Below are 54,659 nucleotides of genomic sequence, written 5' to 3'. Positions count from 1 at the left end.
GGGTTCGGGGCCCGGTGTGCTCCTGCGTCCCAGTCCAGCGGTGTCTCTCGCTCGGGGTATGTCCGGGGAACCGTGTGGACTGGGTTCGGTGCTCGGTTCTCCGGTGGTGCTCTCGGCCGGTTCGGGGCCAGCCGAGATGTGACCGTACGTAGCCCATGGCGGCACCGCCAAACGGAACCGACCGTGATGCGCGTCACAGTAACGGTTCGGTTTATTGTCGGAAATCTACAAAATCGCAGCTCAGGAGCGCCGTTATCGGTCTGTTTCCAATCCGAGATCGACCGAGATCTTTCACGGAAAGTGAGTCGTGGCTCACGACCACTAGGCCATCGGAGACGTCCTCCTCACGGTGGGAGGACGCCCCTGCGATCAAGTGCGCGGCGGAGGCGAGCAGACTGCGCGCACTCCTCGATGCACCCGTTCGGCTTACAGCTCGTCCGCCGCCCGAGGCGCTCGCCGGTCGGGCCGCCGTGTTCCGGTCTCGACTCGCACGCCCGACTCGCGCTCGTGCGCCGACGCCTCGACGATGCACTGGTGACCGAGATCAAGTCCGTCGAGCTCGCGCAGGAGGCGCACAGCGCCGAGGACGAGGCGGAGCGCGCGGGCCCCGCGCTCGTGGCCGAGACCGGGTGCCGTTCCCGGGAGGAGGACCTCGACCGCGCATGACCAGGCTCGACCTGCTCCGCTCCGCACTCGCCGCCCGTCCCGGCCAGCCCGTCCCGTTCGACGAGCTGGTCGTCACCGTCTGGCCCGATGACCGGCCGGCGAACCCGAAGGCGGCGCTGCGCAACCTCGTCCGGCGCCTGCGCGCCACCGAGGCCGTGGTCACCGAACCGCACGGCTACCGCTTGGTCGTGCGCAGGCCCGGTCCGCGCCAGCTGCCCGCCGACCTGCCCGACTTCGTCGGCCGCGCACCGCAGATCGCCGCCGCGCTGGCCGCCACGGCCCCCGTCCTCGCGATCACCGGCCCGCCCGGTGTCGGCAAGACCTCGCTCGCCGTCCACGTCGCGCACCGGCTGCGGGCCGGCTTCCCCGACGGGCAGCTGCACGTGAACCTCCGCGCGTTCTCCGCGAGCGAGCCGGTGACGGTCGAGCAGGCGCTCGCCCGGTTCCTGCGCGCGCTCGGCGCCGAACAGGTCCCCCTCGCGCCGGACGCGCAGCTCGCGCTCTACCGGGAGCTGACCGCGGGGCTGCGGCTGCTGGTGGTGGTCGACAACGCCACCGCCGACCTGGTCACCCCGCTGCTGCCCGCCGGCGCGGGTAGCCGGGTGATCGTCACGAGCCGCACCGACCTGCCGGAGCACGAGCAGATCCGGCTCGACGTGTTCGACGACGCCGAGGCCGACGCGCTGCTCACCAACATGCGCGTCGACGGCGCTTCACCCGACCGCGCCGAGCTCGTCGGCTGGTGCGCCCACCTGCCGCTCGCGCTGCGCATCGCCGCCGCGCACCTGACCGACCGCCACCTCGCCGACTACCTGGTCGACCTGCGCGGCGAGGGACGGCTGGACGCGCTGGAGATCGAGGGCGACGCCGCGGTGCGCGCCACGTTCGAGCTGTCCTACCTGGCGCTGCCCGACCGCGCCCAGCGGCTGTTCCGGCTGCTCGGCCAGGTCCCCGGCCCCGACTTCGGCGTCGAGGCCGCGACCGCGTTGCTCGGCTCGCCCGCCGCCGAACCGCTGGACCAGCTCGTGGCGGCGAACCTGGTGCAACGCGCGCAAGACCGCCACAGCCTCCACGACCTGCTGCGCGCCTACGCACTGCGTCTGGGCGATGCCTCGCCGACCCGGCTGTTCGCGTACTACCTGCTCAACGCCGACCGCGCGGGCCGCACGCTGAACCCGGAGCTGCACCGCCTGCCGCTGCCCGAGCTGCCCGCCGACCTGCCCGCCCACGACCTGGGCACCATGGCCGGCGCGCTGGCCTGGCTCGACACCGAACGCCAGAACGTCGTCGCCGCCGTCCTCGCCGCCGCCAACCGGCCCGTCGCCTGGCAGCTCACGGACGCGATGCGCGCCCACTTCCTGCACCACTCCGCGGACGTCGTCGACTGGCGCACCAGCGCCCGCGCCGGCCTGCGCGCCGCCCGCACCCTCGGTGACCAGCGCGCGGAGGCGACCATGCACGGTTCGCTCGGTCTCGCGCACTGGCGGTCCGGCGAGTTCGCCGAGGCACTGCCGGAGTACACCCGCGCCGTCGCGCTGGCCCGTTCCCACGGCGACCACGCGGCGCTGAGCTCGCTGCTGACCAACCTCGGCATCATCCACTGGGAGCTCGGCCACCTCGCGGAGGCGGTGGCGGCGATGGAGGAGTCGCTGACCCTCGACCGCAGCCCGAACGCCCTCTACAACCTCAGCAGCATCCTCGTGGACCTCGGCCCGCTGGACCTGGCCGTCGCCTACGGCGAGGAGGCGCTGGAGCTCTCCCGCGCCTCCGGCCTCACCGCGGGTGTCGCCTACTGCCTGCAGGGCCTCGCCTCCGTCTACCTCTTCCCCGGCGACCTGGAGACCTCCGAGCGGTACCTCGCCGAGGTCGCCACCCTCACGACCCCGGAGCTGGGCCCGCACTTCCCGAGCCGCAGCCGGGAGACCCACGCGTTCCTGCGCCTCGAACAGGGCCGCTACGCCGAGGCGGAACGCGACGCGCGCGCCGCCGTCGACCTGGCCGTGGCCGGTGCCGACGACATGAACGAGGCCGACGGCCGCATCACCCTCGGCATGGCGCTGCAACGGCAGGGCCGCGTCGAGGAGGCCCTCGCCGAGCACGAGCAGGCCCTCGCCATCGCCCGCAAGGCGGGCTTCGCCAGGGGAGAGGTGCAGGCGCTCGCGGGCCTGGCCGCCGACCACCGCGCCGCCGGCGACCTGGCGTCGGCACTGCGCTGCGCCACCGAGGCCGACGACCGCGCCGAACGCGCCCAGCTGCGGGTGCGGCAGGTGCAGGTCGTGGCCGAGCTGGTGGAGGTCCACCGGGCGCTCGGGGACTTCGAGGAGGCCGAACGCCAGCGGCTGCGCGGGCTGGAGCTGGCGCGGGTGACCGGGCGGAGGTCGTGGGAACGGCGGCTGGCGCAGCCGGTGGACCCCCGCGGCTCGGGCGACGACGCGGGTCAGCCGCCCGCGAACGGCGGCAGCACGTCCAGCTGAGCCCCGGCCCGCACCGGCACCGACGTGTCCCGCACGGCCACCCCGTCCAGCAGGAAGCTCGACGCCGCCAGCACCTTGCCGAGCCGTTCGCCGTGGCGTTCCCCGATCGCGCTGACGACCACGGCCACGCTCGGCGAGCCTTCGAGCACGAGGTCCTCGTCCGAGACACCGGCCGCAGCGCGCGCACCCGCGAAGTAGCGGACCTTCACCGCGGTGGTCACCGTCATCCTCCGATGGCGCTCATGGGCCGGTCGGGCTGGCTGAAGCCCGCGTCGTTGATGCCGTGACCGGCCGCCTTGCCCCACATGGTGGCGCGCCAGGCGTCGGCGACGGCGGAGTCGGGGGAGCCGTCGCGCAGCAACGCGCGCAGGTCCGTTTCCGACCGGCTGAACAGGCAGTTGCGGACCTGGCCGTCCGAGGTGAGCCGGGTGCGGTCGCAGGCGGCGCAGAACGGCCTGGTCACGGACGCGATCACGCCGACGGTCGCGGGGCCGCCGTCGACCAGCCAGCGCTCGGCGGGGGCGCCGCCGCGCGGGACCTCGGACGGGGTCAGGGTGAAGGCCTGCGACAGCATCGCCAGGATCTCGTCGGCCGTGACCATGTTCGTGCGGGTCCAGCCGTGCTGCGGGTCGAGCGGCATCTGCTCGATGAACCGCAGCTGGTAACCGTTCTCGACGCAGAACCGCAGCAGCGGGACGGCCTCGTCCTCGTTCACGCCGCGCAGCAGCACGGAGTTGACCTTCACCGGTTCCAGGCCTGCCTCGCGGGCGGCGTCGAGGCCGTCGAGCACGTCGGTGATGCGGTCGCGCCTGGTCAGCGTGGCGAACCGGTCGGGGTCGAGGGTGTCGAGCGAGACGTTGATGCGGTTCAGGCCCGCGTCCTTCAGCGACTTCGCGCGGCGGGAGAGCCCGATGCCGTTCGTGGTCATCGACATCCGCGGCCGGGGCTCCAGAGCGGCGGTCGACGCGATCACGTGCTCCAGCCCGCGGCGCAGCAACGGCTCGCCGCCGGTGAACCGGATGTCGGTCACGCCCAGGTCGACCACGGCGATCCGGATGAGCCGGACCAGCTCGTCGTCGGTGAGCAGCTCGTCCTTCTGCAGCCAGTCGAGGCCCTCGGCCGGCATGCAGTAGGTGCAGCGCAGGTTGCAGCGGTCGGTGAGCGAGACCCGCAGGTCCTTGGCCACCCGCCCGAACCGGTCGACGAGCAGCGGCGTGTCCGGACGTGCGGACACGTCGGGGGTGCCGCGCACCACGGGTAGTCCCAACTCCACTGCTGTCACCTCATTCAGCTTAATGAACAACCTCTTGTAGGTACCTCCACAACGGAGGTTTCTCACGTTCCGCCCAGTTGGAGCACATCCACGACCAATTGTCTTAGCGGCTAAGATGTTCCACATGGAACCTGAAGTGCTGGAGAGGTTCACCTGGTACATGCGGGAGCAGAGCGCGCTCACCGTCATGTTCCACACGAAGGTCGCCGAGCAGATGGGCCTGTCGGCGACCGACGAGAAGTGCATCGACCTGGCGATGCGGGCCGAGGGGCCGCTGACCGCCGGTCGGCTCGCCGAGCTCTCCGGCCTGTCCACCGGCGCCGTCACCGGTGTCATCGACCGCCTCGAACGCGCCGGGTACGTCCGCCGGGTCCGCGACCCGCACGACCGGCGCAAGGTCCTCGTCGAGGTCACGGTGGGCGACGTGGAGAAGTTCGGCGAGCTCTTCGCCAGCGCCTACCACAGCCTCGTCGAGGTGCTCGGCCACTTCGACGACGCCGAGCTCGCGGTCATCGAGCGTTATCTCAAGCTCCAGATCGAGACGTTCCGCAAGCGCGTGATCGATACTTAGACCATGTGGCACTACTTGATGGACATGGACGGCGTTCTGGTGCACGAAGAGCACCTGATCCCCGGCGCTGACGAGTTCGTCGGAGAGCTGCGCGCCTCCGGCACCCCGTTCCTCGTGCTCACGAACAACTCCATCTACACGCCACGCGACCTGCGCGCCCGGCTGCAGCGGACCGGCCTCGACATCCCCGAGTCGTCCATCTGGACCTCGGCGCTGGCCACCGCGCGGTTCCTCGACTCGCAGCGCCCGAACGGCTCGGCGTTCGTCATCGGCGAGGCCGGTCTCACGACCGCGCTGCACGAGATCGGGTACGTGCTGACCGACCGCGACCCGGACTACGTCGTGCTCGGCGAGACCCGCACCTACAGCTTCACCGCGATCACCAAGGCCATCCGCCTGGTCGAGGAGGGCGCGAAGTTCATCGCGACCAACCCCGACGCGACCGGCCCGTCACGCGAGGGCTCGCTGCCCGCGACCGGTGCCGTGGCGGCGTTGATCGAGCGCGCCACCGGGCGTGAGCCGTACTACGTCGGCAAGCCGAACCCGCTGATGATGCGGTCCGCCCTGCGCGCGCTGGGCTCGCACAGCGAGAACGCCCTCATGATCGGCGACCGGATGGACACCGACGTCCGCTCCGGCCTGGAGGCGGGCCTGTCGACGATCCTGGTGCTCTCCGGGATCTTCACCGCCGAGCACGCCGAGATGTACCCGTACCGCCCGACGCGGGTGCTCAAGTCGATCGCGGAGCTCGTCGGTCACTCCCAGGACCCGTTCGGCGACTGGACTGACCACTGACGCGCGAGGGTTCATCACCTATCGTCGCGGAGGTGGACACGGATCGCCGTCCGATGCACGTCGTGGGTGACGTGCACGGGCACCTCGCCGAACTGATCAGGGCACTGCACGTCGCCGGGCTGTGCGACGAGGAGGGGCACTGGACCGGCGGTGCGGCCGAGCTGTGGTTCCTCGGCGACTTCGTGGACCGCGGTCCCGACGGCGTCGGCGTGATCGACCTGGTCATGCGCCTGGGCGAGGAGGCGGCCGAGGCGGGTGGCTCGGTCAACTCGCTGATCGGCAACCACGAGGTGCTGCTGCTGGGCATGCACCGGTTCGGTGACGAGCAGGTGCCCGACAGCCTCGGGCCGCGGTCGTTCGCGCGCAGCTGGCTGCTCAACGGCGGGCTGCGCAGCGACCAGGACCGGCTGACCGAGGCGCACCTCGAGTGGCTCACGACCCGGCCGGTGCTCAAGCTGCGCGCCGACCACCTGCTGATGCACTCCGACACGGTCGCCTACCTCGAATGGGGGTCCTCGATCGAGGAGGTCAACGAGGCCGTCCGCCAGGTGCTCAAGGGCGACGACCTCGTCGAGTGGTGGGAGTGCTGGCGCAAGATGACGACCAGGTACGCCTTCCGCGGGCCGCAGGGCCCGGAGATCGCCGACGAGCTGCTGGCCACGTTGGGCGGCAACAGGATCGTGCACGGGCACAGCGTCATCGCCGACCAGCTCGGGGTCATGCCCGAGCAGATCGACGGGCCGCTGGTCTACGCCGACGACAAGGTGCTGGCGATCGACGCCGGCCTCTACAGCGGCGGGCCGTGCCTCGTCGTCCCCTTGCCGTACACCGGGGCCTGACTACGGTGGGCGGATGACCGCCAGCTACTCCTCGGGCACGTCCACCGCCCCGCTGCTGGGCGACACCATCGGCGCGAACCTCGCCGCGACCGTCGAGCGCTTCGGCGACCGCGAGGCACTCGTCGACAGGGCGACGCGCCGCCGGTGGACCTACGCGGAGCTGGCGGCCGAGGTCGAGCGGGTCGCCGCCGGTCTCACGGCGCTGGGCGTGCGCAAGGGCGACCGGGTCGGCATCTGGGCACCGAACTGCGCGGAGTGGGTCTTCGTGCAGTACGCCACCGCCCGGATCGGCGCGGTCCTGGTCAACGTCAACCCGGCCTACCGGGTGCACGAGCTGGAGTACGTGCTGAACCAGGCGGGCATCCACACGCTGGTGTCCGCGCGGTCGTTCAAGACCTCCGACTACGCCGGGATGGTCGACGAGGTGCGGCCGCGCTGCCCGCAGCTGCGGCACGTCGTGTTCCTGGACGATCCGCGGTGGAGAGCGGCGGAGCTGCCCGAGGTCGAGCTGGACCGCGACGACCCGATCAACATCCAGTACACGTCCGGCACGACCGGGTTCCCCAAGGGCGCGACCCTGTCGCATCACAACATCCTCAACAACGGCTACTTCGTCGGCGAGCTGCTCGGCTACACCGAGCAGGACCGCATCTGCGTGGTGCCGCCGTTCTACCACTGCTTCGGCATGGTCATGGGCAACCTCGCGGCGACCAGCCACGGCGCGTGCGTCGTGATCCCGGCACCCGCGTTCGACCCGGCGGCGACCCTCGCGGCGGTGCAGGAGGAGCGCTGCACCTCGCTCTACGGCGTGCCGACGATGTTCATCGCGATGCTCGACCTGGTCGACGGCTACGACCTCTCGTCGTTGCGCACCGGGATCATGGCCGGCTCACCGTGCCCGGTCGAGGTGATGAAGCAGGTCGTCGAACGCATGGGCATGGGCGAGGTGTCCATCTGCTACGGCATGACCGAGACCTCGCCGGTGTCGACGCAGACCCGCGCCGACGACTCGCTCGACCGCCGCGTCGGCACCGTCGGCCGCGTCGGGCCGCACCTGGAGGTCAAGATCGTCGACCCGGTCACCGGTGCCACGGTCCCGCGCGGCACGCCGGGCGAGCTCTGCACCCGCGGCTACTCGGTGATGCTCGGCTACTGGAACGAGCCGGAGAAGACCGCGGAGGCCGTCGACGCCGCCGGTTGGATGCACACCGGCGACCTCGCCGTGATGGACGACGACTCGTACGTCACCATCACCGGCCGCATCAAGGACATGGTCATCCGCGGCGGCGAGAACGTCTACCCGCGCGAGGTCGAGGAGTTCCTCCACGCGCACCCGGACGTGCTCGACGCCCAGGTGGTCGGCGTGCCGGACGCGAAGTACGGCGAGGAGCTCGTGGCGTGGGTGCGCCTGCGCGAGGGCGCCGCGCCGCTGACCGCCGAGGCGGTGCGGGAGTTCTGCGCCGGCAAGCTCGCCCACTACAAGATCCCGCGCTACGTGCACGTGGTGGACGAGTTCCCGATGACGGTCACCGGCAAGGTGCGCAAGGTGGAGATGCGCGCGAGGTCGGTGGAGCTGCTCGGGCTGGACGACGGCATCCGGCACGCCTGAGGCCGTCCGCGGGTCACGGGACCTCGACGATCTCCTTGCCCAGCGGCACCAGCGAGACCTTGACCAGCTTGAAGTTGGCCACGCCCAGCGGGATGCCGATGACCGTGATGCACAGCGCGATGCCGGTGATGACGTGGCCGATGGCGAGCCACAGCCCGGCGACGAGGATCCAGATGACGTTGCCCAGCAGCGAGCCCGTGCCCGCTCCCGGCTTCTCGACGACCTCGCGGCCGAACGGCCACAGGGCGTAGTTCGCGATGCGGAACGACGCGATGCCCCACGGGATCGTGATGATCAGGATGCAGCAGATCAGACCGGCGACCGCGTAGCCGACGGCCATCCAGAAACCGGCGAGCACCAGCCAGATCACGTTCAGGATGAGGCGCATGACTCCAATCTAAGCTGATCGGCATGACGTGGGGTGTGATCGCAACGGGCGGCATCGCGCATGCAGTGACCGCTGACATGCTCAAGGCGGGTGTCCAGGTGGGTGCCGTGTCCTCTCGGGACGTCGCGAAGGCCGGGCAGTTCGCGGAGAAGTTCGGGATTCCGCGCGCCTACGGCGACTACCACGAGCTGCTCGCCGACCCGGACGTCACCGTCGTCTACGTGGCCACCCCGCACGGCCAGCACCACGAGGTCGTGCTCGCCGCCCTCGACGCCGGCAAGAACGTGCTGTGCGAGAAGGCCCTCGCGCTGACGGTCGCGCAGGTCGAGGAGATGGTCGACCGGGCGAGGACCACGCAGTTGTTCCTCATGGAAGCGATGTGGACGCGCTTCAACCCGTTGATCCGCAAGGTCGTGGAGGCCGTCGGCGCCGGTGAGATCGGTGAGGTGCGGCTGGTCCGCGCCGACTTCGGGTTCCGGCACGCCTTCGACGCGAACGACCGGCTGTGGGCCAAGGAGGCGGGCGGCGGCTCCGTCCTCGACCTCGGCGTCTACCCGGTCTCCCTCGCGCACCTGCTCCTGGGCGTTCCCGGCACGGTCCACGCGCATGGCGGCCTCGCACCGAGCGGCGTGGACGCCGACGCGGGCATCCTGCTGGGCTACGAGAACGGCGCGCACGCGTTGCTGGGTTGCTCGCTGACCGCCGACACCGGCGCCGGCGCCACCGTCATCGGCACCGAGGGGCGCATCGACATCCCCGAGGCCTTCTACAACCCCACCAGGGTGCTCATCAACGGCGTCGAGCACACGGCCGAGGACGGCGGCTACACGCACCAGATCCGGTCGGTCGACGACTGGGTCGCGATGGGTTTCGTCGAGCACGCGGACATGACGTGGAACGACTCGGTGGAGATCATGCGCATCATGGAGACCGCGCTCGGTCAGCTCGGTGTGTCCTATGCGGACGTCGTCAGGTAGATCAGCGCGGCGTTCAGCACCACGACGGCGAAGGCCACCGCCCACGCCGCGACGGTGACCGCCCGCCGGTTCGTGAACCCGCCCATCACGGACCGGCGCCCGGTCAGCCACACCAGCGGCACCAGTGCGAACGGGATGCCGAACGACAGCACCACCTGCGACAGCACCAGCGCGAACGTCGGGTCCACTCCGGACGCCAAGACCACCAGCGCCGGCACCAGCGTGACGAGTCGCCTGGTCAGCAACGGGACCCGCACGCGCAGCAGCCCGTCCATCACCACCGCACCGGCGTAGCACCCGACCGCGGTGGAGGCGAACCCGGACGCCAGCAACCCGAGCGCGAACAGCAACGCGACCCCGCCGCCCAGCGCGGCACCGACCGCTGCGTGCGCGCCTTCGAGCGTGCCGACGTCCTCCTCGCCCTGCAACGCGGACGCCGCCAGCAGCAGCATCGCCATGTTCACCGCACCGGCCAGCACCATCGCGACGACCACGTCGACCTTCGTGGTGCCGAGCAGCGCCGGGTTCTGCCCGTGCCGGTCCCGTGCCAGCGCCGAGTGCAGGTACACCGCGTGCGGCATCACGGTCGCGCCGAGCATGCCCGCCGCCAGCAGCACGCTGTCCGCGCCGGCGAACCGCGGCACCAGGCCGGTGACCGCGTCCGGCACCGACGGCGGTGCCACGAACAGCCCCGCCACGAACCCGACGGCGATCACGACCAGCATCGTCGTGACGACCCGTTCGAACGGCTTCTGCCCGCGCCGGTCCCGCACCAGCAGCAGCACCATCGACACCACGCCGGTGATCACGCCGCCGAGCAGCAGCGGCAGGTCGAACAGCAGGCGCAGCGCGATGGCACCGCCCAGGACCTCGGCCAGGTCGGTCGCCATCGCGACCACCTCGGCCTGCCCCCAGTAGGCGAGCCGCGCCGGCCGCGGCAGGTGGTCCCGCACGGCCTCCGGCAACGACTTCCCGGTGACCAGGCCGAGCTTCGCCGACAGGTACTGCACGAGCCCGGCCATGACGTTCGCGACGACGAGCACCCACACCAGCAGGTACCCGTACGTCGCGCCCGCCGCGGTGTTCGTGGCCACGTTGCCGGGGTCGACGTACGCGACCGCGGCGACGAACGCCGGACCGAGCAACGCCGCGCCCGCACGCAGGCGCGCCCCGACAGCGACCACCGGACACCTCCCCTTGTTGCCAGATTATGGCAACAAAGGGAGTCAGGCCTCCAGTGTCAGGCGCGCGACCGTGATCACGGCGTCCATCGCGCCGTCGAGGTCCCCGCTGGGCATCAGCAGGTGGCTCAGCGCGAGCCGCACGGTCGTCTCCGCCGTGAACCGCACGTGCTTGCCGGGGAAGTGCTCGGTGAGGTGCCGCTCGACCACCTCGGTGGCCTGGAACAGCACGGGGTGGCCGCGGATCGTGAGGAACGGCAACAGGTCCTCGGCGTCCTGCCCGGTGAGCACCGCCGAGGCCAGCCGGTCCTTCTCGGTCTGCTCGAACGTGAACCGGAACGCCAGCCGCATGGCCCGCCACGGGTCGGGGTCCTGCCGCAGCCGCTGCGCGATGCCCGCCAGGTACTCCTCCGTGCGGTGCGCGGCAACGGCCTGGACGAGCCCCTCCTTGTTGCCGAACTCGTTGTAGACGGTCTGCCTGCTCACCCCCGCGCGACTGGCCACCTCGATCATGCGCAACCCGTGGAACCCGTGTGCCGCCAACAGGTCGGCGGCCGACTCGATCAGGAGCTCGGTGATGTCGCTCACACGGACAGCTTTACACAGTTACGGATTTTGTAAAGACGTAGAGTCGAGTTCTGTGCCTCTCACCGTGGGTTTCGACCTGGACATGACGCTCATCGACCCCAGACCGGGCATGGCCGCGGTGCTGAACGAGGTCGCCGCCCGCACCGGCCACGACCTCGACGGCGAGCACTTCGCGGCGAACCTCGGCCCGCCCCTCGACATGATCTACCGCGACATGGGCGTGCCGGAGGAGGAGATCCCGGAGCTGATCACGTTGTTCCGCGCGCTCTACCCGGACGTCGTGATCCCCGCGACCGTCGCGCTGCCGGGGGCCTCCGCCGCGCTGGCGTGCGTGCGCGAGCTCGGCGGCGAGACCATGGTCGTCACCGGCAAGTACCGCAAGAACGCCGCACTGCACCTGGAGGCGCTGGGCTGGGAGGTCGACCACCTCTACGGCGAGCTGTGGTCCACCGGCAAGGCCGAGTCGCTGAAGCTGCACGGCGCCGCCGTCTACGTGGGCGACCACGTCGGCGACATGCGCGGTGCGGCCGCGGCGGGCGCGGTGGGCGTGGGCGTGGTGACCGGGCCGTGCAGCCGGCAGGAGCTCGTCGAGGCGGGCGCCGCCGTCGTGCTGGCGGACCTGCGCGAGTTCCCGGAGTGGCTCAGGACCTCCGGCGTGACTTCCTGATCACCGCGACGATCCCCAGCCCGAGCCCGATCGCGGGCAGGTAGGTGGCGGCGACGTTCAGCCACACGGGCAGGTCGCCGTGGCCGGTGAGGAACAGCGCGAAGACCACCACGATCGCCAGTACGCCCACGGCGAACAGGCCGATGGCCAGCGGCATCAACTTCGGAGCGGTCATACCGCCAGCGTAGTCGCGCTAACGGAGGTGCCTTCCCCAAGGTCTTCTGGCTACTCTGGTGGGACGCGTCCTGGGTACGCCCCCGGGGCGCGTTCGTTGTGCAAGAGCAAGGGAATGGTGAGCGCGGTGCCGACCGGCAAGGTCAAGTGGTACGACACGGAGAAGGGCTTCGGGTTCGTCACCCAGGACGGTGGCGAGGACGTCTACGTCCGCAAGTCCGCACTGCCACCCGGCGTCGAAGGCCTGAAAGCCGGCCAGCGCATCGAGTTCGGCATGGCCGAGGGCCGCAGAGGACCCCAGGCGCTGTCCGTGCGCCTGGTCGACCCCGCGCCATCCGTCGCCGAGGCCCGTCGCCGCCCTGCCGAGGAGCTGCACGGCCTGATCGAGGACATGATCAAGCTGCTGGAGAACAAGGTCCAGCCCGACCTGCGCCGCGGCCGCTACCCGTCGGACAAGAAGAGCATGAAGCTCGTCGCCGAGGTCGTGCGGGCGGTGGCGCGGGACCTCGATCCGTAAAAGGATCGGCGTCATGTCTGACGCGGATCGGATCGTCGAGTTCCTCTACGAGGTCGGCCAGCTGAAGCGCCTGCCCAGGGCGGGGTGGTTGTTCGCCGGGGTCCAGCACCCCGAGTCGGTCGCCGCCCACTCGTTCCGGGTGGGCGTTCTGGCGTACGCGCTCGCCGTGCAGGAGGGCGCGAACGCCGACCGGGCGGCGACGCTGGGCCTGTTCCACGACGTGCCCGAGGCGCGCACCGGCGACGTCCCGTACGTCGGCAAGCTGTACCTGGACGTGAAGGTGCCGCCGGAAGCCGTTGCGCGCGACCAGGTCCAGCACCTGCCCGCGCCGCTGGCCGCGCACGTCGAGGCGCTGGTCGCCGAGCACGAGGCCGCGAAGGACATCGACCACACGCCCGAGGCGCGCTGCTCCCGTGACGCCGACAAGCTCGAACTGCTGCTGCAGGCCCGCGAGTACCAGGCCGCCGGCATCGCCAAGATGGAGCGCTTCATCCAGACCATGCAGGAGTCGGTGGTCACCGACACCGGCAAGGCGCTGCTGGACAGCGCTCTCCGCATCGCTCCCAGCGAGTGGTGGGAGGCGTTCGGCCGCCGTTAGGGCACAGCAGGGATCAGGACGTCACCTCGACTGCCCAGTAGCCGCGCAGCAGCGGCTGACCGGTCTCCAGCACCGCGGCGGCCGCCTCGTGGATCTCGATGCCGAGCAGCTGGTCGGTCTTGTCCGGCAACGACAGCGTGTACGTGAAGTTCTCGCCCTTGCCCAGCAGGCCGGTGCCGGTGGTCTGCTCCTTGCCCGCCGCGTCGCGGTACAGGAACACGGCCTCCCACAGCCCGTCGGCGAGCTGACCGTCGACCGAGATCTGCACGACCTTGCCCGCGGGGACCTTCAGCTTCGCGGGCTGGCTGCGCTCCGCGCAGTTGTCGCCGCCGAGGTCGCAGTACACCGCCGGCTCGACCTGGATGGTCTTGCCGTTCGCGTGGAACGTCACCTCGGGGTAGTGGCGGGGGAGCGAGCACCCTGTCAGCGCGAGCAGTCCAACGGCCAGGGCAGCAGCAAGTCGACGCACGTCAGGCAGCCTACGGGGTGGCTCCGGCCGGCCTGCGGACGAGCCGGTGCAACGAGGTCCCGTTGCGGTACATCCAGGTCTGCGTCAACCCCAGCGCCAGCAGCACCGCCACCACCAGGAACCCGATCCAGAACGTCGGCGGCAGCAGCACGCCCAGCGCACCGCCGAACACCCACGCCAGCTGCAGGATCGTCTCCGACCGGCCGAACGCCGACGCGCGCGACTCCTCCGGCAGGTCGTCCTGGATCACCGCGTCCAGGCTGATCTTGGCCAGCGACGAGGCCGTGGCGCCCAGCAGGCCCACGATCGCGGCGGTCACCAGGCCCGGCAGCGCGGCGGCGACGACCGTGGCGGCCAGCGCCGTGCCGACGCAGCCCAGCACCACCTCGTCGGGCTTGCCGAACTGCTGGCGCGCGCCGATCGCGTTGCCCAGGAAGCTGCCGATTCCGGCGGCACCGGCGATCACGCCCAGCAGCAGCAACTGCCGGACCGCGTCACCCTCGGTCTGCTCGCGCACCACGAACGCGGCGAACAACGTCAGGAACCCGGTCAGCACCCGGATGGAACCGTTGCCCCACAACGACACCACGATGTGCCGCGACATCGGCCGCCGCGCCGGGTTGCGGGAGCGCAGCGCCGCGGGCACCTCGCCCTCGGTCACCTCGACCCACGACGGGATGCGCATGCACAGCACCGCGTTCGCCAGGCACAGCACCGCCGTGAACCACAGCGCCCCGGGCGAGCCGAAGATGTTCGCGAAGCCCGCCGCGAACGCACCGAACACCGCGCCCGCCGCGAGCCCGAAGACGGTCATGCGCGCGTTGGTCTTCGACAGCGTGATGTCCGGCGGCAGCACCCGCGGCGTGATCGCGGACTTGAGCACCGTGAACGACTTGGACAGCACCATGCTGCCCAGCGCCGCCGGGTACAGCAGCCAGTTGTCGAAGTTCAGCGCCATCACGACCGACAGGCCGATCCGCAGCACGCAGGACGCCGCCAGCGCGAGCCGCCGACCACGCTGGACCTTGTCCAGCAACGGACCGATCACCGGCGCGACCAGCGCGAACGGCGCGACGGTGATCAGCAGGTACAGCGCGACCTTCGTCTTGGACTCCGCGCTCGCCGCGGAGAAGAACAGCGTGTTCGCGAGCGCCACGGCCATCGCCGCGTCGGCCGCGTAGTTCATCATCACCGCGTAGGTGACCGACGACATGCCGGACTTCCCGGCACCGTCGGCGTGGGCCGCGCGCCGGAACGCCGCGACCGCCTGCTGCGACAGCTGCTTGGAGCGGAACCACGCGACGCGGGTGACCGTGAGCTTCTTCGGCGGCTTGGGCGTCGGGGTGGTCTGCTGGTCGGAGTTCGGCAACGGCCGGGTGCTCTGCGGGCGCGGCGGGGGCTCGAACCCGTGCCCGGACCCCTGCTCGGACCCCTGCCCGGACGGCGTTGCGCCGCGCGACCGCGGCCGGTACTCGTCGTCCTGCCACGGGTAGCGCTTCGGAGCCGGCTCGTCACTCCACCCGCGGTCGCCCGTCACACCGTCAATCCTGCCCCACGTTGCCCGAATTGGTGCGAACTTGGGCACAGGCAGCTGTCTGCTGCGAGCGAGTCGACGGACGAGATCACGATGGCCTGCACTGCATCGTCCCAAGTGGATGATGGAACGAGTCGTGAGATATCTTCACGCTTGTATGGTGTGCGTGGATTGAGCAGGCCATATGCGCGTAAAGTTGATCGTGAGCAGCGGTGATTTGGATCACTGTTCACCACCTGGGCAACCGATTCAAGTCCGGGAGCTGTTCCATCAGGTGGACCTTGGGGGTAACGGCGGAGAGCCGCTGCCGATGAGGTCAGTAGTGAAGGCCGGTTGGCAGCTGTAACTGCCAACCGGCCACGGTCCACCCGTGTGGTTCGTGCACGAGTGAACCGCTGCGCCCTCGGCTGCGTTGTCCGGCTAGAGAACCACCGAGGGGCGCTCCCGCGCGGTGTGAGGGGTGAGTCCCTGGCCGGACTCGCTCTTCACATCGCGACCTGCCGTCACTGAAGCCCGCTGCTGGCGAGAGCACACGCAGTTGATCGCAGTTCCGGTAACTGTGAACCGTACGTAATCAAACGCGGTTCCGCCAAGCCTGCTCGTGTGACACCTGATGTCGTGACAGACACACCGTACGGGTAGTTGACTTCTCTCGCAGCCAGCCCTGGTGTTTGACCAGCGATTCCTTGCGTGGCAAGCGATTCATGGACATAAAGTGGACACGGGGTCGGGCGTGGTGGTGGGGAGGCAGCGAGCCGCTGCCTCCCCACCACCACGCCCGACCTACTGTCCCCGACGCGCCTCCGAGGTGTGGTCGTTCTGGGCTCGTGAGGGCCTCTTTGACCGCACGAGAAGGCAGAAGATCACCGCGAGCGTGACCAGAACCACCCCGCCTGCGGCCACACTGACTGTCGGGTCAGCGCCGAGAAGATGGCTGCCGAACATCACCAAGCAGCCTGCGGCGATTGTGGGGATCATCCCGATCGCGTAGGCGACGGCGCGGTTGCTGGGTGAGTTGACCGCGGTGTCGCTCATCGTGCGCCAGCTGAAGCGACCGGCCTTGACCTCGTTGCCGACCTTCTCTCGGGTGATGATCGGGTCGGCCTTCGCCGTCGGTTGTTCGATGGCGTTGTCGTGGTCGTGCGGGTCGTCGCCGCTCGATGCAGTGCGGGTCGGCTGTGACATGACCTTCCTTGGGTCTCGCTCCGATGCGTAACCCGGTCGAGTGGGTGACGCGCGGGCCCCTAGGGGACCAGGACATGATCCTAGCGCATGCTGTTGCCATGAACACTGTCTGATGTGCAGACGATACTCGCCTAGAAGTCGTGTCAAGATCCTTTAGCGTGCAGCACTTATGAGACTGATAGTCGTAGCTCATACGAGTTACATGCTCAGATCAGCTTGACTTTGTAGTAGATATCCTCCAATATTACAGGCATGAACGTGGACTCCGGATAGAGGCGTAGCGTGCCTGTCGTGGTGTTGATGATCGCTCCTGCTGTAACAGGCGCGATCGCATGACCTGCGGAGCCAATCTCTGGCCGGATCTGGTTCCTGACGGGCTTCGTGTTGAAGAACAAGGGATGGGAAGGTAGAGCGATGCCCTCAACTGGTAATGGTTCGACCAGTGAAGAGGCTGTAGCCACACAGCAGTTAGAACGTGTCACCGTAAACCTGACGACCAGGTCCTCCCGGCTGCTCAAAGATTTGATGGGAAGCCTGGGTCTGAGCAAGACGGACACGATCAATCGTGCGGTTCAGCTGTACGCCGACCTGCAGAAAGTCATGGATGCCGACGGGGCGATCTACGTGCGGGAAGCAGGAGGCGAACTGGAGCGCCTACGTATCTACTGATCGACCGAGTTGCAAAAATCCGAATCGTCGGTGTCGGTATATGGACAGGGGATCCATATATCGACACCGACGTTTCGCGATTCAGTGGAAGCGCACCCGGAAGACGGTGGGCCAGTTCTTGCCTGTGACCAGGAACTCGTCGGTGCCCGGGACGTGCGCGATGCCGTTCAGGACGTCGACGTCGCCCTGCGGCTTCAACGAGGACAGGTCGTAGGTCTTCGTCACCTTCCCGTCGGCCGGGTCGATGCGCACGATCTCGTCGGTCTTCCACACGTTCGCCCACACCTCGCCGCCGACGCACTCCAGCTCGTTGAGCTGCGCGAGCGGCTTGCCGTCCCGCGTGACCCGCACGCTGCCGGTCTCGGCGAACGTCTTCGGGTCGCGGAAGGTGAGCTGCGCGCTGCCGTCGCTCATGACCAGCCGGGACTGGTCGTGGCAGATGCCCCACCCCTCGCCGTCGTAGGACACGCGGCGGATCTCGTCGAACGTCTTCCGGTCGCGTTCGATCGCCACGCCGTTGCGCCAGGTGATCTGCCAGATGGTGTCGCCGACGACCGTGATGCCCTCGCCGAAGAGCTCCTGCGGCAGGTCGACCTCCTTGCGCACCTCGCCGGTCGCCGGGTCGAGCGCCCGCATCGACGACTCGCCCTCCAGACCGGTGCCCTCGTAGAGGACGCCGTCGACGAGTTCCAACCCCTGGGTGAACGCGGTTGTGTCGTGCGGAATCTTTTGCAGGACTTCTACCTGCGGTTTTGTTTCCTGCTGGGCCGAACAGGCGGCGAGAACCGCGACGAGGACCAGCCAGACGGGTGAGCGCACCCCACGGAGGGTGGCACGAGTTTTCGTCCCCGCGAAGTCCTGCGGCACAATTCAGCTCGTGAACGCCACGCAACTGCTCGCCGACGCCGTTGACCTCGCCCGCGCCGCCGCGCAGGAGGAAGCCGGGTTGGACCGCGTCGGTGCTCATGTGGGGGTGTCCGCCGAGGACGAGTTCTCGGTGACGCACCTCTTCGAGGCCGAGCACGCGGGCTACCGCGGCTGGAACTGGGCCGTGACCGTCGCCTGCGCGGGCGAGGGTTCCCCGGTGTCGGTCAGCGAGGTCGTGCTGCTGCCCGGCCAGGACGCGCTGGTCGCCCCCGAGTGGGTGCCCTGGAGTGAACGGGTCCGCGCCGGTGACCTCGGCGTCGGCGACCTGTTCCCGGCCCGCGAGGACGATCCGCGACTGGTCTCCGGCCACGTCCAGTCCGACGACCCGGCCGTCGAGGAGGTCGCGCTGGAGATCGGCCTCGGCCGTGAGCGCGTGCTGTCCCGCGAGGGCCGGCTCGACGCCGCCGACCGCTGGCTCGCCTCCGACTTCGGCCCCCGATCGGACATGGCCCGCTCGGCGCCCGCGCACTGCGGCACCTGCGGCTTCTACACCCGCGTGGCCGGTGCGTTCGGCGCCGCGTTCGGCGTGTGCGCGAACGAGATCGCGCCGGCCGACGGCCACGTCGTGCACGTCGAGTACGGCTGCGGCGCGCACTCGCAGGTCGAGGTCGACATGAGCCCCATGGTCCCGGTCGCCGACCTGGTCTACGACGACGCGCAGCTGGACGTCTCGGAGTGACCGACCCGTTCGGCACCGAGGCCCTGCGCACCTCGGTCCTCGCGGCCTGGCGCGGCTCGCCCACCCGGTTCCGCGAGGACGCGAACGCGGAGGAGGACCTCCGCATCGGCGGCTACCGCGATCGCCTGCTGGTCGAGCTGGCCCAGAACGCCGCCGACGCCGCGGGCGAGACGCCGGGTGTGCTGAGGATCACCCTCGTCGACGGGGAGCTGCGCGCGGCCAACACCGGTGCGCCGCTGACCGCCGCGGGCGTGGCGGCACTGGCCTCGCTGCGGGCCTCGGCCAAGGAGTCGGGCGTCGGGCAGTTCGGCGTCGGGTTCGCGGCCGTGCTGGCCGTCACGGACGCGCCGCGCGTGGTCTCGGTGTCCGGTGGTGTCGAGTTCTCCGCCGCCCGCACCCGCACGGAGGTCCCGGAGCTGGCCGCCGAACGCGGCGGTGACGTGCCGGTGCTGCGGCTGGTGTGGCCGTGCGACGAGCCGGTGCCGGACGGGTTCACGACCGAGGTCCGGCTGCCGCTGACCGTCGAGCTGTCGCTCGACGACCTCGCCGCCGAGGTGCCGGACCTGCTGCTGGCGCTGCCGGGGCTGCGCCGCGTCGAGATCGGCTCCCAGTCGTGGGAGCGCTTCGTCACCGCCGACGGCGTGGTGACCGTCGGGCCGGCGCGCTGGCTGGTCGAGCAGGTCTCCGGTGAGCTGCCCGCCGAGCTCGTGCAGGGCGTGGAGCACCGTCCGCAGTGGACCGCCACGTGGGCGTACCCGCTGGACGAGCCGCTGGGCGAGGACGTGCTGCACGCGCCGACCCCGACCGACGAGCGCCTGTCGCTGCCCGCCCGCCTGATCGCGACCGTGCCGGTCGAACCCTCGCGCCGCCGGGTGCTGCCCGGTGCCGCCGCGTGGGCGGTGCTGGAGTCGGCCGCGGCCCTGTACCCGCGGCTGGTCGCCCGCGTTCCCGCCGTCGAGCGCACGGCACTGGTGCCGCTGCCCGGTTTCCCGCTGTCCGAAGTGGACGACCGGCTGCGCGCGGCGGTGCTGCGGGCGTTGCGCTCGGCCGAATGGCTGCCGCTGGCGTCGGGCGAGTGGATCGCCCCGGCCCGCGCCCGCGTCCTGGACGTCGGCTCCGAGGAGCTCGTCGAGCTGGTCGAGGACGCCCTGCCCGGCCTGCTGGACGCCGAGCTGTCCGCTCCCGTGCACGCGAAGGCGCTGGCCGCGCTGGAGGTCCCGCGGGTCTCGATCGCCGAGGTGGTCGCCGCGCTGGCGGGCATCGACGGCGACCCCGGCTGGTGGCACGACGTCTACGCCGCCCTCGCACCGCTGGCCGAGGTCGACCCGGACGTGCGCGAGGCCCTGCAGTCGCTGCCGGTGCCGCTGGCCGACGGCCGCACCGTGACCGGCCCGCGCACCACCCTGATCGCCGACGAACCGCTGCCCGGCCTGCGCGTCGTGCACCCGGACGCCGTGCACCCGCTGCTGGTCCGCCTGGGCGCCGTCGAGGCGGGTGCCACCGAGCTGCTGGCCGACCCGTCGCTGCGCGAGAACGTGGCGCGGTCGCTGGAGGACGCCGAAGCGGGCCTCGACGCCGACGACCTGATCGACACCGTGCTGCGCCTCGTCGACCGCGCCGCCCTGCGCGCCGGTGAGGAACCGTGGCTCGGCGCACTGGCCCTGCCCGACGCCGCCGGCGAGTGGCACCGCGCCGACGAGCTGCTGCTGCCCGACTCGCCGCTGGTCGGCGTGCTGGAGTCGGACGCGTTCCCGGTGCTGTCGAAGGAGGTCGCCGACACCTACCCGCGCACCGCGCTGGTGGCCCTCGGCGTCGTCGACGGCTTCACCCTGGTGATCGACGACGAACCGGCCGGCCCCGACCACGACCTGGCCGACGAACAGGCCTGGTGGACCGCCGGCCCCGACGAACCGGCACGCGTCGTCGCCGTCCGCGACCTCGACCTGGTCGCCGACTGGCCCGCGGCACTGCGCCTGCTCGCCGCCGACCCGGTGACCTGGCGCGCCGTCACCGAACCCGACGGCTACACGGGCTGGTGGATCGCCCGCCACGCCACGCTCGCGGGCCGCGCCCCGCAGGAGTACCGCCTGCCCGGCGCCACGGCCCTGGAGGGCCTGTTCGACGTCGTGCCGGACCTGGAGCTCCCCGACCACGTGCTGCGCGCCGCCGGCGTCCGCTCCCGCCTGGAGATCCTCGACGACGACGATGCCGAGCTGGTCCTGAGCCGCCTCGCCGACCCCGGCCGCACCATCGCGGACGCCGTGGTGCTCCGCGCCCACGCGGCACTGCCCGACGGCGACTTCGCACCCCCCGCACGCGTCCGCGTGCTGTCCGGCGAGGTCGTCCCGGCCGACGACGTGGTGGTCCTGGACCACCCGTGGCTCCTGGGCGTCGTACCCGCGTCCCGCGTCCTGCTCGCCGAGGGCTCGGAGGAGCTCGCCGACCTGCTGGACCTGGCACTGGCCTCCGAGGAGTTCGACGGCTCACCCGACCACGTCGGCGAGATCGTGCAGTGGCACGACCTGGCGGCCGTGCGGATGGCCTGCGAACTGCTCGAAGTGCCGTTGCCCGACGGTGTCGTGGTGGTGCACGAGCAGCTGCTGGTCGACGGTCAGCGGGTGGACTGGTGGATGGCGGACGTCCCGCACGCGGCCGACACCCCGGAGGGCCTGGCACGGGCGCTGGCGTGGGTGACGCAGCGGTGGGAGGACCGGCACACGTTCGCGGCGCTGATCACCGAACCGACGGCGGCGACCCTGCTGGGCTGACGGTCAGCGCCGGTAGCGGCCCTGTTCCAGGGCGTCCAGCTCGATGCTGATCGCGAACGGCAGGGACACCTCGAGCACGTGGCGGAAGATGCCCACCGGCGCGTAGGCGCGGGTGGCCTCGTCCCACTCGTACACGTGGACCACCGAGAGCCCGTCCTCGTCCTCGACGCGCCAGTAGTGCCGGATTCCCGCCTCCGCGTACTTGCGGAGCTTGACGGTTCGATCGCGGTGTTCGGACTCCGGCGACACGACTTCGACGACCAGCAGGACGTCGGCGGGTTCGAACCACGTCCGGTCCCGGACGTAGGGAGCGCTCGACACGAGGAGGTCGGGCTCCGGGCGGTTGCGCTCGTCGAGCCGGATGGTCATCTCGCGCTCGACCAGGACGCCGTCCGGTGCCTGCGCGGCGAGCTCGACGGTGAGCCCGGTGACGATGCGGGCGTGCCACGACCGCTGCGGTGCTGACGGGGGAGTGAGGGCTCCGTCGATCAGCTCGGTGTGGCGGGGCGCCTCGGACAGGTGGTCGAGGTCCTCCGCGTACCAGCCTCCGGAGCGCGGCGGGCGCATCCAGTCGGGCACGCTCGTCAACGTAGTGACTTCCGCGCTTCCGCGCTCTCACCCCGACCCGCCGCAACGGGGTCTTCACCCGATCCGCGTTTCTTGGACCACGGCCAAGCAACGTCCCCGCGCCGCACGAGGATCACCCACGCGGTCACCGTCACCAGCACCGACAGGACCCCGCCGACGATGATCGGCGCGCGGCCGTTGACCTCCCCGAGCCACCCCATCAACGGCCCGCCCACGGGGTTGCCGCCCAGGAACACCAGCATGTAGATGCCCATGACCCGCCCGCGCATCTCCGGTTCGACGGCGAGCTGGACGGTGGCGTTCGCGGTGGTGTTGAAGGTCATCATCGCCACGCCGACCGGGATCATCATCAGGCCGGTCAGCAGCATCGTCGGCATCAGGCCGGACACGACCTCCAGCGCGCCGAACACCACACCGGACCCGATGAACACCGACATCCGCGGGGTCTTGCGCCGGGCGGCGACCGTCGCGCCGGCCAGGGTGCCCACCGCGATCAGGGTCGACAGCAGGCCGTAGGCGTCGGCGTCGCCGCCGAAGACGTTGCGGGCCATGATCGCCAGGGTCAGGTAGAAGTTGAAGCCGAACGTCGAGATGAAGAACACCAGCAGCATCACGGTCATCAGGTCCGGCCGGCTGCGCACGTACCGCAGCCCGGACAGCAGCTGGCCCTTGGCCCGCGGCACCGGGTCGGAGCGCAGCAGCTCAGAGGTCCGCATCAGCCACACGCCGAGCACCACGCCGACGAAGCTGACGGCGTTCGCGACGAACACCCAGCCGGTGCCGATCGCGACGATCGCGAGGCCCGCGACCGCCGGGCCGATGATCCGGGCCAGGTTGAACATCATCGAGTTCAGCGCGACGGCGTTGGTCAGCGACTCGCGGCCGACCATCTCCACGACGAACGACTGCCGCACCGGCGTCTCCACGGCGGAGAAGCAGCCGAGCAGGAAGCACAGCACGTACACGTGCCACAGGGCCACGACACCGGTCACGTCCAGCAGGCCCAGCGCCAGCGCGCACAGGCCGAGCGCCGACTCCAGCCACAGCAGCAGCTTCCGCTTGTCCATGCGGTCGGCCAGCACACCGCCCCACATGGACAGCAGCAGGACGGGCAGGAACTGCAGGGACGCGGCGATGCCGAGCGCGACGGCCGACCCGTCGGTCAGCTCCAGGACCAGCCAGTCCTGGGCGACGCGCTGCATCCACACGCCGACCAGCGAGATGATCTGCCCGGAGGCGTACAGGCGGTAGTTGTGGATGCGAAGTGAGGAGAACATCCCGGTACGCCGAGGTGACGAGGTCTCCGCTCCACCACCCGCGTAACCCGACACGTCCTTACTGCCCCGCCATCCTGTCGATGATCTCGGCCGCCCTGGAGAGCAGCTCGCGTTCCTCCGGCCGCAGCTCGGCCAGCCGCTTGTCCAGCCACGCCTCGCGCGCGGTGATCTCGTCCTGGAGGTAGGACAAGCCTTCGCCGGTCAGCTCGACGATCGCTTGACGGCCGTCGGTGGGGTGCGGGCTGCGCGTGGCGAAGCCGAACTCCTCCAGCGCCGCGATCACCCGCGTCATCGACGGCGGTTGCACGCCTTCCTTGGCCGCGAGCTCACCGGGCGTCAGCGGTCCGCACTTGTGCAGTGTGGACAGCGCGGACACCTGGGTCAGCGACACCGCCGAGTTGGTGCGCTGCGCGCGCAGCCGGCGGTTGAGGCGGACGACGGCAAGCCGGAGCCTGCTCGCCAGACCGTGCTCTTCGTTCGCCACGTAGTTAGCATACCTCACGAAAATGGTTTCTCGCCGAACGTCAGGACAGCAGCGCCTGGATCGGGCCCAGTGCGAAGTAGACGACGAACGCCGCCGACACGACCCACATCAGCGGGTGGACGCTGCGGACCCGGCCGGTCAGCGCCTTGAGCAGCACGTAGCTGACGAAGCCCGCGCCGATGCCGTTCGCGATCGAGTAGGTGAACGGCATGACCACGATCGTGAGGAACGCGGGCAGCGCCACGGTGAAGTCGCTGAAGTCGATCTCGCGGATCTGCATCATCATCAGCGCGCCGACGACCACCAGCGCCGGTGCGGCCGCCTCGATCGGCACGACCTCGTAGAGCGGCGTGAAGAACATCGCCAGCAGGAACAGCACACCGGTCACGACGTTCGCGAGACCCGTCCGCGCGCCCTCCGCGATGCCCGACGCCGACTCGATGTAGACGGTGTTCGACGAGCTCGACGCCGCACCACCGGCGACCGCGCCCAGACCGTCCACGAACAGCGCCTTGCTCACGTTCGGCAGCTGGCCGTCCTCGTCGATGAGGTCGGCTTCCTTGCCGAGGCCGGTCATCGTGCCGACGGTGTCGAAGAAGTCGGTCAGCACCAGCGTGAACACGATCAACGCCGCGGCCAGCGCGGGCAGCCGCGTCCACGCGCCGAACGACACGTCACCGAGCAGCGACAGGTCGGGGACGCCGAAGACCTGGTCGGGCAGCGCCGGGTAGCCGAGGTTCCAGCCCTTGGCGTTGGTGCCGGCCGACGGTCCCGCCTTGACGACCGCCTCCAGGACGATCGCGAAGATCGCCGTGCCGACGATGCCGATGAGGATCGCGCCCTTCACCTTGCGCGCGAACAGCACGCCCGTGACCACCAGGCCGACCACGAACACCAGCGTCGGCCAGCTCGCGATCGACCCGTTGATGCCCAGCCCGACCGGCACCGTCGTGTTCGCCGCGTCCGGCAGCCTGCGCACGAACCCGGCGTCGACCAGGCCGATGAAGGTGATGAACAGGCCGATGCCCACCGCGATGGCGGCCTTGAGCTCGTTCGGCACGGCGTTGAACACGGCCGTCCGCACGCCCGTGAGCACGAGCAGCAGCACCACCAGGCCGTTGACGAGGACGAGTCCCATCGCCTCCGGCCAGCTGACCTTCGCCGCGACGCTGACCGCCACGAACGAGTTGATGCCGAGCCCCGTGGCCAACGCGAACGGGTAGTTCGCGACCAGTCCGAAGAGGATGGTCATCACACCGGCGACCAGCGCCGTCACCGCCGCGACCTGCCCGACCGGCAGGATGTTGCCCAGCACGTCCGGGTGCGCGCCGGGTCCCGTCGGGGCGAAGCTGCCGATGATCAGCGGGTTCAGCACCACGATGTACGCCATCGTGAAGAACGTCACGACACCGCCGCGCACCTCCCGCGCCACGGTGGACCCGCGCTCGGAAATCTTGAAGAACCCGTCCAGCATCTGGTCTCCTAACCCCGTGTCCGAACGCGACCCCGCCCCCAGCCCGCCGCCGCTGCCGCACCGGCTGGCCGATCCCGTGCCCGTGGTGCTCGGGGGGACGGCGCTGTGGTTCCTCGGTTTTCTCGTGGTGCTCGTCGTCGACCGCTCGAACAGCACCCTGCTCTGGACGACCCTGTGCGGCGGTCTGCTCGGGATCATCGGGTACGGAGTCTTCTACTGGCAACGCGGGGCGGCGAGGCGCGGATCACGCGGGGCGCAGCAGGGCCTCGACGACGCTTAGTCCGGGACTAGCTCGCGCCCAGCGACCGCAGCAGGAACTCGGTCAGCCCGTCGAGGTACCCGTCGTCCACCGGCGCGTGCCGCACCACCAGCCGCCAGTAGATCGGCCCCGCCAGCACGTCCAGCGCCACGTCGACGTCGAGGTCGGCTGGCAGCTCCCCGCGGTCCACCGCCCGCGTCAGCGTCACCGACGCGATGTCGCGCCGCGGCTGTCCCACGCCGACGGCGATGGCGTCCGCCAGCACCGGGTTGCGCCCGCCCTCGGCGATCAGGTCCGGCAGGATCGCCGAGATCCGGTGGTGCGCCAGCCAGTCGTGCACGGCCTGCAGCATCGCGCGCAGGTCAGCTCGCAACGTGCCGGTCTGCGGCACCTCGGCCGCGGGCACGCTCAGCTCCGCCAGAACGGCGATCACCATGTCCTGCTTGGACGGCCAGCGCCGGTACAGCGCGCTCTTGCCGACGCCTGCGCGTTTGGCGACGGCCTCCATGGACAGCCGGCCGTAGCCGGACGCGGCCAGCTCGTCGAGCACCGCCTCGGAGATCGCGGCGGTGACGTGCGGTTGCAGGACGGCTGCTCCGGTGGGGGCGCGTTTGGTCACGCCCTCAGTGTGGACGATACGGTCCCGTCCCGTCTAACGTAGGTCGAGACGAAACCGTATCGTCCTATCCGGAGGGGCGTCGTGCTGGACCGAGCGCTTGACCTGTTGATCAAGAAGGACATGGCCGGGTTCGCCGGGCTGTGGGCCGAGGACGGGCGGATGGAGTTCCCGTTCGCGCCGGAGGGCTGGCCGAGGGAGGTCACCGGCCGGGCGGGCGTCCGCCACTACATGCGCGACTACCCGAAGATGATCGACGTCAGGGAGGTGCTCTGGCAGCGGGTGCACCGGACGGCCGACCCGGCGGTGACCGTGGCCGAGTTCGACCTCGGGGGAGAGCTCGTGGCCTCCGGCAAGCCGTTCCGCAACCGCTACGTCGTGGTGATCACCGAGCGGGACGGGCAGATCGCCGAGTGGCGCGACTACTGGAACCCGCTGGCCGTCGAGGAGCTCTCGTGACCGTCCTCGTCATCGGCGGCACCGGCACGACCGGCAGCCGCGTCGCACAACGGCTCGAAGACCCGCGCATCGCCTCGCGCCGCACCGGGTTCGACTGGTACCGGCCGGAGACGTTCGCGCCCGCGCTGGAGGGCACCGACGCCGTCTACCTCGTCCCGCCCGTCGGCGAGGTCGACCCCGCGCCGCACGTCGAGCGGTTCCTCGCCGCATCTGGTGACCGCAGGGTCGTGCTCCTCAGCTCGTCCGCGCTGCCGGACGACCCGAACGCCCGGCTGGTGCGGCAGCTCCCGGAGTGGACGGTCCTGCGCCCCTCGTGGTTCATGCAGAACTTCCTCGGCGACCACGCGGTCGCGCAGGGCGTGCGGCAGGGCGAGATCGTCACCGCCACGGGTGACGGGCGGGTCGCCTTCGTCGACGCCGGCGACATCGCCGCCGTGGCCGTCGCGGCGCTCACCGGGGACGCGCACAACACCGAGCACGTGCTGACCGGTCCGCAGGCGCTCGGGTACGCCGAGGCGGCCGCGATCATCACCGAGCAGACCGGTGTCCGGGTTCGCCACCGCTCGATCCCCGCGGCCGAGCTGGCCGAGCGGCTCGGGCAGCACCTGCCACCGGAGTTCGCCGCGTTGCTCGCCGCGCTGGACGAGGCCATCGCGGGCGGCGCGGAGGACCGGGTGACCAGTGCGGTCGAGGACGTCACCGGACATCCGCCCAGGTCGTTCGGGGCGTTCGTGGCCGCGCACCGCGACCGGTGGTAAATCCCGTGCATGGTCATCACCACTGACTGGGTCCGGCTGCTGGTCGTCTGCCTCGTGTTCACGGCCGCGGCCGCCGGCGTCGCGTGGGCGACGGGGCTCACCAGGCCCGCACCGTTCGTCAAGGCCGCCGTCCGCGCCGTGCTCCAGCTCGCCGCCGTCAGCGCGGTCATCACGGTCGTCCTGACCCACCTGGGGCTCACCGCCGCGTTCCTCGTCGTGATGGCCACCGTGGCGACCGCGACGGCCGCCGCGCGCACCAAGACCGGCTGGCAGGGCGCGTGGGTCGGGGCCGCCGTCCTGATCGGCACGGTTCCCGCGCTGGGCCTGCTGGTCGGGCTGGGGCTCGTGCCGGTCAAGGGCATCGCGCTGATCCCGATCGGCGGCATCCTCATCGGCGGCGCCATGACCACCACGATCCTGGCGGTCAGGAGGGCGCTCGACACGCTCAGGGACCGGCACGGCGAGTACGAGGCGGCGCTGGCGCTCGGGTTCGCCGAGCCGGTGGCGGTCCGGTTCCTCGTCCGCCAGCCCGCGGCCGAGGCGCTGCTGCCGCCGCTCGACCAGACCAGGACGGTCGGGCTGGTCACCCTCCCCGGCGCGTTCGTCGGCATGCTGCTGGGCGGGGCACCGGTGTGGCAGGCGGGCGCGTTGCAGCTGCTCGTGCTGCTCGCCCTGCTCGCGGTCGAGGTGGCCGCCGTCGCGACCGTGGTCGAGCTGGTCGCGCGGGGTCTGGTGCGGAGGACTTCCCAAGAAGGAGAAGTTAGGCTAACCTAAGTCTCGTCGCTTCGTGGTGGGAGCGGCAGTCAGTTCGGGAACGGACGAGGCCCCCGCTCTGGGCAGAGCGGGGGCCTCGTCGTGTCCGGCAGCGGGGGCTTGTCGGAGCATCCACCGCCGAAGCGTCAGGGCAGCAGCAGGCCGTTGCGGCCGGTGCGCGCCGCCTCGAAGCGCGCGGAGACGTCCTCCCAGTTGACGACGTTCCACAGCGCGCTGATGTAGTCGGCCTTGAGGTTGCGGTACTGCAGGTAGTACGCGTGCTCCCAGATGTCGAACGCGAGCAGCGGCGTGACCGCGATCGACAGGTTCGAGTGGTGGTCCTTGAGCTGCAACGTGATCAGCTTCTGGGCGATCGGCTCCCACGCGAGGACGCCCCAGCCGGAACCCTGGATGGACGACGCGGCGGCGTTGAGCTGCGCGCGGAACTTGTCGAACGAGCCGAAGTGCTCGTCGATGGCGGCGGCGAGCTCGCCGACCGGCTTGTCGCCGCCGTTCGGGCTCAGGTTCTTCCACCACACCTGGTGCAGCGCGTGGCCGGCCAGGTGGAACGCGAGCGTCGTCTCCAGCCCGACGATCGACCCGAAGGCCTCCTTGTCGCGGGCCTCCTCGATCTGCTCCAGCGTGTCGTTCGCGCCCTTCACGTAGGCCGCGTGGTGCTTGCCGTGGTGCAGCTCGTTGATCTCGCCGATGATCGCCGGCTCCAGGTCGCCGTAGTCGTAGTCGAGATCCGGCAGCACGTACTGGGCCATGTCATCTCTCCAATTGCAATCTCTTGGTTCTTGCAACCTACTAGCAACAAGGTCCAGTTAACCAGTTGCCGCGGCCAGTAGCGTCGTGAGCGTGTCCGTGCTGACAGCCAGGAAGATTTCGCTGTCGTTCGGTCCGAGGACCGTGATCTCGGAGGTTGATCTCGATGTTTCGCCTGGTGACCGCGTCGGCCTGATCGCACCCAACGGTGTCGGCAAGTCCACGCTGCTCCGCCTGCTCGCGGGGGAGCTCCCGCCGGAGACCGGAACCGTCTCGGCCACCGGGACGGTCGCGCACCTGACGCAGGAGACCCTCCCCGTGGCCGGGGAGTCCCTGCGCGACCACCTCGCCCGCCGCACCGGCGTCGCGCCCGCGGAGGCGTGGCTGCAGCGCGCGGCCGAGCAGCTGGCCGCGGGCGGCGGCGCGGACTACCCGGACGCGCTCGACCACTGGACCGCCATCGGTGCCGGTGACTTCGACGACCGCGCGGAGGCCGTGTGCCAGCGCCTCGGCCTGCCCGCCGACCTGCTCGACGGCCGTGCGCCGGACGAGCTGTCCGGTGGCCAGCAGGCGCGGCTGCGGCTGGCGGCGGTGCTGCTCACGCGCGCCGACGTGCTGCTGCTCGACGAACCGACCAACGACCTGGACGCCGACGGGCTCGACCTCCTGGAGGCGCACGTGAACGGCCATCCGGGCGCGGTCGTGCTCGTCAGCCACGACCGGGAGTTCCTGGCGCGCACCACGACCGAGATCGCCGAGCTCGACGAGTTCACCCACGGCCTCACCGTGTTCGGCGGCGGCTGGGACGCCTACGTCGAGGAGAGGGCGAACGCGGAACGGCGTGCGCACGAGGAGTACGAGAGCTACACGGCCCAGCGCGACTCGCTCGTGCAGCGGTCGCGGCAGACCAGGGAGTGGTCGCGCAAGGGCGCCCGCCGGGCCACGAACGCCAAGGCGCTGAACGACGAACCGGACCGCAACGTCCGGGCCGGCCGCAAGCGCGCCGCGGAGTCGCTCGGCGCGAAGGCGTCCGTTGTGGACCGGCGGCTCGCGAGGCTGGAGGAGGTCGAGGAACCCCGCGAGGCCTGGGAGCTGCGCCTCACCCTGCCGAGCGCGGGACGGGGCAGCTCGGTCGCGTTCACGCTGCGCCAGGCCGTCGTGAGCCGCGGCGACGTGACGCTCGGACCGGTCGACCTCACGATCGGCGCGGGGGAGCGGTGGCGGATCACCGGCCCGAACGGTGCGGGCAAGTCGACGTTGCTGGGCGCCCTGCTCGGCCGCATCCCGCTCGTGAGCGGCGAACGCTCGATCGGGCCGGGCGTCGTCGTCGGCGAGGTGGACCAGCTGCGCGCCGAGTTCAGCTCCGGCACGCCCGTGCTGCGGATCGTCGCCGACGCGACGGGCCTGGAGGACGTCGAGGTGCGCACGCTGCTGGCGAAGTTCCGGGTGGGCGCGGACGCCGTGCTGCGCCCCGCCCGTGAGCTCTCACCGGGCGAACGCACCCGCGCGGGCCTGGCGCTGCTGCAGGCGCGCGGGACGAACTGCCTGGTGCTCGACGAGCCGACCAACCACCTGGACCTGCCGGCCATCCAGCAGCTCGAACAGGCCCTGGACACCTACGAGGGGACGTTGCTGCTGGTGACCCACGACCGGCGGCTCGCTTCGGCCGTGCGGGTGGACCGCGAGATCAACGTGCGTGACCTCCTCACGTTTCCACGCGCTAAGGGTGGAAGATAGGAGCATGACCACCGAGGAGGACTGGCCGGTCGAACAGACCTGGTCGATGCGCAACACCCACTGGCACGCCTATGTGGAGCACACTTCGCTCGACCACGCCTCTCCTCGCCAGGTCCGCCTGGAGCGCACGCCGGAGGAGGTGCTGACCTCGCCCGCCGAGGTGGCCGCCTGGCTCGAGGTCAACCTGCGCAGCGCGACGCGCCCGGAGGAGACCGGCAAGAAGCGGGTGAAGGACGAGCGCGACTTCACCGACTCCAACCGCGTGCACGCCTCGCTGGCCTCGCGCGGCGAGTCGATCTACACGGGGGTGAAGGGCGAGCTGACCCTGGCCGTCGAGGCCGTGACGCCGGAGGAGTGCCGGATCTCGCACGACGGCGCCGACGTCGCGCCGCTGAAGGCGGGCCGCCGCCGCTAGTCGATGCGGTGCTCGTGGCCGGCGGCGCCGTTGACGCCGGCCACAGGGGACGACCGGTGCGGACCTACCCGACGTGCCACGAGTGCACGGGCTCGCCCGCGTGCATCAGCTCCATGTACCGCTTGAGCATCCCGGACAGCGCGGCCTCCCGCGACATGCCGCGTTCCTCCAGCAGCGCAACGGTTTCCCGCTGCCACGACGACCCGGTGCGGCGGGCGAGGCAACGCTGCTCGATCACGCCGAGGTAGCGTTCGCGAGCTTCGTCGGAGACACCGCAGTCGCGCAGCCCCTCGTGCGCCATCGGCAGCAGCCGGCGCAGCACCAGCTCGTCCGGCGGGATCCAGCCGATGCCCGGCCAGTACAGCTGGGCGTTCATGCCGTGGCGTGCGCCGGTGTAGAGGTTCTCCTCGGCCGCCTGGAACGACATCTGCGTCCACAGTGGACGTTCCTGTGCGGTGAGCGCGCGCTGGGTCCCGTAGAAGAACGCGGCGTTCGCCATCGTGTCGAGGACCGTCGGGCCCGCCGGCAGCACCCGGTTCTCCACGCGCAGGTGCGGCACGCCGTCGACGACGTCGTAGACGGGCCGGTTCCAGCGCCAGATCGTGCCGTTGTGCAGGCGCAGCTCGGAAAGCCGTGGCGCACCACCGGCTTCGAGGCTCTCGATCGGGTCCTCGTCGTCGGTTTCCGGCAGCAGACTGGGGAAGTAGCGCACGTTCTCCTCGAACAGGTCGAAGATCGACGTGATCCACCGTTCACCGAACCACACGCGCGGGCGGACGCCCTGGTTCTTGAGCTCGTCCGGGCGCGTGTCGGTGGCCTGCTGGAAGAGCGGGATGCGCGTCTCGTGCCAGAGCGCCTTGCCCAGCAGGAACGCGGAGTTCGCCGCGATGGCGACCTGCACCCCGGCCAGGCACTGCGCCGCGTTCCAGTGCGCGGCGAAGTCGGTCGGTTCCACCTGCAGGTGCAGCTGCACCGACGTGCACGCCGCCTCGGGCAGGATCGACTCCGCGTAGGTCAGGAGCTTCTCCGGGCCCTTGCCCGGCATCGCCGGGCCTTCCATGTGCAGCACCATCTCCTCGCCGCGTGCGGCGAAGATGGTGTCGTTGAGCAGCGCGTACCTCGGGCTCTCCGAGAGCCACTTCCGGTCGAAGTGCCGTTCCCGCAGCGTGGGCAGCACACCGATCATGGCGAGGTTGGCGCCGACGTCGTTGGCCTTGGCGTCGGCGTTGTCGAGCGAGGTGCGCAGCTCCTCCTCCAGGCCGAGCATCTCACCGCCGGCCAGCTCGCGCGGCGGGACGTTGATCTCCAGGTTCTGCTGCCCCAGCTCCAAGGTGTAGGAAGGGTCGTCGATCTTCTCGAGCACCTCGGAGTTCGTCATCGCCGGCCGCATCGCGTCGTCGACGAGGTTCAGCTCGATCTCGAGACCCATCTGCTGACGGGGAAAGGAGAACGTGTCTTCTGCGAGCATCGTCGCCAAGGCGTCCAGACTCCGCTGCATCTTCGAGCGGTAACGCTGACGATCGTCTCTGGTGAACGTGCGGCTGGACACTTCACTTCCCATGCCGCTACCCCTTCGCTCGGCGCCGGTGGGCGCGGGCCAGGCGGAACGCCCAACTTGACACAGCGGTAACCTCGTTGACATCGCCCAAATCGGTGCTCTCTGTCACGTCGGGGTAACAACCAGCGATCATCCCCTGGTCGGGCGTGCGGCGTTCCGCCCTCCGGACTACCCGGCCTGTTCCACGACGAGCCGGGTGCAAAACTTCCCGCGTGGCAACAGTGATCGAGATCAACGACCCCGCGGACCCCCGGCTGGACGACTTCCGCGACCTGTCGACGGCCGACCGCAGGCCCGACCGGCCGGGTGGGCGCGGTCTCGTGATCGCCGAGGGCGTGGTCGTGGTGGAACGTCTGCTGGCCTCCCCGTACCCCGTGCGCGGACTGCTCGGCGTGCGCCGCCGCGTTGAGGCGCTCGACCTCTCTGAGCTGGACGTTCCTGCTTACGTGACGTCAGCGGAGGTTATGGCGTCGGTCGTCGGTTTCCACTTGAACCGCGGTGTGCTGGCCGCCGCCGACCGCGCTCCCGCCGTGGACCTGGACACCCTGACCGACGGCGCCCAGCGCCTCGCCGTCCTAGAGGGCGTCGGCGACCACGAGAACCTCGGCTCGATCTTCCGCAACGCCGCCGCGCTCGGCATCGACGGCGTCGTCCTCGGCCCCGGCTGCAGCGATCCCCTCTACCGCCGCAGCGTGCGCGTCTCGATGGGCCACGTCCTGCGCGTCCCGTTCGCTACCACGGATCAGTGGCCCGTGACGCTGAACATGTTGAGGCAAAAGGGTTATACAGTTGCCGCCCTCACGCCACGCCCCGCTGCCCTGCATCTTGCAGACGCCAATTTGCGCGGCCGCCGCGTCGCCGTCCTCCTCGGCTCGGAGGGCCCGGGCCTCACCGACGAGGCCATCGCTGCGGCCGACCTCGCCGTCCGCATCCCGATGTCGTCCGGCGTGGACTCCCTGAACGTGGCCACCGCCGGCGCCGTCGCCTTCTACGCGCTCCTCTAGAGCAGCGTCAGGATCAGCACGACCCAGGCCACCAGCACCCCGGTGACCACGCCGTAGGACACCCACCGCCACACCGGCACCTTGCGCCCGAGCCACACACTCGGCGCCAAGCCACCCACCACCAGCACGTTGGCGATGAGCGCCAGCCACCGGCTCGTCTCACCCAGCCCGAGCGACAACGACACGACCGTGACCGTGACGATGGCGGCCGTGATGAAGCTGACCGTCAGCCCCGTCCCCCACGGCGTCGGCTCCGGCTCTTCCTCCCGGTCCTCCACCACCGTCTGCACGGTCTGCTCCGCCACCGCCTCCTCGGGCGCGTCGACGCTGACCTGCTCGCCGCTCACCGGGTCCGTGTACCGCACCGGCGTGTTCATGACCGCCGCGAGTCTGCCCGCGAGCTGCTTGCCCCGCCGCGCGACCAGCGCACTGGCCACCCCGTCCGCGGGCGTCTCGGTCCGCACGACGGCATCGGCGACCTTCGCCCACTCGTGCAGTGCCTCGGCCAGATCAGCGCCGAGGGGCAGGCTGTGCGGGTCGACCTCACGCTCGCCGGTCTCGTCCTCCCCGGCGAGCACGGCGCGGCCGTCCCGAACTCGCAACTCCACGAACCCCTCCTCCGGTGGTTACGTCGCAGAACCTATCGGACGGGGGAGGGCGGGGAGAACGATCGACCGCGCTGTTCGATGGAAGCCGGCCGCTTTCCGCCTGGTGACACCGGCGGAGCCGGTTGAGCGAAGCGAGACGGACCGGCATGGTCCGGGCTCAGCCCAGTCCTGGTGGCAACGCGGCAGGCGACGGGCCCACCCCGGCCCTGCTCTCAAGGCGACAGCCGGGGGCTCCTGGCCCACCGCAGGCGACCGCCAAGGCCTTCGAACGCCGCCCGCCAGGCGGCCCAGCCGCCGTCGTGGGATCGCGTTCGCGCCAGATCCCCATTGGCGCGAACGCGACCCAGGCCGCTACGCGAGCGAGTCGCGCCAGGCCGTGTGCAGGGCCGCGAACCGGCCCCGCTCACCGATCAGCTCCGCGGGGGAGCCGTCTTCCACCACAATGCCACCGTCCACGACCAGGACGCGGTCGGCGATCAGGACCGTGGACAGGCGGTGGGCGATGATGAACGCGGTCCGGTCGGCCAGGACGGTTTCCAGGGCGGCCTGGACGGCGCGTTCGGTCGGGACGTCCAGCGACGATGTTGCCTCATCGAGGACCAGGACCGCGGGATTTGCCAGGAAGGCGCGCGCGAAGGCGACCATCTGGCGTTGGCCCGCGGAGAGGCGGCCGCCGCGTTTGCGCACGTCGGTGTCGTAGCCGGCGGGAAGGGCTGCGATGAACTCGTGTGCGCCCACCTCCGCTGCCGCCGCCTCGATCTCGGCGCGGGAGGCCTCGGGGCGGCCGAGGGCGATGTTGTCGGCGACCGAGCCGGAGAACAGGAAGTTCTCCTGGGTCACCATCGTCACCGCGCGGCGCAGGTCCTCGTCCGCCAGGGAGCGCAGGTCCACGCCGTCGAGCTGCACGGCGCCCGCCGACGGGTCGTAGAAGCGGGCCACGAGCTTGGCCAGGGTGGTCTTGCCGGCACCGGTCGCGCCGACCAGGGCCACGGTCTGGCCGGCCGGCACGTCCAGCGTGAACTTCGGCAGCACCATCCGCGCGGAACCGGGGTAGGTGAACTCCACGTCGGCGAACCGGACCGCGCCGCGGGCGTGCGGCAGGGCCACCGGGGACGCGGGTTCCGGCACCGACGGTTCCTCCTCCAGGACACCGGAGATCTTCTCCAGCGCGGCCGCGGCCGCGGAGTAGGAGTTCGCGAACATCGCCAGCTCGTCGAACGGGTCGTAGAAGCGGCGCAGGTACAGGGTGAACGCGGCGAGCACGCCCAGCTCCAGCGAACCGGACGTCACCCGGTACGCGCCCCACGCCAGCACCACGGCCAGCGACACGTTGCCGATGACGCGGATCGTCGCGGTGAACGCGGCCATCACGCCCAGCGCGTCGGTGTTCGCGTCGCGGTACCGGGCGTTCAGGCCCGTCATGATCTGCTCGTTGCGCGGCTGGCGGCGGAACGCCTGCACCGCGCGGATGCCGTTCATCGACTCGACGATCTGCACGATGATCTTGGCGATGGCACCGCGGGTGCCGCGGTAGGCCTCCATCGAACGGCGGCGGAACCAGCGCCAGATCAGGTACGCGGGCAGGAAGCCCGCCAGCACGACCGCGGCCAGCGGTGCGTCGAGCCACAGCAGGACGACCGCGATGCCCACCACGGACAGCGCCGCGTTGAACAGGCTGTCGAGGCCCTCTTCGAGCAGGTCCTGCATCGCGTCGACGTCGCTGGTCAGGCGGGAGATGACCTTGCCGGACGTGTACGACTCGTGGAAGCCGACCGACAGCCGCTGCGAGTGCCGGAAGATCCGTCCGCGCAGGTCGAGCAGCAGGTCCTGGCCGACCCGGCCGGACACCCGCAGGAACGCCCAGCGCAGGAACGTCATCAGCACCGCGCACACCGCGTACCCGGCGACGCACCACACCAGGATCGACGTGCCGCCGTCGACGGCGGCCGGGATGCCCTTGTCGATCGCCGCGGCGATCAGCAGCGGGCCCGCGAGGTTCGCGAGGTTGCCGCCGACGACCGCCGCGACCGCGACCGAGGCGCGGCCGACGTGCGGGCGCAGCAGCGAGCCGAGCAGCCGCCGCGACCGGGCCTGCAACCGCAGCCCCGTCGAGTGCGACAGCTCCTCGATCTCCTCGGCGGCGACGCCGCGCCACTCTTCTTCCCGCTGTTGCTGCACGACCACGTCGCTCACGACGCCACCTCCTCTTCCACCAGTTCGTCGTCCGTGCTGGACAGCAGGCGCCGGTACTCGTCGTTCGTCTCCAGCAGCTCCCGGTGCGACCCGACCGCGGCGATCCGGCCGTCGACCAGCAACGCCACCCGGTCGGCCAGCTGCACCGTGGACGGGCGGTGGGCCACGACCAGCGCCGTCACGCCGTGCAGCACCCGCCGCAGCGCCGCCTCGACCTCGGCCTCGGTGTGCACGTCCAGCGCCGACAGCGGGTCGTCCAGCACCAGCACCGCCGGCCTGCCGACGACCGCGCGGGCCAGCGCCAGCCGCTGCCGCTGCCCACCGGACAACGACAGCCCCTGCTCACCGATCCGCGTCGCGAGCCCCCACGGCAGCGCGTCCACGAACTCCTCGGCCTTCGCCACCCGCAACGCCTCGCGCACCCGGTCCTCGTCGACGTCCGGCACGCCCAGCGCCACGTTCTCGGTCACAGACGCGGAGAACAGCACCGGCTCCTCGAACGCCGTGCCGACCACCCGCCGCAGCTCCTCCAGCGACAGGTCCCGCACGTCCACGCCGTCGATCGTCACCCGGCCACCGGTCACGTCCGCCAGCCGCGGCACGAGCGCCGTCAGCGTCGTCTTGCCCGACCCGGTCGCGCCGACCAGCGCCAGCGTCTCGCCCGGCCGCAGGTCGAGGTCGACACCGGCGAGCACCTCGCGGCCGTCCTCGAACGCGAAGCGCACGTCCTCGAACCGCACGTGCCCGCGCACCGGTTCCGGCAGCGACACCGGCCGCTCCGGCCCGCTGATCGTCACCTCGACGTCGCGGACCTCCCAGTAGCGCTCGGCGGCAGCCGCAGCCTGGTTCGTCTCGGCGAGCAGCCAGCCGATCGAGTCGATCGGCCACCGCAGGTACGCGCTGACCGCCACCGCCGCCACCAGCGCACCGACGGTGAGCCAGCCGTTCACGATGCCGACCGCGCCGACCGCGAGCATGCCCGCGATGGAGAGCTCCGGCAGCACGATCAGCACCGACCACAGCGCGGCCAGGATCGAGATCTTGTTCAGCTCGGTCCCGCGCAGCTCACGAGCCTGCGCCAGGAACCGCTTCGACAGCTCCGGGCCGCGCCCGAAGGCCTTCAGCACCCGGATGCCGAGCACCGACTCCTCGACCGTCGTGGTCAGGTCGCCCGCCTGGTCCTGCGCCTTGCGCGCGACGACCTTGAACTTCGCCTCGAAGAAGTACGAGATGACGATCAACGGCAGCGCGCCGCACAACGACACGACGACCAGCCACGGCGACAGGAACGCGATGATCCCCATGCCGATGACGATGACCACGGAGTTGACGATCAGGAACACGATCGCGAACGCCACGAACCGCCTGATGGTGCTCAGGTCGTTCGTGGCGCGGGACAGCAGCTGACCGGACTGCCACCGGTCGTGGAACGAGACCTGCAACCGCTGCAGGTGCCGGTAGAGATCGGCGCGCATGGCGGCCTCGACCTCGGCGGCGGGTCGCGCCGCGAGCTTGCGCCGCACGTAGAACAGGCCCGCCTCGCCGAGCCCGAGCACCAGCACGCCCAGGATCAGCCACGGCAGGACCGCGGTCTCCTTGTTCTGGATGGGTCCGTCGACGATGCGCTGGGTGAGCAACGGGATGCCGAGCCCACACAGCATCGCGAGCATCGTCGCCGTCAGCACGACGGTCATCCGCGCGCGGTACGGCCGCACGTACGGCCACAACCTCCGCAACGTCCTGATCGTCGTGTTTCGTTGATCGCTCACGCGATGAGCCCCCTCTTGGTGTTCCTCGACAGTACGAAGGAGCACCGACACTCAGCATCCGGTTTTTCGCTGCCCCGACCCTCCCGGCTCGACATAGGTCGAGGTCAAGGGCACGATGACCACCATGACGCGGTTTCTGCGCACCGAGCAGACGATGGCGTTTCCACACGGACGGCTCATCGCCTCACGCGATGGGGTGAACTACGTCCTGGCGCCCGACGGCTGGGACCACCTCGGCGGGCAGCGCCCGAAGCACGCGGCGGTCCTCTCCCGCGAGGAGGCGGAGGACTGGTGCGAGCGCGAGGGCTGGGACCTGCACCTGCTGGACGAGGTGCCTACGCCTTCTTGAACGTGAACAACGCCACGAGCCCGTAGGCCACGGCCGCGAGCAGCGCCTCGGCGTGGTGCCGGTTCGAGAACCACGCGAGCAGCGGCTCGTGCACCTTGAGGTACAGCCCGATGCCGAGCAGCACCGGTCCGAGCAGGATGACCGGCCACACCGGCCGCACCCCGAACACCCACAGCACCGGGCCGGCGAGCACGAGCGACGACACCAGCGCGAGCGGCAGCCCGACCAGCACCAGCAGCAGGAACTCCGACATCGACTGGCTGTCGAGCCACGACTTGAGCACGCCGCCCTCGTAGGCCCACGTCCAGCCGAGCACCAGCCCGGCGCCGACGGCCATCGACAGGACGACGCGCAGCAACAACCGGCGCCCCGCCTTGCCCGTCTTGCCCGCGGTGCTCTGTTCCGTCACGTTGCCACCGTAATCGCTCGTGGGGACCCGAAAAACCTGCCGACGGGTACCCCTGGCAGCGGCCGTCCCACACCTTTCAGCTGTGTGACTCCACGGGACGTCTCGACGTGAAGAGCGCCGCGAGCGCGTAGGCCACACACGGCACGAGGATCAACGCGGTCTCGGCGTACTGCGGGTGGGCGTGCTTCGAGAACGTCCGCGCCATCACCAGCGACACGACCACCACGACCCACAGCCCGCTGCCGATCCCGGTCGCCCACCAGCCGCGCTCCTGCCGCCCCAGCCGGAACCCGCCGGCGATCAGCACACCGGCCACGAACGTCCAGAAGGCGAACAGCACCGGGATTGCCGCGAACACCAGGTAGGCCGGACCCCTGGACGGAAGCTGGTGCAGCGTCACCAGAAAACCCGCGCCGACGACCGCTCCGGTCACCGCCCCCACGACCACGCGCACCACCATGCGCCCAGGACTACCTGATCAAGCACCTGGTCAGGCCGTTGTGCACGGAACCTCCACAACACCTTCACGACCGCGGCGGGGTGGTGAGCACCGCGGCCAGTGCGAAGAACACGGCGAAGATCGGCACGGCCGCCCAGAAGAACCCGAGCGCGAAGAACACCGTCGTCGCCACGGCCATGACCGTCGCAGGCACGGCCAGCCACGGCCGGGCCAGCTTCGCCGCGCGCAGCGCGAGCCACCCCAGCGCCGACGCCACGACCGTGAAGATCGGCACGGTCATGACGGCGGTGCCGAGGCACCCGTAATCGTCCTTCGTGCAGACGGCGCCGGACGCGATGAGTCCGAACACCCCCCACCAGACCAGCCCGAGGAGTGCACCCACTCCGGCAGCCAGCGCGACACGACGTCCCATGACGGCGTCGGCCCTTCAGTCAGCGGTTCGACCGCACGCCGAGTAAAACGTCTTCCCACGACGGCACGATGGGGTGGTTCTTCTTCCCCCTCTTGGGCGGAGCGTCCTTGCGGACCGGCTTCTCCGCCGCGGGTGCCTCTGGTTCCGCCACCGCGGTGGCGGGGGAGTCCGTCGCCTGGGCCGGAACGGGCTCCGGCTCGGGCAGGTCCTCCTGCGCGGGCTTCTCCACCACCGGTGCCGGCGGTGCGGGTGCGACCGGCTCGTCCACCACGGGACCGGGGCCGATGATCACCGGAGCCGCCTCCAGCGCCTGCCGGGCCAGCTGCGTCACCGGCCGCACCGTGCGCAGCGTGCGGTTCGGGTTCGGGTCCATCAGGTCGACCGCGGCCTCGTCCAGCGCCGTGACCGTGCCGCCCTGCGCACCGGGGTGGAACGCCCAGTGCGCGCGGTTGTCCGAACGACCGGTCTTCCAGTGCAGCTGCACGATCCAGCGGCCGTCGTCACCACGCCACGAGTCCCACGACGTGTCGCTCAGGTCGTGGCCGCGCAGCCCGAAGGAGTGCGCGACGACCTCGCCCAGCGTCTGGACGTCCGGCCCGTCCTCGCGCACCGGGTGCGCGCGCTGGGCCATGTCGGCCGTGCGCGACCGCTCCAGGAGCACGGGGTAGGCGAAGCGCTCGACGCGGTGCGTGGGCAGCCCGGCGGCAGCGGCGACCTGCTCGATCGACTCGCCGGCGCGGATGCGGGCCTGGATCTCGCGCGGCCGCATCTGGGCCTCGCCCGACTCGATCTGCATCTGGCCGAGACGGGCCAGGTCACCGCGCAGTGCCGCCCGCAGGCGCTCGTCGGCGGGGAGCTTGAAGCGCTCGCCGCGGTTTTCGGGGTCCTCGAGGATGACGGACTTGCCGTCCTCGTCGAGCCCGATGACTCGCAGCGCTCGCATCGTGGCCTCCCTGAATCTGCACCTCGCCAGCGAAGAACGTTAAGACAACGAGCCGCCAAGAGGTGGGAGACTCGCCGATATCTTTACGTGATCTTGCCAGTTCACGGGCCCTGCCGCACGCCGGTTTCCGGAAGGTTCACCTGGACCACCAGCCCTCCTCCCCCGTTCGGACGAGCTTTCGCCGAGCCGCCGTGCGCCTTCGCCACGGACTGCACGATCGACAGCCCGAGGCCCGATCCGGCCGTGCCCGTGCGGTCGCGCAGACGTCGAAAGGGCTCGAACAAACCGGGTACCGCCTGCGCAGGCACGGTGGGACCGGTGTTCGCGACGACGAGGTCTTGATCAAGCTCTACCGTGACGGACCCGCCCGGCTCGTTGTAGAGCACCGCGTTGCGCACCAGGTTGCCGACGAGCTGGGCAAGTAGGACGGGGTCGCCGTCGACCAGATACCTGCGTGTCCGAACCGCAAACGTGACCTTTTTCTCGGCGGAAAGTGCCGCGCACGCCTCGATTTCGTCCTCCACGACCTCGTCGAGCCACACCAGCTCACGCGTGGTGAGCCCGCGGTCGCTCCGCGCGAGCACCAGCAGCCCGTCGATGAGCTTCTCGCTCCGCTCGTTCGTGTCGAGCAGGTGCGCGCCGAGCCTGCGCGTCTCCTCGGTGACGTCCGGGTCGGCCAGCGCCACCTCGATCAGGGTCCGCTGCACGGCCAGCGGGGTGCGCAGCTCGTGCGAGGCGTTCGCGACGAACCGCTTCTGGCTGTCGAACGACGAGGCGAGCCGGTCGAGCATGCCGTCGAAGGTGTCCGCGAGCTCCTTGAGCTCGTCCGGCGGGCCCTCCAGCTCGATCCGCTGGTCGAGCCGGGTCGCCTCCAGCCGGTGCGCGGTCGTGGTGATCTCGTGCAACGGCGCCAGCACCCGCCCGGCCACCACCCAGCCCAGCCCGGCGGCCAGCACGGCGGCGACCACCAGCGCGATGGCGGACTGCCACAGCACGGTGCCCATGACGTCGGTCTTGACCGCCGCGGCCGTCATGACCACGGCGTCCGCGGGCAGCCTGGTCACGTCCACCGTCTGCTGCACCGGCTCCAACTCCAGTGGCCGCGTCACCATCCCCTGCGTGGCCAGCGCGACCCCGTCGGCGGGCAGGAACCAGTCCGCGAGCAGCCAGTAGTTCAGCCCGACCAGCGCGACGCCCGCGATCAGGAACACCCCCGCGTACCAGGCCGTCAGCCTGGTCCGCAGCGTCACGGGCCGAACCGGTAGCCGGCACCGGGCACGGTCTCGATGACCTGCGGTGCGCCCAGCTTGCGGCGCAGCGTCATCACCGCCACCCGCACGGCGTTGGTGAACGGGTCGGCGTGCTCGTCCCACGCCTTCTCCAGCAGCTCCTCCGCGCTCACGACGGTGCCCTCCGCCCGCATCAGCACCTCCAGCACCGCGAACTCCTTGGGTGAGAGCGGCAGGAACCGCCCGTCCCGCGACGCCTGGTGCCGCGGCAGGTCCAGCGTCACGCCCGCGCGTTCGAGCACCGGCGGCAACGCGGGCCGCGCCCGCCGTCCCAGCGCCTGCACCCGTGCCACCAGCTCGGCGAACGCGAACGGCTTGGTCAGGTAGTCGTCGGCACCGAGCCCCAGCCCGGCGACCCGGTCGTCCACCTCGGCCGCCGCGGTCAGCATCAGCACCCGCGCCTCACCACCGCGGGCGTGCACGGCCCCGCACACCTGGTCGCCGTGCACCAGCGGCAGGTCCCGGTCGAGCACCACCACGTCGTAGGCGTGCACGCCCACGCGTTCGAGGGCCGCCTCCCCGTCGTAGCAGACGTCGACCGCCATCGAGAACCGGCGCAGGCCCTCGGCGACCGTGTCCGCGAGCAGCCGTTCGTCCTCGACCACCAGCACACGCATGCCGCACAGTCTCCGCGAACGGGGCATAAGCACTGGATAAAGCCTTTCGCTTAACGCCGTCGAATGACGTCCTCCGTAGACCTGTCGCCATGAAGACCACCACCGCTGTGCTGCTGGGGCTGCTCCTCGCGTTGAGCGCCTGCGGGACGGAAGAACAACCGGCCGCCCAGAACGACCAGAAGAGGGGCGACATGGTCGAGTTCGCCCAGTGCATGCGGGAGAACGGCATCAACATGCCGGACCCGCAGGACGACGGCCGCGTCGGCATCGCGATCGGCGGCGAGGACGGCGTCGCACTCGACCAGGACAAGATGAAGACCGCCCACGAGGCCTGCAAGCAGCACCTGCCCAACGGCGGCGAGCTCAAGCCGCCGTCGCCCGAGGAGCAGGACAAGCTGCGCCAGCAGGCGAAGTGCATGCGCGACAGGGGCTACAACTGGCCGGACCCGCAGTTCGAGGGCGGCGGCCCCACCGACACGATCGAGCTCCCCGACCTGGAGAACGACAAGGTCAAGCAGGACATGAAGGACTGCGGCCTCGGTGAGGGCATGGTCGCGGCGAGGCCCGTCGGATGACCCGCCGCGTCAACAGGAAGGTCGTCGTCGCCGCGCTCGTCGCCGCGGTGGTGCTCGGCACCGGCGGGGTCGTGGTCCTCACGAGGGTCGCGGCCGATCAGGCCAACGCCGCACCGCTGCGGAACGACCCGGCGAAGACGGTGCCGGTGAAGCGGACGAACCTCGCCGACCAGCAGCAGCTGACCGGCCAGCTCGGCTTCGGTGCCGAGCGCGGTCTGGCGAGCCGGAAGGGCGGCACCGTCACCGGGCTGCCGAACCAGGGTGCCGTCATCGAGCAGGGCAAGCCGGTGTTCCACGCGGACGCCAAGCCGGTGCCGCTGTTCTACGGTGCGCTGCCGCTCTACCGCGACCTCGAACAGGGCATGTCGAACGGACCCGACGTCAAGGTGGTGGAGGAGAACCTCGCCGCGTTGGGGTACAAGGACTTCGGCACTCCGGATGAGAAGTTCACCTACTACACCGCCACGGCGTTGAAGAAGTGGCAGAAGGCCAACGGCCTGGAGCAGACCGGGAAGCTCGGCACCGGCGACGTCGTCGTCCAGCCGGGCGCCATCCGGGTCGCGGCGCTGACCGCCCAGCTCGGCGCCCCCGCCGGCGGTGACCTGATGAAGGTCACCGGCACCGAACGCGCGGTCACCGTCGAGCTGGACACGGCCAAGCAGCGCCTCGCCAAGCAGGGCGAGAAGGTCGAGCTGTCGATCACCGGCGGCAAGCCCACCACCGGCACGATCACCGGCATCACCCGCACGGCGGGCGACCCCAACCAGGGTCAGAAGGCCAAGATCGTGCTGACGATCTCCGTCGACGACCCCGCTGCCGCGGAAGGCGTCGAGACCGCCAACGTCACGGCGCTGTTCACCGTGGCGAAGAAGCAGGACGTCCTGGCGGTGCCGATCGGCGCGCTGCTCGCGTCGGCCGAGGGCGGCTACGGCGTCGTCACCGACGACGGCAGGACCATCCCGGTCACCGTCGGCATCTTCGCCAAGGGCCAGGTCGAGGTCCAGGGCAACGGCCTGCGCGAGGGTGTGAAGGTGGTGACCACCGAGTGATCACCGTCGACCGCGCGAGCCGCACCTATCCCGGTGGCGTGCAGGCGCTGCGCGACGTCTCCCTGACCGTCGGGGGCGGGGAGATGCTCGCCATCGTGGGACCGTCCGGTTCGGGGAAGTCGACGCTGCTGCACCTGATGGGCACGCTCGACAAGCCCACGATGGGCCGGGTCGAGATCGACGGCCACGACATCTCGTCGTTGTCGGACAACGCGCTCTCGGCGCTGCGGGCCCGCACGATCGGGTTCGTGTTCCAGCAGTTCTTCCTCACGGACGGGTTGTCCGCCATCGAGAACGTGGCCTCCGGGCTCGTCTACGCCGGCGTGCCGCGCTCGAAGCGGCGTTCGATGGCGATGTCCGCACTGGACCGGGTCGGGCTGATCCACCGGGCGCTGCACAAGCCGCACGAGCTCTCCGGTGGTGAACGCCAGCGGGTCGCGATCGCGCGGGCCGTGGTGAACACGCCGAGAATCCTGCTGGCCGACGAACCGACCGGCAACCTGGACACGAAGAACGGCGCGGGCGTGCTGGAGCTGCTGGACAGCCTCAACTCCGACGGCACGACGATCGTGATGATCACCCACGACCGGGACATCGCGGCGTGGGCACCGCGCCGGGTCGAGGTCCGCGACGGGGTGGTCGTGTGATCGACCTGCTGCGCCTCGGGTTCTTCGGCATGAGGATCCGCCCGGTCCGCGCCGTGCTGTCGGCACTGGGCATCGCGATCGGCATCGCCGCCGTCGTCGCGGTCGTCGGCATCCCCGCCTCCAGCGCCGCCGCGTTGCGGGAGGAGATGTCCAGGCTGGGCACCAACCTGCTCACCGCCGCACCCGGCCAGGACTTCTTCGGCCAGGACGCGAAGCTGCCGGAGACCGCGGTGCCGATGGCCAGGCGGATCGGCGCGGTGTCGGCGGCGAGCGCGACGGGCAAGATCTCCGCGAGCGTCCGCAAGAACGACCTGGTGCCCGCCAGCGACACGCTCGGGCTGCAGGTGCAGGCCGCCGAACAGGACCTGCTCGCGGTGCTGCACGCCGAGGTCCGCGCCGGCCGGTGGCTGTCGCCGGGGGAGAAGTCGGTGGTGCTCGGGGGCACCGCGGCCGCGCGCCTGGGCGTGCAGGAGCCCGGTGTGCAGCTGTGGATCGACGGCCAGTGGTTCACCGTGGTCGGCATTCTCGGCCCGCTGCCGCTCTCGCCGGAGATCGACCGTTCGGCGCTGGTCGGCTGGGAAGCGGCCAAGGAGGCGTTCGGGTTCGAGGGCAACGCCGGCACGGTCTACGTGCGCACCACGCCCGACCAGGTGGACGACGTCCGCAGGCTGCTCGGCCCGACGCTGAACCCGAAGCAGGCCAACGAGGTCAAGGTGTCGCGGCCCTCGGAGGCGCTGGAAGCGCAGAAGCTCGCGGAGAGCTCCTACAACGCCCTGTTCCTCGGCCTGGGCGGGGTCGCGCTGCTCGTCGGCGGTGTCGGCGTGGCGAACACGATGGTGATCTCGGTGCTGGAACGGCGCAGGGAGATCGGGCTGCGGCGGGCGCTCGGGGCGACCCGGCGGCAGATCCGGTGGCAGTTCCTCACCGAGTCGGTGCTGCTGTCCGGGCTCGGCGGGCTGGTCGGCGTGATCGTGGGAGTCGCGGTCACAGCCGGGTACTCGATCAGCCAGCGGTGGCCGGCGGCACTGCCGTGGCCCGCCCTGCTCGGGGGAGTGGGCGCCGCGATCCTCATCGGCGCGATCTCCGGGCTCTACCCGGCGGTGCGGGCCGCCCGCCAATCCCCCACCGAGGCACTTGCCTGAACGCACGCGGGGACCTTTCGTACTCTCCGAGAGTACGAAAGCTCCCCGCGTGCGCTGTCAGAGCTGGCCGACGACCCAGTCGATCGCCTGGGTCAGGGTCGTGACATCGCTCGGCTCGATGGCCGGGAACATCGCCACCCGCAGCTGGTTCTTGCCGAGCTTGCGGTACGGCTCCACGTCCACGATCCCGTTGGCGCGCAACACCTTCGCCACGGTGGCGGCGTCGACGTCGTCGGAGAAGTTGATCGTGCCGACGACCTGCGAGCGGTCAGCGGCCTTCTCGACGTACGGCGTGGTGTACGCGGTCTTCTCGGCCCACGAGTAGAGCCGGTCCGACGAGTCCTTGGTGCGCGCGACGGCCCAGTCGAGGCCGCCGTTGCCGTTGATCCAGTCGATCTGGTGCGCCAGCAGGAACAGCGTGGCCACCGACGGCGTGTTGTACGTCTGGTCCTTCGTGGAGTTGTCGAGCGCGGTCGGCAGCGACAGGAACTCCGGCACCCAGCGGTCCTTGAGCTCCTCGACGCGCTCCAGGGCCTTCGGCGACATCAGCGCGAGCCACAGCCCGCCGTCGCTCGCGAAGGACTTCTGCGGCGCGAAGTAGTAGACGTCGAAGTCCTCGGCCTTGACCGGCAGGCCACCCGCGCCCGACGTGGCGTCGATGGCGATCAGCGCCTGCCCGGAGTCCTCGATGCGGGTGACGGGCATGGCCACACCGGTCGAGGTCTCGTTCTGCGCCCAGCCGACCAGGTCGGCGCCCTCGGCGTAGAACAGCTCCGGCGCCGTGCCCGGCTCGGCCTTGGTGACGAGCGAGTCCTTCAGGAACGGCGCCGTCTGCGTGACCTTCGCGAACTTCGACGAGAACTCACCGTTGGTGAAGTGCTGCGCCGTCTCGCGGACCAGCCCGAAGGACGCCGCGTCCCAGAACGCCGTCGTGCCACCGTTGCCGAGCACGACCTCGTACCCGTCGGGCAGCGCGAACAGCTCGCGCAGACCGGACCGCACCCGGCCCACGAGGTTCTTGACGGGCTTCTGCCGGTGCGACGTGCCGAGCAGGGCCGCACCCTCGGTGGCCAGGGCCTGCACGGCCTCCGGGCGCACCTTGGACGGTCCACAGCCGAAGCGGCCGTCGGACGGCTTGAGGTCGGCGGGCAGCACCAACGAGGTCGGATCGGCGGTCTGGGTCATGTGGTCACGCCTCCGGGGCGGTGAGTCTTCTAACGGACCTGACCGGCGCCGTTGCCGGAGTTCACAGTGTTGCAGGCCGGTGGCCGGCAGGTGACAGGCGGGTGTCCTGGGTCACTGCCGGAAGCCGCCCGGCGTGCGGTGGGGCCGGGGAGCTCGGCGCGTCACCGCAGCATCCCGCGCTCCATCGCCGTGGTGACCGCTGCGGTCCGGTCGGACACCCCGAGCTTGTTGAACACGCGCAGCAGGTGCGTCTTGACCGTGGCCTCGGAGATGAACAGCGCCCGTCCGATCTCGACGTTCGACAGGCCCTTCGCGACCAGCCGCAGCACCTCGGCCTCCCGCGCCGACAGCGGCGGGGTCCGGACCTGGCCGACGACCTTGGCGACCATCGACGGCGCCAGCACCGTCTCCCCGCGCGCGGCGGCGCGGATGGCGGCGATCAGGTCCTCGGTCGTCGAGTCCTTCAGCAGGTAGCCCGACGCGCCCGCCTCCACCGCGCGGAGGATGTCCGAGTCGGTCTCGTAGGTGGTCAGCACGAGCACGCGCGGGCCCGTCCCGACGATCCGGGCGGTCGCGGCCACACCGTCCATCTCCGGCATGCGCAGGTCCATCAGCACGACGTCCGGGAGCAGCGCCGCGGCCTGGGAGATCGCCTCGGCACCGGAACCGGCCTCACCGACCACCTCCAGGTCCGCGGCCACGAGCATGCCGCGCAGGCCCTGCCGCACCACTGGGTGGTCGTCCACCAGCAGGATCCTGATCACAGCGGCACCTCCACGAGCACCGAGGCCCCCTCGTCCGACGACAGGGACAGCCTGCCACCCACCTGCTCCAGCCGGGCGCGCATGCCCCGCAGGCCGAAGCCCTCCGGTGCGTCGCCGAAGCCGCGGCCGTCGTCGCGGACCTCCAGCGACACGCCGTCGGCGTCGAACCGCAGCACGACGTCCACCCGGGACGCACCGGAGTGCCGCAGCACGTTGGTCAGCGCCTCCTGGGCCGTCCGCAGCAGCACCACCTCCACCGACGTCGGCAGCGCGACCGAGTCGCCGATCACCCGGAACGCCGACGGCAGCGCCGCACCGGTCACCAGGCGCCGCAACGCGTCCTCCAGCGACGAACCGTCCAAAGGCGACGGTGCGGTGGAGGCGACCAGTGCCCGTGCCTCGCGCAGGTTCTCCCGTGCCGTGGCCAGTGCCAGCTCCACGTTCGGCTGCGCGCCCTGCAGCAGCGTGATGATCGACGTGAAGCCCTGCGCCAGCGTGTCGTGGATCTCCGCCGACCACCGGGCCCGCTCGGCCTCGATGGTCAGCGCCTCGATGCGGTGCAGCAGCTCACCGCGTTGCGCGTTCTGCCGCGAGATCTGGCTGATCGCCCACCCGAAGGCCTGCGAGAAGCCGATGATCAGCAGCGCGGCCGGCCAGGGCAGCGCGGGCACGGCGCCCGCGGCCCAGGTCAGGATCTGCGGCGTGAACACGAACACCGCCATCGGCAGGAACGCCCACGCGGTCGGCAGCACCATGTAGATCTGCGGCACCAGGCCGAACAGCGCGAAGGTCGCGTTGCCGCTGAACCACACCGCCGGCGCGAACGTGGCGAGCGAGCCGGCGGCGTAGACGAACCCGTGCCAGTCCTCGTGCCCGCGCCGGACCAGCCTGCGGCCGTAGAACAGGAACCACAGCGCGTTCAGTCCCAGCAACCCCGCCGCCGTCAGGCGGTCTGCGAGGGTGTTGTTGTCGATCAGGATGAGGACGAGCGCGGTGGCCTGGGTGACCGCGAAGAGCACGTACCAGGTGATCAGCGACTGCCGTTCGTCCACCTGAAGGTCCGGCTGACCCCCACCAGGCCCACCAGCGTCCACGCCCCGAGCACCAGGGCGGTCCTGCCGAGCTCCCATGATCCCGCCGCCTCCATGACCGCGTAGTTCTCGTCCAGAGCGAACACCGAGCGGAAACCCTGGCACACCCACTTGAGCGGGAAGAACGACCCCACCGTGCGCAGCGACTCTGGCAGCGCCGACTGCATGATGAACACGCCGCTGAGGAACTGCAGCACGATGTAGGGCAGGTTCAGCACGCCCGCCGCGCTGCGGGTCGAGGTCGCGATCGAGCTGAGCGCGACACCGATCAGCGAGCACGAGACGACGCCGAGCACGAACACCCACGCGAACGTGCCCCACTTCGCCGCGGTCGCCGGCAGCTCCAGGTCGAACCGCAGCACGCCCACCGCGACCAGCAGCACCGCCTCGAACAGGCTCGTCACGAAGACCAGGACGATCTTGCCGATGAAGTAGGACGTGAACGGCATCGGCGTGCCGCGCAGGCGCTTGAGGGTGCCGTCCTCGCGGTCGGCCACGACGCTCATGCCGAGCCCGACGAACGAGGTCGAGATGATGCCCGCGCCGATCATGCTGGCGGCGAACATCTGCGCGGCGGCCGGTTCCTTCACGTAGACGGTGCCGAGCAGCAGCATCAGCAGCGCCGGCAACGACACCGTGAAGATGAGGTTCTCCTTCTGCCGGAAGAAGTCCCTCAGCTCGGCCGCACCCCTCGCGAGGCCGAGCCGCAGGGTTCCGGGAAGCACGGTGGTGGTCATTTGATCAGCTCCAGGTAGACGTCCTCCAGCGACGGCCGGGTGACGGTGAGTTCGGCGAGCTCGCCGTGGCGGGACAGCTCGGCGACGGCCTTGGTGGGTTCGGAGGTGCGGATCTCGGTGTAGCCGCTGTCGGACAGCCACCGCACGGTGGCGTCGGCGTGTGCGCGGCCGCCGAGCGTCCGCGGCGTGCCCTCGGCGACGATCCGGCCGTCGGCGAGCACGGCCACGCGGTCGGCGAGCGCCTCTGCCTCGTCGAGGTAGTGCGTGGTCAGCAGGATCGTGGTGCCCTCGGCGGCCAGCAGCCGGACCAGGTCCCAGAACTGGCGGCGCGCCTCCGGGTCGAACCCGGTGGTCGGCTCGTCCAGGAACACGAGCTCCGGCCGCCCGATGATGCCGAGCGCCACGTCCAGCCGGCGCCGCTGACCCCCCGACAGCGTGCCGGCGCGAGCCTTGGCCTTCTCGGTGAGCCCGACGAGGTCGATGACCTCCTCCGGGTCACGCGGGTCCGCGTAGTACCCGGCGTAGTGCCGCACGGCCTCGCGGACGGTGAGGTTCGCGGCGTCGCTCGCGCTCTGCAGGACGATGCCGAGCTTCGAGCGCCACACCCGCCCCGCCTTCGCCGGGTCGCCGCCGAGCACGCTCACCTCCCCGGCGTCCCGGTCGCGGTGGCCCTCCAGGATCTCCACGGTCGTCGTCTTGCCGGCCCCGTTCGGCCCGAGGACCGCGAACACCTCACCGCGGGCGACGTCGAGGTCCACCCCGGCCACCGCCCGGTGCCCCCCGTAGGCCTTCTCCAGCCCTCGCACTCGAATCGCGTTCATGCACAAATCCTCCGGCGCACGGGTGCCTCTCCGGGACGACCGCCCCGCCGACCCCGGTTGTCCACCGGTCGGTGGACACGGCGGCACGCGGGGCCCTTTCGTGCGCTCCTGGTGAACGAAAGCTCCCCGCGTGCGTTCGTGTTTCGGCGAGGTTTCCACTGGGCGGTAAACGGCTTTCGAGTGGTAGAACGAAGCTGTGCACCTGACGCCGCATGAACGGGACAAGCTCCTCGTGCACGTCGCTGCCGACGTGGCGCGGCGGAGGCTCGAACGCGGAGTGCTGCTGAACTACCCCGAGGCCGTCGCGCTGATCACCGACCACGTGCTGGAGGGCGCGCGGGACGGGCGGACGGTCAGCGAGCTGATGGAGAGCGGCCGCACGGTGCTCGCGCCGGAGCAGGTCATGCGCGGGGTGCCGGAGATGATCGACTCGGTGCAGGTCGAGGCGACGTTCCCGGACGGCACGAAGCTCGTCACGGTGCACCACCCGATCGCACCGTCCGCCGGTCCCGCCCCGGGCGAGGTCGTCGTCGGCAGCGAACCGGTCGAGCTCAACCCCGGCCGGCCGCGGGTCGTGCTCACCGTCGTCAACGCCGCCGACCGGCCCGTGCAGGTCGGCTCGCACTTCCACTTCGCGTCGGTCAACGCCGGGCTGGAGTTCGACCGGGAGGCCGCTTTCGGCTACCGGCTGGACATCCCGGCCGGCACGGCGACGCGCTTCGAACCCGGCGTCGAGCGCGAGGTGTCGCTCGTTCCGCTGGCCGGCCTGCGGATCGTCAGGGGGTTGCAGCGGTGATCGACCGGGAGCGCTACGCCGAGCTGCTCGGCCCGACCGTCGGCGACAAGGTCCGGTTGGCCGACACCGACCTGTTCATCGAGGTCACCGAGGACCTGAGCCGCGGCACCGGCTCCGGCGACGAGGTGATCTTCGGTGGCGGCAAGGTGGTCCGCGAGTCGATGGGGCAGGGGATCGCCACCCGTGCCGAGGGCGCGCCGGACCTGGTGATCACCGGTGCCGTGGTGCTCGACCACTGGGGTGTGGTCAAGGCCGACGTCGGCGTGCGGGACGGCCGGATCGTCGCGATCGGCAAGGCGGGCAACCCGGACACGATGGACGGCGTCCACCCCGGCCTGGTCATCGGCCCGTCGACGGAGATCCTGTCCGGCAACGGGAAGATCCTCACCGCGGGCGGCATCGACTGCCACGTGCACTTCATCTGCCCGCAGGTCGTGGACGAGGCGCTGGCGTCCGGCCTGACCACGCTGGTCGGCGGCGGCACCGGCCCTGCGGAGGGCACGAAGGCCACCACGGTCACGCCGGGCGCCTGGTACCTCGACCGGATGCTGACGTCGATGGACCACATGCCGGTCAACGTCCTGTTGCTGGGCAAGGGGAACACGGTCTCCGAGGAAGCGCTGCGCGAACAGCTCCGCGGTGGCGCGGGCGGGTTCAAGCTGCACGAGGACTGGGGCACCACGCCCGCCGCGATCGACGCGTGCCTGCGCATCGCCGACGAGTCCGGCGTCCAGGTCGCCATCCACACGGACACGTTGAACGAGGCCGGCTTCCTGGAGTCCACAGTGGACGCCATCGGTGGCAGGTCGATCAACGCCTACCACTCCGAGGGCGCGGGCGGCGGGCACGCACCGGACATCATCCGGGTCGTCTCACTGCCGAACGTGCTGCCGTCGTCGACCAACCCGACCCGCCCGCACACCGTCAACACGCTCGAAGAACACCTCGACATGCTGATGGTCTGCCACCACCTCAACCCGTCGGTGCCCGAGGACCTGGCGTTCGCCGAGTCGCGCATCCGCCCGACCACGATCGCCGCCGAGGACCTGCTGCACGACCTGGGCGCCATCTCGATGATCAGCTCCGACTCCCAGGCGATGGGCCGGGTCGGCGAGGTTGTCATCCGCACCTGGCAGACCGCGCACGTGATGTCGAAGCGCCACACCCTCGACCCGAACCTGCGGGCCCGGCGGTACGTCGCGAAGTACACGATCAACCCGGCCATCGCGCACGGCATCGCCGGCGAGGTCGGCTCGGTCGAACCCGGCAAGCTCGCCGACCTCGTGCTGTGGGAACCGAAGTTCTTCGGCGTGCGGCCGTCGGTCGTGCTGAAGGGCGGCTTCATCGCGTGGGGTGCCATGGGTGACGCGAACGCCTCGATCCCGACGCCGCAACCGGTGTGGGCGCGGCCGATGTTCGGTGCCACGGCCGGTGCCGCGTCGAGCGTCTTCTTCGTCGCACCGGAGGCGGTCGAGGCCGGTATCGGCGACCGGTACGCCCGGCGGGTGCTGCCGGTGGAGAACACCCGCTCGGTGTCCAAGGCGGACATGGTGCTGAACGACGCGCTGCCGGACGTCCGGGTCGACCCGGACAGCTTCGCCGTGCACGTGGACGGCGAGCTGGTGGAACCGGCACCGGTCGCCGAGCTGCCGATGGCCCAGCGGTACTTCCTGTTCTGATGCTGACCGCGCTGATCCTCGCCGACTCCCGCTTCCCCGGCGGCGGGCACGTGCACTCCGGTGGCCTGGAGGAGGCGGCCACCCGGCGGCTCGTGCACGACGAGCCGTCGCTGGAGTCGTTCCTGCGCGGGCGGTTGCAGACCGCGGGGCTGCTCGCGGCCGGGTTCGCCGCCGCCGCGGCCCGCGGTGAGGACCTCGCGACGCTGGACGCCGAGCTCGACGCCCGCACGCCCTCGCCCGCCCAGCGCGCGGCGTCGCGGGCGCAGGGCCGCGGCATGCTGCGGGCGGCCCGGCGGGCGTGGCCGTCCGCGCGCCTGCGCGACCTGCCGCCGGACCCGCACCAGCCGCTGGTCATCGGCGTGCTGGTCGACGACCCGGTCGAGGCCGCGCTGACCTGCGCCTACCTCGCCGTCAGCGGACCGGCGTCCGCGGCGGTGCGGCTGCTGGGACTCGACCCGTTCGGGGTCAACGCGATCGTGGCGGCGCTTCCGGTGGAAGAGGTCGCCGCGCGGGCCGCGAAGGAGCTGCCCGCGCTCGGTTCACCCGCCTTGGACCTCTTGGCGGAGGCTCATGTTCGACGTGAAGGGGTGCGTCTCTTTGGGAGCTGACCACGGTCCTGACCCGCACGACCACCACCACGGCAAGGCGCCGCGCATCGGCATCGGCGGCCCCGTCGGCAGCGGCAAGACCGCGCTGACCGCCGCGCTGTGCCGTGCTCTCGGCGCGCAGCTGGAGCTCGCGGTGGTCACCAACGACATCTACACGACCGAGGACGCCGACTTCCTGCGCCGCGCGGGCGTGCTGGACCCGGCGCGCATCGAGGCCGTGCAGACCGGGTGCTGTCCGCACACCGCGATCCGCGACGACATCACCGCGAACCTCGACGCCGTCGAACGCCTGGAACACCGGTTCACCGGCCTCGACCTGGTGATCATCGAAAGCGGCGGCGACAACCTGACCGCCGTGTTCTCCCGCGGCCTCGTCGACAGGCAGATCTTCGTCGTGGACGTGGCCGGCGGCGACAAGGTGCCGCGCAAGGGCGGCCCCGGCGTCACGACCGCCGACCTGCTGGTGATCAACAAGACCGACCTCGCCCCGCTGGTCGGCGCCGACCTGGACGTGATGACCTCCGACGCGCACCGGATGCGCGGCGAGCTGCCGGTGATCGCGCAGTCGCTGGTGGAGACACCGGACGCGCCCGAGGTCGCGAAGTGGGTGCTGGCGCAGCTGTGAGGGCGTCCGCGCGGTTGGTCGTCGAGCTCGACCGGCACGGCAACAGCGTCGTGCGCGTCCTGCGCTCCCAGGCGCCCCTGACGCTGGTGCCGCACCGCCGCGCCGGTCCGGTCGCGCTGGTGCACCTCGTCAGCTCCGTGACGTCCCCGCTCGGCGGGGACGCCCTGGAGCTGGACGTCGCGGTCGGTCCCGG

General features: G+C 70.8%; 62 protein-coding genes (1 of these 62 only partly in view). 30 read left to right on the top strand and 32 right to left on the bottom strand.

The window, feature by feature from the left end:
• Positions 1 to 534 precede the first annotated feature (534 nt).
• Both ACZ7CD_RS14910 and ACZ7CD_RS14905 read left to right on the top strand, forming a co-directional pair.
• Entirely contained in the window at positions 535 to 666 is a 132-nt protein-coding gene (locus ACZ7CD_RS14910; protein ID WP_360385521.1) for a hypothetical protein, read from the top strand.
• Complete coding sequence (locus tag ACZ7CD_RS14905; protein WP_470379076.1) at positions 663 to 3,140, top strand: ATP-binding protein; 2,478 nt, start codon at positions 663 to 665, stop codon at positions 3,138 to 3,140. The genes ACZ7CD_RS14910 and ACZ7CD_RS14905 overlap by 4 nt, the downstream gene beginning before the upstream one ends.
• Here ACZ7CD_RS14905 and ACZ7CD_RS14900 read toward each other — a convergent pair.
• Positions 3,104 to 3,367: a MoaD/ThiS family protein gene (locus ACZ7CD_RS14900; RefSeq protein ID WP_360385525.1), complete on the bottom strand. Its 264-nt coding sequence runs from the start codon at positions 3,365 to 3,367 to the stop codon at positions 3,104 to 3,106. The two genes, ACZ7CD_RS14905 and ACZ7CD_RS14900, sit on opposite strands and share 37 nt — an antisense overlap.
• Entirely contained in the window at positions 3,364 to 4,422 is a 1,059-nt protein-coding gene (gene moaA, locus ACZ7CD_RS14895; protein WP_470379075.1) for a GTP 3',8-cyclase MoaA, read from the bottom strand. The genes ACZ7CD_RS14900 and moaA overlap by 4 nt, the downstream gene beginning before the upstream one ends.
• Before the next feature lie 115 nt (positions 4,423 to 4,537).
• On the opposite strand from moaA, the gene ACZ7CD_RS14890 reads away from it, so the two are divergent.
• The 4 genes from ACZ7CD_RS14890 to ACZ7CD_RS14875 are packed head-to-tail and all read left to right on the top strand — an operon-like array spanning position 4,538 to position 8,227.
• On the top strand, positions 4,538 to 4,984 hold the full coding sequence (locus ACZ7CD_RS14890; protein WP_470379074.1) for a MarR family winged helix-turn-helix transcriptional regulator: 447 nt from the start codon (positions 4,538 to 4,540) through the stop codon (positions 4,982 to 4,984).
• A gap of 3 nt (positions 4,985 to 4,987) precedes the next feature.
• Positions 4,988 to 5,779, top strand: coding sequence for an HAD-IIA family hydrolase (locus ACZ7CD_RS14885; RefSeq protein WP_360385529.1), 792 nt, complete (start codon positions 4,988 to 4,990; stop codon positions 5,777 to 5,779).
• A 53-nt stretch (positions 5,780 to 5,832) separates the two neighbouring features.
• Positions 5,833 to 6,618, top strand: a complete 786-nt coding sequence (locus tag ACZ7CD_RS14880; protein ID WP_360386629.1) for a metallophosphoesterase — start codon at positions 5,833 to 5,835, stop codon at positions 6,616 to 6,618.
• A 13-nt stretch (positions 6,619 to 6,631) separates the two neighbouring features.
• On the top strand, positions 6,632 to 8,227 hold the full coding sequence (locus ACZ7CD_RS14875; protein WP_470379073.1) for an AMP-binding protein: 1,596 nt from the start codon (positions 6,632 to 6,634) through the stop codon (positions 8,225 to 8,227).
• 13 nt (positions 8,228 to 8,240) lie between these two features.
• Here the strand turns inward: ACZ7CD_RS14875 and ACZ7CD_RS14870 are convergent, their stop codons facing one another.
• On the bottom strand, positions 8,241 to 8,615 hold the full coding sequence (locus tag ACZ7CD_RS14870) for a YccF domain-containing protein (protein WP_470379072.1): 375 nt from the start codon (positions 8,613 to 8,615) through the stop codon (positions 8,241 to 8,243).
• A gap of 23 nt (positions 8,616 to 8,638) precedes the next feature.
• Between ACZ7CD_RS14870 and ACZ7CD_RS14865 the strand changes: the two genes are divergently transcribed.
• Entirely contained in the window at positions 8,639 to 9,592 is a 954-nt protein-coding gene (locus ACZ7CD_RS14865) for a Gfo/Idh/MocA family protein (RefSeq protein WP_470379071.1), read from the top strand.
• On the opposite strand, the gene ACZ7CD_RS14860 is transcribed toward ACZ7CD_RS14865, so the two are convergent.
• Complete coding sequence (locus tag ACZ7CD_RS14860; RefSeq protein ID WP_470379070.1) at positions 9,571 to 10,776, bottom strand: Nramp family divalent metal transporter; 1,206 nt, start codon at positions 10,774 to 10,776, stop codon at positions 9,571 to 9,573. The two genes, ACZ7CD_RS14865 and ACZ7CD_RS14860, sit on opposite strands and share 22 nt — an antisense overlap.
• Before the next feature lie 42 nt (positions 10,777 to 10,818).
• A complete protein-coding gene (locus ACZ7CD_RS14855; RefSeq protein WP_360385539.1) occupies positions 10,819 to 11,361 on the bottom strand; it encodes a TetR/AcrR family transcriptional regulator in 543 nt (180 codons plus the stop codon).
• A 52-nt stretch (positions 11,362 to 11,413) separates the two neighbouring features.
• Here ACZ7CD_RS14855 and ACZ7CD_RS14850 point away from each other — a divergent pair, with 52 nt between their 5' ends.
• Positions 11,414 to 12,028, top strand: a complete 615-nt coding sequence (locus ACZ7CD_RS14850) for an HAD family hydrolase (protein WP_458429550.1) — start codon at positions 11,414 to 11,416, stop codon at positions 12,026 to 12,028.
• Here ACZ7CD_RS14850 and ACZ7CD_RS14845 read toward each other — a convergent pair.
• On the bottom strand, positions 12,003 to 12,203 hold the full coding sequence (locus ACZ7CD_RS14845; protein WP_360385543.1) for a hypothetical protein: 201 nt from the start codon (positions 12,201 to 12,203) through the stop codon (positions 12,003 to 12,005). The two genes, ACZ7CD_RS14850 and ACZ7CD_RS14845, sit on opposite strands and share 26 nt — an antisense overlap.
• Before the next feature lie 126 nt (positions 12,204 to 12,329).
• Here ACZ7CD_RS14845 and ACZ7CD_RS14840 point away from each other — a divergent pair, with 126 nt between their 5' ends.
• Together ACZ7CD_RS14840 and ACZ7CD_RS14835 are read left to right on the top strand one after the other, a co-directional pair.
• Positions 12,330 to 12,719, top strand: coding sequence for a cold-shock protein (locus ACZ7CD_RS14840; RefSeq protein WP_360385545.1), 390 nt, complete (start codon positions 12,330 to 12,332; stop codon positions 12,717 to 12,719).
• 13 nt (positions 12,720 to 12,732) lie between these two features.
• Entirely contained in the window at positions 12,733 to 13,317 is a 585-nt protein-coding gene (locus ACZ7CD_RS14835) for an HD domain-containing protein (RefSeq protein ID WP_470379069.1), read from the top strand.
• A gap of 13 nt (positions 13,318 to 13,330) precedes the next feature.
• Here ACZ7CD_RS14835 and ACZ7CD_RS14830 read toward each other — a convergent pair whose 3' ends face one another.
• The 4 genes from ACZ7CD_RS14830 to ACZ7CD_RS14815 form a co-directional block, all read right to left on the bottom strand.
• The gene (locus ACZ7CD_RS14830) at positions 13,331 to 13,786 is read right to left on the bottom strand and encodes a DUF2771 family protein (RefSeq protein WP_458429548.1); all 456 of its coding nucleotides are present in this window, start codon (positions 13,784 to 13,786) and stop codon (positions 13,331 to 13,333) included.
• 10 nt (positions 13,787 to 13,796) lie between these two features.
• Positions 13,797 to 15,323: an MFS transporter gene (locus ACZ7CD_RS14825; protein ID WP_470379068.1), complete on the bottom strand. Its 1,527-nt coding sequence runs from the start codon at positions 15,321 to 15,323 to the stop codon at positions 13,797 to 13,799.
• A 780-nt stretch (positions 15,324 to 16,103) separates the two neighbouring features.
• The gene (locus ACZ7CD_RS14820) at positions 16,104 to 16,505 is read right to left on the bottom strand and encodes a hypothetical protein (protein ID WP_470379067.1); all 402 of its coding nucleotides are present in this window, start codon (positions 16,503 to 16,505) and stop codon (positions 16,104 to 16,106) included.
• 206 nt (positions 16,506 to 16,711) lie between these two features.
• Positions 16,712 to 16,900, bottom strand: a complete 189-nt coding sequence (locus tag ACZ7CD_RS14815; protein ID WP_470379066.1) for a hypothetical protein — start codon at positions 16,898 to 16,900, stop codon at positions 16,712 to 16,714.
• 19 nt (positions 16,901 to 16,919) lie between these two features.
• On the opposite strand from ACZ7CD_RS14815, the gene ACZ7CD_RS14810 reads away from it, so the two are divergent.
• Entirely contained in the window at positions 16,920 to 17,174 is a 255-nt protein-coding gene (locus tag ACZ7CD_RS14810) for a ribbon-helix-helix domain-containing protein (RefSeq protein ID WP_470379065.1), read from the top strand.
• 81 nt (positions 17,175 to 17,255) lie between these two features.
• Here ACZ7CD_RS14810 and ACZ7CD_RS14805 read toward each other — a convergent pair whose 3' ends face one another.
• The gene (locus tag ACZ7CD_RS14805; protein WP_360385553.1) at positions 17,256 to 17,993 is read right to left on the bottom strand and encodes a glutaminyl-peptide cyclotransferase; all 738 of its coding nucleotides are present in this window, start codon (positions 17,991 to 17,993) and stop codon (positions 17,256 to 17,258) included.
• Between the two features lie 58 nt (positions 17,994 to 18,051).
• Between ACZ7CD_RS14805 and ACZ7CD_RS14800 the strand changes: the two genes are divergently transcribed.
• Positions 18,052 to 18,780, top strand: a complete 729-nt coding sequence (locus tag ACZ7CD_RS14800; RefSeq protein ID WP_360385555.1) for a DUF3027 domain-containing protein — start codon at positions 18,052 to 18,054, stop codon at positions 18,778 to 18,780.
• Positions 18,777 to 21,548, top strand: coding sequence for a sacsin N-terminal ATP-binding-like domain-containing protein (locus ACZ7CD_RS14795; RefSeq protein ID WP_470379064.1), 2,772 nt, complete (start codon positions 18,777 to 18,779; stop codon positions 21,546 to 21,548). The genes ACZ7CD_RS14800 and ACZ7CD_RS14795 overlap by 4 nt, the downstream gene beginning before the upstream one ends.
• A gap of 3 nt (positions 21,549 to 21,551) precedes the next feature.
• On the opposite strand, the gene ACZ7CD_RS14790 is transcribed toward ACZ7CD_RS14795, so the two are convergent.
• From ACZ7CD_RS14790 to ACZ7CD_RS14775, 4 genes are read right to left on the bottom strand one after another with little or no spacing between them, the layout of a single operon-like run.
• Positions 21,552 to 22,127: a Uma2 family endonuclease gene (locus ACZ7CD_RS14790; RefSeq protein ID WP_470379063.1), complete on the bottom strand. Its 576-nt coding sequence runs from the start codon at positions 22,125 to 22,127 to the stop codon at positions 21,552 to 21,554.
• Between the two features lie 5 nt (positions 22,128 to 22,132).
• Positions 22,133 to 23,413, bottom strand: coding sequence for an MFS transporter (locus ACZ7CD_RS14785; RefSeq protein WP_470379062.1), 1,281 nt, complete (start codon positions 23,411 to 23,413; stop codon positions 22,133 to 22,135).
• 58 nt (positions 23,414 to 23,471) lie between these two features.
• The gene (locus ACZ7CD_RS14780) at positions 23,472 to 23,897 is read right to left on the bottom strand and encodes a MarR family winged helix-turn-helix transcriptional regulator (protein WP_360385561.1); all 426 of its coding nucleotides are present in this window, start codon (positions 23,895 to 23,897) and stop codon (positions 23,472 to 23,474) included.
• A 40-nt stretch (positions 23,898 to 23,937) separates the two neighbouring features.
• Positions 23,938 to 25,371 (bottom strand): NCS2 family permease, encoded by a 1,434-nt coding sequence (locus ACZ7CD_RS14775; RefSeq protein ID WP_360385563.1) that lies wholly within the window; start codon positions 25,369 to 25,371, stop codon positions 23,938 to 23,940.
• Positions 25,372 to 25,387: 16 nt separating this feature from the next.
• Between ACZ7CD_RS14775 and ACZ7CD_RS14770 the strand changes: the two genes are divergently transcribed.
• Entirely contained in the window at positions 25,388 to 25,651 is a 264-nt protein-coding gene (locus tag ACZ7CD_RS14770; RefSeq protein ID WP_360385565.1) for a DUF2530 domain-containing protein, read from the top strand.
• 7 nt (positions 25,652 to 25,658) lie between these two features.
• Here ACZ7CD_RS14770 and ACZ7CD_RS14765 read toward each other — a convergent pair whose 3' ends face one another.
• A complete protein-coding gene (locus ACZ7CD_RS14765) occupies positions 25,659 to 26,249 on the bottom strand; it encodes a TetR/AcrR family transcriptional regulator (RefSeq protein ID WP_360385567.1) in 591 nt (196 codons plus the stop codon).
• 81 nt (positions 26,250 to 26,330) lie between these two features.
• Here ACZ7CD_RS14765 and ACZ7CD_RS14760 point away from each other — a divergent pair, with 81 nt between their 5' ends.
• From ACZ7CD_RS14760 to ACZ7CD_RS14750, 3 genes are read left to right on the top strand one after another with little or no spacing between them, the layout of a single operon-like run.
• Positions 26,331 to 26,705: a nuclear transport factor 2 family protein gene (locus ACZ7CD_RS14760; protein WP_360385569.1), complete on the top strand. Its 375-nt coding sequence runs from the start codon at positions 26,331 to 26,333 to the stop codon at positions 26,703 to 26,705.
• Positions 26,702 to 27,463: a Rossmann-fold NAD(P)-binding domain-containing protein gene (locus tag ACZ7CD_RS14755; protein WP_470379061.1), complete on the top strand. Its 762-nt coding sequence runs from the start codon at positions 26,702 to 26,704 to the stop codon at positions 27,461 to 27,463. The genes ACZ7CD_RS14760 and ACZ7CD_RS14755 overlap by 4 nt, the downstream gene beginning before the upstream one ends.
• A 9-nt stretch (positions 27,464 to 27,472) precedes the next feature.
• Positions 27,473 to 28,237 carry an ABC transporter permease gene (locus ACZ7CD_RS14750; RefSeq protein WP_470374271.1) on the top strand — a complete coding sequence of 255 codons (765 nt, stop codon included), beginning with the start codon at positions 27,473 to 27,475 and terminating at the stop codon, positions 28,235 to 28,237.
• A 125-nt stretch (positions 28,238 to 28,362) separates the two neighbouring features.
• Here ACZ7CD_RS14750 and ACZ7CD_RS14745 read toward each other — a convergent pair whose 3' ends face one another.
• Positions 28,363 to 28,986: a superoxide dismutase gene (locus tag ACZ7CD_RS14745; RefSeq protein WP_360385575.1), complete on the bottom strand. Its 624-nt coding sequence runs from the start codon at positions 28,984 to 28,986 to the stop codon at positions 28,363 to 28,365.
• Between the two features lie 91 nt (positions 28,987 to 29,077).
• Here ACZ7CD_RS14745 and ACZ7CD_RS14740 point away from each other — a divergent pair, with 91 nt between their 5' ends.
• Complete coding sequence (locus tag ACZ7CD_RS14740) at positions 29,078 to 30,721, top strand: ABC-F family ATP-binding cassette domain-containing protein (protein WP_470379060.1); 1,644 nt, start codon at positions 29,078 to 29,080, stop codon at positions 30,719 to 30,721.
• 4 nt (positions 30,722 to 30,725) lie between these two features.
• A complete protein-coding gene (locus ACZ7CD_RS14735) occupies positions 30,726 to 31,136 on the top strand; it encodes a hypothetical protein (RefSeq protein ID WP_360385579.1) in 411 nt (136 codons plus the stop codon).
• A 64-nt stretch (positions 31,137 to 31,200) separates the two neighbouring features.
• Here the strand turns inward: ACZ7CD_RS14735 and ACZ7CD_RS14730 are convergent, their stop codons facing one another.
• Positions 31,201 to 32,697 (bottom strand): glutamate-cysteine ligase family protein, encoded by a 1,497-nt coding sequence (locus ACZ7CD_RS14730; RefSeq protein ID WP_360385581.1) that lies wholly within the window; start codon positions 32,695 to 32,697, stop codon positions 31,201 to 31,203.
• A 209-nt stretch (positions 32,698 to 32,906) separates the two neighbouring features.
• On the opposite strand from ACZ7CD_RS14730, the gene ACZ7CD_RS14725 reads away from it, so the two are divergent.
• Positions 32,907 to 33,698, top strand: a complete 792-nt coding sequence (locus ACZ7CD_RS14725; RefSeq protein ID WP_360385583.1) for a TrmH family RNA methyltransferase — start codon at positions 32,907 to 32,909, stop codon at positions 33,696 to 33,698.
• Here the strand turns inward: ACZ7CD_RS14725 and ACZ7CD_RS14720 are convergent.
• The 3 genes from ACZ7CD_RS14720 to ACZ7CD_RS14710 form a co-directional block, all read right to left on the bottom strand.
• Positions 33,695 to 34,306, bottom strand: coding sequence for a DUF2537 domain-containing protein (locus ACZ7CD_RS14720; RefSeq protein ID WP_360385585.1), 612 nt, complete (start codon positions 34,304 to 34,306; stop codon positions 33,695 to 33,697). The two genes, ACZ7CD_RS14725 and ACZ7CD_RS14720, sit on opposite strands and share 4 nt — an antisense overlap.
• Before the next feature lie 351 nt (positions 34,307 to 34,657).
• Complete coding sequence (locus ACZ7CD_RS14715; RefSeq protein WP_470379059.1) at positions 34,658 to 36,499, bottom strand: ABC transporter ATP-binding protein; 1,842 nt, start codon at positions 36,497 to 36,499, stop codon at positions 34,658 to 34,660.
• On the bottom strand, positions 36,496 to 38,268 hold the full coding sequence (locus tag ACZ7CD_RS14710; RefSeq protein ID WP_360385589.1) for an ABC transporter ATP-binding protein: 1,773 nt from the start codon (positions 38,266 to 38,268) through the stop codon (positions 36,496 to 36,498). Before ACZ7CD_RS14710 ends, ACZ7CD_RS14715 begins: the two co-directional genes overlap by 4 nt.
• A 124-nt stretch (positions 38,269 to 38,392) precedes the next feature.
• On the opposite strand from ACZ7CD_RS14710, the gene ACZ7CD_RS14705 reads away from it, so the two are divergent.
• Positions 38,393 to 38,617 carry a hypothetical protein gene (locus ACZ7CD_RS14705; protein WP_458429536.1) on the top strand — a complete coding sequence of 75 codons (225 nt, stop codon included), beginning with the start codon at positions 38,393 to 38,395 and terminating at the stop codon, positions 38,615 to 38,617.
• Here the strand turns inward: ACZ7CD_RS14705 and ACZ7CD_RS14700 are convergent.
• From ACZ7CD_RS14700 to ACZ7CD_RS14675, 6 genes are all read right to left on the bottom strand, one after another.
• Positions 38,604 to 39,026 carry a hypothetical protein gene (locus ACZ7CD_RS14700; protein WP_360385593.1) on the bottom strand — a complete coding sequence of 141 codons (423 nt, stop codon included), beginning with the start codon at positions 39,024 to 39,026 and terminating at the stop codon, positions 38,604 to 38,606. The genes ACZ7CD_RS14705 and ACZ7CD_RS14700 overlap by 14 nt on opposite strands.
• 76 nt (positions 39,027 to 39,102) lie before the next feature.
• A complete protein-coding gene (locus ACZ7CD_RS14695) occupies positions 39,103 to 39,486 on the bottom strand; it encodes a hypothetical protein (RefSeq protein WP_470379058.1) in 384 nt (127 codons plus the stop codon).
• Between the two features lie 64 nt (positions 39,487 to 39,550).
• A complete protein-coding gene (locus tag ACZ7CD_RS14690) occupies positions 39,551 to 39,868 on the bottom strand; it encodes a hypothetical protein (protein WP_470379057.1) in 318 nt (105 codons plus the stop codon).
• Positions 39,869 to 39,917: 49 nt separating this feature from the next.
• Positions 39,918 to 40,841 (bottom strand): septation protein SepH, encoded by a 924-nt coding sequence (gene sepH / locus ACZ7CD_RS14685; protein ID WP_360385599.1) that lies wholly within the window; start codon positions 40,839 to 40,841, stop codon positions 39,918 to 39,920.
• A 101-nt stretch (positions 40,842 to 40,942) separates the two neighbouring features.
• The gene (locus ACZ7CD_RS14680) at positions 40,943 to 42,091 is read right to left on the bottom strand and encodes a sensor histidine kinase (protein ID WP_470374275.1); all 1,149 of its coding nucleotides are present in this window, start codon (positions 42,089 to 42,091) and stop codon (positions 40,943 to 40,945) included.
• Positions 42,088 to 42,747 (bottom strand): response regulator transcription factor, encoded by a 660-nt coding sequence (locus ACZ7CD_RS14675; protein ID WP_360385603.1) that lies wholly within the window; start codon positions 42,745 to 42,747, stop codon positions 42,088 to 42,090. The genes ACZ7CD_RS14680 and ACZ7CD_RS14675 overlap by 4 nt, the downstream gene beginning before the upstream one ends.
• Before the next feature lie 89 nt (positions 42,748 to 42,836).
• Between ACZ7CD_RS14675 and ACZ7CD_RS14670 the strand changes: the two genes are divergently transcribed.
• The 4 genes from ACZ7CD_RS14670 to ACZ7CD_RS14655 are packed head-to-tail and all read left to right on the top strand — an operon-like array spanning position 42,837 to position 46,160.
• Positions 42,837 to 43,322 carry a hypothetical protein gene (locus ACZ7CD_RS14670; RefSeq protein WP_360385605.1) on the top strand — a complete coding sequence of 162 codons (486 nt, stop codon included), beginning with the start codon at positions 42,837 to 42,839 and terminating at the stop codon, positions 43,320 to 43,322.
• Positions 43,319 to 44,371: a peptidoglycan-binding protein gene (locus tag ACZ7CD_RS14665; RefSeq protein WP_470379056.1), complete on the top strand. Its 1,053-nt coding sequence runs from the start codon at positions 43,319 to 43,321 to the stop codon at positions 44,369 to 44,371. The genes ACZ7CD_RS14670 and ACZ7CD_RS14665 overlap by 4 nt, the downstream gene beginning before the upstream one ends.
• Positions 44,368 to 45,018, top strand: a complete 651-nt coding sequence (locus tag ACZ7CD_RS14660) for an ABC transporter ATP-binding protein (RefSeq protein WP_470379055.1) — start codon at positions 44,368 to 44,370, stop codon at positions 45,016 to 45,018. Before ACZ7CD_RS14665 ends, ACZ7CD_RS14660 begins: the two co-directional genes overlap by 4 nt.
• Positions 45,019 to 45,047: 29 nt before the next feature.
• A complete protein-coding gene (locus ACZ7CD_RS14655) occupies positions 45,048 to 46,160 on the top strand; it encodes an ABC transporter permease (protein ID WP_470379121.1) in 1,113 nt (370 codons plus the stop codon).
• Between the two features lie 57 nt (positions 46,161 to 46,217).
• Here ACZ7CD_RS14655 and serC read toward each other — a convergent pair whose 3' ends face one another.
• The 5 genes from serC to ACZ7CD_RS14630 all read right to left on the bottom strand — a co-directional run bounded on the left by serC (position 46,218) and on the right by ACZ7CD_RS14630 (position 50,758).
• Positions 46,218 to 47,345 carry a phosphoserine transaminase gene (serC, locus tag ACZ7CD_RS14650; RefSeq protein WP_470379054.1) on the bottom strand — a complete coding sequence of 376 codons (1,128 nt, stop codon included), beginning with the start codon at positions 47,343 to 47,345 and terminating at the stop codon, positions 46,218 to 46,220.
• A 161-nt stretch (positions 47,346 to 47,506) separates the two neighbouring features.
• Positions 47,507 to 48,109 (bottom strand): response regulator transcription factor, encoded by a 603-nt coding sequence (locus ACZ7CD_RS14645; protein ID WP_360385613.1) that lies wholly within the window; start codon positions 48,107 to 48,109, stop codon positions 47,507 to 47,509.
• On the bottom strand, positions 48,106 to 49,161 hold the full coding sequence (locus ACZ7CD_RS14640; protein WP_470379053.1) for a sensor histidine kinase: 1,056 nt from the start codon (positions 49,159 to 49,161) through the stop codon (positions 48,106 to 48,108). Before ACZ7CD_RS14640 ends, ACZ7CD_RS14645 begins: the two co-directional genes overlap by 4 nt.
• A complete protein-coding gene (locus ACZ7CD_RS14635) occupies positions 49,140 to 49,937 on the bottom strand; it encodes an ABC transporter permease (RefSeq protein WP_470379052.1) in 798 nt (265 codons plus the stop codon). Before ACZ7CD_RS14635 ends, ACZ7CD_RS14640 begins: the two co-directional genes overlap by 22 nt.
• Complete coding sequence (locus ACZ7CD_RS14630) at positions 49,934 to 50,758, bottom strand: ABC transporter ATP-binding protein (RefSeq protein ID WP_470379051.1); 825 nt, start codon at positions 50,756 to 50,758, stop codon at positions 49,934 to 49,936. The genes ACZ7CD_RS14635 and ACZ7CD_RS14630 overlap by 4 nt, the downstream gene beginning before the upstream one ends.
• Positions 50,759 to 50,954: 196 nt before the next feature.
• Between ACZ7CD_RS14630 and ACZ7CD_RS14625 the strand changes: the two genes are divergently transcribed.
• The 5 genes in view from ACZ7CD_RS14625 to ACZ7CD_RS14605 are tightly spaced (each overlapping or abutting the next) and all read left to right on the top strand, a layout consistent with a single transcriptional unit that may run on beyond the window.
• A complete protein-coding gene (locus tag ACZ7CD_RS14625) occupies positions 50,955 to 51,554 on the top strand; it encodes an urease subunit gamma (RefSeq protein ID WP_470379050.1) in 600 nt (199 codons plus the stop codon).
• Positions 51,554 to 53,233, top strand: a complete 1,680-nt coding sequence (locus tag ACZ7CD_RS14620; protein WP_470379120.1) for an urease subunit alpha — start codon at positions 51,554 to 51,556, stop codon at positions 53,231 to 53,233. Before ACZ7CD_RS14625 ends, ACZ7CD_RS14620 begins: the two co-directional genes overlap by 1 nt.
• Entirely contained in the window at positions 53,230 to 53,841 is a 612-nt protein-coding gene (locus ACZ7CD_RS14615; protein WP_470369676.1) for an urease accessory protein UreF, read from the top strand. The genes ACZ7CD_RS14620 and ACZ7CD_RS14615 overlap by 4 nt, the downstream gene beginning before the upstream one ends.
• Positions 53,831 to 54,466, top strand: a complete 636-nt coding sequence (gene ureG / locus ACZ7CD_RS14610) for an urease accessory protein UreG (protein WP_470369532.1) — start codon at positions 53,831 to 53,833, stop codon at positions 54,464 to 54,466. The genes ACZ7CD_RS14615 and ureG overlap by 11 nt, the downstream gene beginning before the upstream one ends.
• Positions 54,463 to 54,659, top strand: the start of a protein-coding gene (locus tag ACZ7CD_RS14605; RefSeq protein WP_470379049.1) for an urease accessory protein UreD. Its footprint extends 505 nt past the window's final position; only the first 197 of its 702 coding nucleotides appear in the window; the start codon lies at positions 54,463 to 54,465; the stop codon falls past the right edge of the window. The genes ureG and ACZ7CD_RS14605 overlap by 4 nt, the downstream gene beginning before the upstream one ends.

It is taken from the genome of Lentzea sp. NPDC036949 (assembly GCF_055608075.1).
This window is presented reverse-complemented; position numbering and strand designations above follow the sequence as displayed.

What these genes read in the sequence shown, in the direction of transcription:
- ACZ7CD_RS14905 (WP_470379076.1), top strand. Translation starts at nt 663, where the DNA reads ATGACCAGGCTCGACCTGCTCCGCTCCGCACTCGCCGCCCGTCCCGGC.
- ACZ7CD_RS14900 (WP_360385525.1), bottom strand. Translation starts at nt 3,367, where the DNA reads ATGACGGTGACCACCGCGGTGAAGGTCCGCTACTTCGCGGGTGCGCGC.
- ACZ7CD_RS14890 (WP_470379074.1), top strand. Translation starts at nt 4,538, where the DNA reads ATGGAACCTGAAGTGCTGGAGAGGTTCACCTGGTACATGCGGGAGCAG.
- ACZ7CD_RS14885 (WP_360385529.1), top strand. Translation starts at nt 4,988, where the DNA reads ATGTGGCACTACTTGATGGACATGGACGGCGTTCTGGTGCACGAAGAG.
- ACZ7CD_RS14880 (WP_360386629.1), top strand. Translation starts at nt 5,833, where the DNA reads ATGCACGTCGTGGGTGACGTGCACGGGCACCTCGCCGAACTGATCAGG.
- ACZ7CD_RS14875 (WP_470379073.1), top strand. Translation starts at nt 6,632, where the DNA reads ATGACCGCCAGCTACTCCTCGGGCACGTCCACCGCCCCGCTGCTGGGC.
- ACZ7CD_RS14870 (WP_470379072.1), bottom strand. Translation starts at nt 8,615, where the DNA reads ATGCGCCTCATCCTGAACGTGATCTGGCTGGTGCTCGCCGGTTTCTGG.
- ACZ7CD_RS14865 (WP_470379071.1), top strand. Translation starts at nt 8,639, where the DNA reads ATGACGTGGGGTGTGATCGCAACGGGCGGCATCGCGCATGCAGTGACC.
- ACZ7CD_RS14845 (WP_360385543.1), bottom strand. Translation starts at nt 12,203, where the DNA reads ATGACCGCTCCGAAGTTGATGCCGCTGGCCATCGGCCTGTTCGCCGTG.
- ACZ7CD_RS14835 (WP_470379069.1), top strand. Translation starts at nt 12,733, where the DNA reads ATGTCTGACGCGGATCGGATCGTCGAGTTCCTCTACGAGGTCGGCCAG.
- ACZ7CD_RS14820 (WP_470379067.1), bottom strand. Translation starts at nt 16,505, where the DNA reads ATGTCACAGCCGACCCGCACTGCATCGAGCGGCGACGACCCGCACGAC.
- ACZ7CD_RS14810 (WP_470379065.1), top strand. Translation starts at nt 16,920, where the DNA reads ATGCCCTCAACTGGTAATGGTTCGACCAGTGAAGAGGCTGTAGCCACA.
- ACZ7CD_RS14785 (WP_470379062.1), bottom strand. Translation starts at nt 23,413, where the DNA reads ATGTTCTCCTCACTTCGCATCCACAACTACCGCCTGTACGCCTCCGGG.
- ACZ7CD_RS14775 (WP_360385563.1), bottom strand. Translation starts at nt 25,371, where the DNA reads ATGCTGGACGGGTTCTTCAAGATTTCCGAGCGCGGGTCCACCGTGGCG.
- ACZ7CD_RS14750 (WP_470374271.1), top strand. Translation starts at nt 27,473, where the DNA reads ATGGTCATCACCACTGACTGGGTCCGGCTGCTGGTCGTCTGCCTCGTG.
- ACZ7CD_RS14745 (WP_360385575.1), bottom strand. Translation starts at nt 28,986, where the DNA reads ATGGCCCAGTACGTGCTGCCGGATCTCGACTACGACTACGGCGACCTG.
- ACZ7CD_RS14735 (WP_360385579.1), top strand. Translation starts at nt 30,726, where the DNA reads ATGACCACCGAGGAGGACTGGCCGGTCGAACAGACCTGGTCGATGCGC.
- ACZ7CD_RS14730 (WP_360385581.1), bottom strand. Translation starts at nt 32,697, where the DNA reads ATGGGAAGTGAAGTGTCCAGCCGCACGTTCACCAGAGACGATCGTCAG.
- ACZ7CD_RS14705 (WP_458429536.1), top strand. Translation starts at nt 38,393, where the DNA reads ATGACGCGGTTTCTGCGCACCGAGCAGACGATGGCGTTTCCACACGGA.
- ACZ7CD_RS14695 (WP_470379058.1), bottom strand. Translation starts at nt 39,486, where the DNA reads ATGGTGGTGCGCGTGGTCGTGGGGGCGGTGACCGGAGCGGTCGTCGGC.
- sepH (WP_360385599.1), bottom strand. Translation starts at nt 40,841, where the DNA reads ATGCGAGCGCTGCGAGTCATCGGGCTCGACGAGGACGGCAAGTCCGTC.
- ACZ7CD_RS14675 (WP_360385603.1), bottom strand. Translation starts at nt 42,747, where the DNA reads ATGCGTGTGCTGGTGGTCGAGGACGAACGGCTGCTCGCGGACACGGTC.
- ACZ7CD_RS14670 (WP_360385605.1), top strand. Translation starts at nt 42,837, where the DNA reads ATGAAGACCACCACCGCTGTGCTGCTGGGGCTGCTCCTCGCGTTGAGC.
- ACZ7CD_RS14665 (WP_470379056.1), top strand. Translation starts at nt 43,319, where the DNA reads ATGACCCGCCGCGTCAACAGGAAGGTCGTCGTCGCCGCGCTCGTCGCC.
- ACZ7CD_RS14655 (WP_470379121.1), top strand. Translation starts at nt 45,048, where the DNA reads ATGAGGATCCGCCCGGTCCGCGCCGTGCTGTCGGCACTGGGCATCGCG.
- serC (WP_470379054.1), bottom strand. Translation starts at nt 47,345, where the DNA reads ATGACCCAGACCGCCGATCCGACCTCGTTGGTGCTGCCCGCCGACCTC.
- ACZ7CD_RS14635 (WP_470379052.1), bottom strand. Translation starts at nt 49,937, where the DNA reads ATGACCACCACCGTGCTTCCCGGAACCCTGCGGCTCGGCCTCGCGAGG.
- ACZ7CD_RS14630 (WP_470379051.1), bottom strand. Translation starts at nt 50,758, where the DNA reads ATGAACGCGATTCGAGTGCGAGGGCTGGAGAAGGCCTACGGGGGGCAC.